At 71.9% G+C, this 54,839-nt stretch carries 55 protein-coding genes and 1 pseudogene (2 of these 56 only partly in view); 22 read left to right on the plus strand and 34 right to left on the minus strand.

Annotated features, from left to right (window positions below; genetic code table 11):
* Positions 1–584, minus strand: partial view of a prolyl oligopeptidase family serine peptidase gene (locus DEJ51_RS01170; protein WP_150255477.1) — the 5' portion only. 1,462 nt of this gene lie to the left of the window's left edge; only the first 584 of its 2,046 coding nucleotides appear in the window; it begins with the start codon at positions 582–584; its stop codon lies off the left edge, out of view.
* 71 nt (positions 585–655) lie between these two features.
* Complete coding sequence (locus tag DEJ51_RS01175; RefSeq protein WP_150255479.1) at positions 656–1,723, minus strand: AI-2E family transporter; 1,068 nt, start codon at positions 1,721–1,723, stop codon at positions 656–658.
* A 135-nt stretch (positions 1,724–1,858) separates the two neighbouring features.
* Between DEJ51_RS01175 and DEJ51_RS01180 the strand changes: the two genes are divergently transcribed.
* The gene (locus DEJ51_RS01180; protein ID WP_150255481.1) at positions 1,859–3,151 is read left to right on the plus strand and encodes an MFS transporter; all 1,293 of its coding nucleotides are present in this window, start codon (positions 1,859–1,861) and stop codon (positions 3,149–3,151) included.
* Between the two features lie 12 nt (positions 3,152–3,163).
* On the opposite strand, the gene DEJ51_RS01185 is transcribed toward DEJ51_RS01180, so the two are convergent.
* The 4 genes and pseudogenes from DEJ51_RS01185 to DEJ51_RS01195 all read right to left on the minus strand — a co-directional run bounded on the left by DEJ51_RS01185 (position 3,164) and on the right by DEJ51_RS01195 (position 6,225).
* Positions 3,164–4,504, minus strand: a complete 1,341-nt coding sequence (locus tag DEJ51_RS01185) for a DUF2252 domain-containing protein (protein ID WP_150255482.1) — start codon at positions 4,502–4,504, stop codon at positions 3,164–3,166.
* An 88-nt stretch (positions 4,505–4,592) separates the two neighbouring features.
* Positions 4,593–4,766, minus strand: coding sequence for a hypothetical protein (locus DEJ51_RS34830; protein ID WP_223836256.1), 174 nt, complete (start codon positions 4,764–4,766; stop codon positions 4,593–4,595).
* Positions 4,767–5,093: 327 nt separating this feature from the next.
* Positions 5,094–5,210, minus strand: a pseudogene (locus DEJ51_RS34835) (alpha/beta hydrolase); the annotation flags it as partial.
* Between the two features lie 55 nt (positions 5,211–5,265).
* On the minus strand, positions 5,266–6,225 hold the full coding sequence (locus DEJ51_RS01195) for an aldo/keto reductase family oxidoreductase (RefSeq protein WP_223835611.1): 960 nt from the start codon (positions 6,223–6,225) through the stop codon (positions 5,266–5,268).
* A gap of 115 nt (positions 6,226–6,340) precedes the next feature.
* On the opposite strand from DEJ51_RS01195, the gene DEJ51_RS01200 reads away from it, so the two are divergent.
* Positions 6,341–7,288 carry an endonuclease/exonuclease/phosphatase family protein gene (locus tag DEJ51_RS01200; RefSeq protein WP_190620114.1) on the plus strand — a complete coding sequence of 316 codons (948 nt, stop codon included), beginning with the start codon at positions 6,341–6,343 and terminating at the stop codon, positions 7,286–7,288.
* Here the strand turns inward: DEJ51_RS01200 and DEJ51_RS01205 are convergent.
* From DEJ51_RS01205 to DEJ51_RS01215, 3 genes are all read right to left on the minus strand, one after another.
* Entirely contained in the window at positions 7,272–8,780 is a 1,509-nt protein-coding gene (locus DEJ51_RS01205) for a hypothetical protein (RefSeq protein ID WP_150255488.1), read from the minus strand. The genes DEJ51_RS01200 and DEJ51_RS01205 overlap by 17 nt on opposite strands.
* Positions 8,773–12,558: a bifunctional glycosyltransferase family 2 protein/CDP-glycerol:glycerophosphate glycerophosphotransferase gene (locus DEJ51_RS01210; protein WP_150261618.1), complete on the minus strand. Its 3,786-nt coding sequence runs from the start codon at positions 12,556–12,558 to the stop codon at positions 8,773–8,775. Before DEJ51_RS01210 ends, DEJ51_RS01205 begins: the two co-directional genes overlap by 8 nt.
* A 357-nt stretch (positions 12,559–12,915) precedes the next feature.
* Positions 12,916–14,061 carry a hypothetical protein gene (locus DEJ51_RS01215; protein WP_190620117.1) on the minus strand — a complete coding sequence of 382 codons (1,146 nt, stop codon included), beginning with the start codon at positions 14,059–14,061 and terminating at the stop codon, positions 12,916–12,918.
* A 252-nt stretch (positions 14,062–14,313) separates the two neighbouring features.
* Between DEJ51_RS01215 and DEJ51_RS01220 the strand changes: the two genes are divergently transcribed.
* The 3 genes from DEJ51_RS01220 to DEJ51_RS01230 are packed head-to-tail and all read left to right on the plus strand — an operon-like array spanning position 14,314 to position 16,710.
* Entirely contained in the window at positions 14,314–15,519 is a 1,206-nt protein-coding gene (locus DEJ51_RS01220; RefSeq protein ID WP_150255492.1) for a sensor histidine kinase, read from the plus strand.
* The gene (locus tag DEJ51_RS01225; RefSeq protein WP_150255493.1) at positions 15,516–16,181 is read left to right on the plus strand and encodes a response regulator; all 666 of its coding nucleotides are present in this window, start codon (positions 15,516–15,518) and stop codon (positions 16,179–16,181) included. The genes DEJ51_RS01220 and DEJ51_RS01225 overlap by 4 nt, the downstream gene beginning before the upstream one ends.
* 55 nt (positions 16,182–16,236) lie before the next feature.
* A complete protein-coding gene (locus DEJ51_RS01230) occupies positions 16,237–16,710 on the plus strand; it encodes an NUDIX domain-containing protein (protein WP_223835612.1) in 474 nt (157 codons plus the stop codon).
* An 84-nt stretch (positions 16,711–16,794) separates the two neighbouring features.
* Here DEJ51_RS01230 and DEJ51_RS01235 read toward each other — a convergent pair whose 3' ends face one another.
* Positions 16,795–17,160 carry an ArsR/SmtB family transcription factor gene (locus tag DEJ51_RS01235; protein ID WP_150261619.1) on the minus strand — a complete coding sequence of 122 codons (366 nt, stop codon included), beginning with the start codon at positions 17,158–17,160 and terminating at the stop codon, positions 16,795–16,797.
* 179 nt (positions 17,161–17,339) lie between these two features.
* Positions 17,340–17,714, minus strand: coding sequence for a hypothetical protein (locus DEJ51_RS01240; RefSeq protein ID WP_150255496.1), 375 nt, complete (start codon positions 17,712–17,714; stop codon positions 17,340–17,342).
* 311 nt (positions 17,715–18,025) lie between these two features.
* Here DEJ51_RS01240 and DEJ51_RS01245 point away from each other — a divergent pair, with 311 nt between their 5' ends.
* Positions 18,026–18,301: an SHOCT domain-containing protein gene (locus DEJ51_RS01245; RefSeq protein ID WP_150255498.1), complete on the plus strand. Its 276-nt coding sequence runs from the start codon at positions 18,026–18,028 to the stop codon at positions 18,299–18,301.
* Here DEJ51_RS01245 and DEJ51_RS01250 read toward each other — a convergent pair.
* Entirely contained in the window at positions 18,282–19,319 is a 1,038-nt protein-coding gene (locus tag DEJ51_RS01250) for an ArsR/SmtB family transcription factor (RefSeq protein ID WP_223835613.1), read from the minus strand. The two genes, DEJ51_RS01245 and DEJ51_RS01250, sit on opposite strands and share 20 nt — an antisense overlap.
* Before the next feature lie 82 nt (positions 19,320–19,401).
* Between DEJ51_RS01250 and DEJ51_RS01255 the strand changes: the two genes are divergently transcribed.
* The gene (locus DEJ51_RS01255) at positions 19,402–20,304 is read left to right on the plus strand and encodes an oxidoreductase (protein WP_150255500.1); all 903 of its coding nucleotides are present in this window, start codon (positions 19,402–19,404) and stop codon (positions 20,302–20,304) included.
* 93 nt (positions 20,305–20,397) lie between these two features.
* On the opposite strand, the gene DEJ51_RS01260 is transcribed toward DEJ51_RS01255, so the two are convergent.
* The 3 genes from DEJ51_RS01260 to DEJ51_RS01270 all read right to left on the minus strand — a co-directional run bounded on the left by DEJ51_RS01260 (position 20,398) and on the right by DEJ51_RS01270 (position 21,923).
* On the minus strand, positions 20,398–21,042 hold the full coding sequence (locus DEJ51_RS01260) for a DUF6461 domain-containing protein (RefSeq protein ID WP_150255501.1): 645 nt from the start codon (positions 21,040–21,042) through the stop codon (positions 20,398–20,400).
* A gap of 89 nt (positions 21,043–21,131) precedes the next feature.
* Entirely contained in the window at positions 21,132–21,380 is a 249-nt protein-coding gene (locus tag DEJ51_RS01265; RefSeq protein WP_150255503.1) for a hypothetical protein, read from the minus strand.
* A gap of 36 nt (positions 21,381–21,416) precedes the next feature.
* Positions 21,417–21,923, minus strand: coding sequence for a hypothetical protein (locus DEJ51_RS01270; protein ID WP_150255504.1), 507 nt, complete (start codon positions 21,921–21,923; stop codon positions 21,417–21,419).
* Between the two features lie 229 nt (positions 21,924–22,152).
* On the opposite strand from DEJ51_RS01270, the gene DEJ51_RS01275 reads away from it, so the two are divergent.
* Positions 22,153–23,037, plus strand: coding sequence for a serine protease (locus DEJ51_RS01275; RefSeq protein ID WP_150255506.1), 885 nt, complete (start codon positions 22,153–22,155; stop codon positions 23,035–23,037).
* Positions 23,038–23,105: 68 nt separating this feature from the next.
* A complete protein-coding gene (locus DEJ51_RS01280) occupies positions 23,106–23,498 on the plus strand; it encodes a toxin Doc (RefSeq protein WP_150255508.1) in 393 nt (130 codons plus the stop codon).
* Between the two features lie 10 nt (positions 23,499–23,508).
* Here DEJ51_RS01280 and DEJ51_RS01285 read toward each other — a convergent pair whose 3' ends face one another.
* From DEJ51_RS01285 to DEJ51_RS01330, 10 genes are all read right to left on the minus strand, one after another.
* Positions 23,509–23,895 (minus strand): hypothetical protein, encoded by a 387-nt coding sequence (locus DEJ51_RS01285; RefSeq protein ID WP_030725700.1) that lies wholly within the window; start codon positions 23,893–23,895, stop codon positions 23,509–23,511.
* Between the two features lie 378 nt (positions 23,896–24,273).
* The gene (locus tag DEJ51_RS01290) at positions 24,274–25,191 is read right to left on the minus strand and encodes a MurR/RpiR family transcriptional regulator (protein ID WP_150255510.1); all 918 of its coding nucleotides are present in this window, start codon (positions 25,189–25,191) and stop codon (positions 24,274–24,276) included.
* Positions 25,192–25,257: 66 nt separating this feature from the next.
* The gene (locus tag DEJ51_RS01295) at positions 25,258–25,890 is read right to left on the minus strand and encodes an NADPH-dependent FMN reductase (RefSeq protein WP_150261621.1); all 633 of its coding nucleotides are present in this window, start codon (positions 25,888–25,890) and stop codon (positions 25,258–25,260) included.
* 195 nt (positions 25,891–26,085) lie between these two features.
* Positions 26,086–26,427 carry a TcmI family type II polyketide cyclase gene (locus DEJ51_RS01300; RefSeq protein WP_150255512.1) on the minus strand — a complete coding sequence of 114 codons (342 nt, stop codon included), beginning with the start codon at positions 26,425–26,427 and terminating at the stop codon, positions 26,086–26,088.
* Positions 26,428–26,447: 20 nt separating this feature from the next.
* Complete coding sequence (locus DEJ51_RS01305) at positions 26,448–26,927, minus strand: SRPBCC family protein (RefSeq protein WP_150255514.1); 480 nt, start codon at positions 26,925–26,927, stop codon at positions 26,448–26,450.
* 1 nt (position 26,928) lies between these two features.
* Complete coding sequence (locus tag DEJ51_RS01310; protein WP_150255515.1) at positions 26,929–27,183, minus strand: acyl carrier protein; 255 nt, start codon at positions 27,181–27,183, stop codon at positions 26,929–26,931.
* A 53-nt stretch (positions 27,184–27,236) separates the two neighbouring features.
* A complete protein-coding gene (locus DEJ51_RS01315; RefSeq protein WP_150255517.1) occupies positions 27,237–28,463 on the minus strand; it encodes a beta-ketoacyl synthase N-terminal-like domain-containing protein in 1,227 nt (408 codons plus the stop codon).
* Positions 28,460–29,731, minus strand: coding sequence for a beta-ketoacyl-[acyl-carrier-protein] synthase family protein (locus DEJ51_RS01320; protein ID WP_150255519.1), 1,272 nt, complete (start codon positions 29,729–29,731; stop codon positions 28,460–28,462). Before DEJ51_RS01320 ends, DEJ51_RS01315 begins: the two co-directional genes overlap by 4 nt.
* Entirely contained in the window at positions 29,728–30,171 is a 444-nt protein-coding gene (locus DEJ51_RS01325; protein ID WP_150255520.1) for a cupin domain-containing protein, read from the minus strand. Before DEJ51_RS01325 ends, DEJ51_RS01320 begins: the two co-directional genes overlap by 4 nt.
* A 126-nt stretch (positions 30,172–30,297) precedes the next feature.
* A complete protein-coding gene (locus DEJ51_RS01330; RefSeq protein ID WP_150255522.1) occupies positions 30,298–31,395 on the minus strand; it encodes a SchA/CurD-like domain-containing protein in 1,098 nt (365 codons plus the stop codon).
* 275 nt (positions 31,396–31,670) lie between these two features.
* Here DEJ51_RS01330 and DEJ51_RS01335 point away from each other — a divergent pair, with 275 nt between their 5' ends.
* Positions 31,671–33,302, plus strand: coding sequence for an FAD-dependent oxidoreductase (locus DEJ51_RS01335; RefSeq protein WP_150255523.1), 1,632 nt, complete (start codon positions 31,671–31,673; stop codon positions 33,300–33,302).
* Between the two features lie 50 nt (positions 33,303–33,352).
* Here DEJ51_RS01335 and DEJ51_RS01340 read toward each other — a convergent pair whose 3' ends face one another.
* Positions 33,353–33,562 (minus strand): acyl-CoA carboxylase epsilon subunit, encoded by a 210-nt coding sequence (locus tag DEJ51_RS01340; RefSeq protein WP_150255525.1) that lies wholly within the window; start codon positions 33,560–33,562, stop codon positions 33,353–33,355.
* A gap of 221 nt (positions 33,563–33,783) precedes the next feature.
* Here DEJ51_RS01340 and DEJ51_RS01345 point away from each other — a divergent pair, with 221 nt between their 5' ends.
* The 4 genes from DEJ51_RS01345 to DEJ51_RS01360 all read left to right on the plus strand — a co-directional run bounded on the left by DEJ51_RS01345 (position 33,784) and on the right by DEJ51_RS01360 (position 37,350).
* On the plus strand, positions 33,784–34,002 hold the full coding sequence (locus DEJ51_RS01345) for a hypothetical protein (RefSeq protein WP_150255527.1): 219 nt from the start codon (positions 33,784–33,786) through the stop codon (positions 34,000–34,002).
* A gap of 279 nt (positions 34,003–34,281) precedes the next feature.
* Positions 34,282–35,700 carry a glycoside hydrolase family 16 protein gene (locus tag DEJ51_RS01350; protein WP_150255529.1) on the plus strand — a complete coding sequence of 473 codons (1,419 nt, stop codon included), beginning with the start codon at positions 34,282–34,284 and terminating at the stop codon, positions 35,698–35,700.
* A 200-nt stretch (positions 35,701–35,900) separates the two neighbouring features.
* Positions 35,901–36,413 carry a pyridoxamine 5'-phosphate oxidase family protein gene (locus DEJ51_RS01355; RefSeq protein ID WP_150255531.1) on the plus strand — a complete coding sequence of 171 codons (513 nt, stop codon included), beginning with the start codon at positions 35,901–35,903 and terminating at the stop codon, positions 36,411–36,413.
* A gap of 100 nt (positions 36,414–36,513) precedes the next feature.
* Entirely contained in the window at positions 36,514–37,350 is an 837-nt protein-coding gene (locus DEJ51_RS01360; RefSeq protein WP_033225849.1) for a class II glutamine amidotransferase, read from the plus strand.
* A 251-nt stretch (positions 37,351–37,601) separates the two neighbouring features.
* On the opposite strand, the gene DEJ51_RS01370 is transcribed toward DEJ51_RS01360, so the two are convergent.
* Complete coding sequence (locus DEJ51_RS01370) at positions 37,602–38,486, minus strand: MBL fold metallo-hydrolase (RefSeq protein ID WP_190620120.1); 885 nt, start codon at positions 38,484–38,486, stop codon at positions 37,602–37,604.
* A 128-nt stretch (positions 38,487–38,614) separates the two neighbouring features.
* Here DEJ51_RS01370 and DEJ51_RS01375 point away from each other — a divergent pair, with 128 nt between their 5' ends.
* Together DEJ51_RS01375 and DEJ51_RS01380 are read left to right on the plus strand one after the other, a co-directional pair.
* Positions 38,615–39,043: a MarR family winged helix-turn-helix transcriptional regulator gene (locus DEJ51_RS01375; protein ID WP_150255533.1), complete on the plus strand. Its 429-nt coding sequence runs from the start codon at positions 38,615–38,617 to the stop codon at positions 39,041–39,043.
* Between the two features lie 89 nt (positions 39,044–39,132).
* Positions 39,133–40,179 carry a LacI family DNA-binding transcriptional regulator gene (locus tag DEJ51_RS01380; RefSeq protein ID WP_150255535.1) on the plus strand — a complete coding sequence of 349 codons (1,047 nt, stop codon included), beginning with the start codon at positions 39,133–39,135 and terminating at the stop codon, positions 40,177–40,179.
* A 71-nt stretch (positions 40,180–40,250) separates the two neighbouring features.
* Here the strand turns inward: DEJ51_RS01380 and DEJ51_RS01385 are convergent, their stop codons facing one another.
* Positions 40,251–40,913, minus strand: a complete 663-nt coding sequence (locus DEJ51_RS01385; RefSeq protein ID WP_411757276.1) for a DUF4360 domain-containing protein — start codon at positions 40,911–40,913, stop codon at positions 40,251–40,253.
* Positions 40,914–41,141: 228 nt separating this feature from the next.
* Between DEJ51_RS01385 and DEJ51_RS01390 the strand changes: the two genes are divergently transcribed.
* Positions 41,142–42,992, plus strand: a complete 1,851-nt coding sequence (locus DEJ51_RS01390) for a glyoxal oxidase (RefSeq protein WP_150255536.1) — start codon at positions 41,142–41,144, stop codon at positions 42,990–42,992.
* Here the strand turns inward: DEJ51_RS01390 and DEJ51_RS01395 are convergent.
* The 3 genes from DEJ51_RS01395 to DEJ51_RS01405 form a co-directional block, all read right to left on the minus strand.
* Positions 42,989–43,588 carry a hypothetical protein gene (locus DEJ51_RS01395; protein WP_150255538.1) on the minus strand — a complete coding sequence of 200 codons (600 nt, stop codon included), beginning with the start codon at positions 43,586–43,588 and terminating at the stop codon, positions 42,989–42,991. The genes DEJ51_RS01390 and DEJ51_RS01395 overlap by 4 nt on opposite strands.
* Before the next feature lie 96 nt (positions 43,589–43,684).
* Positions 43,685–44,317 (minus strand): HutD family protein, encoded by a 633-nt coding sequence (locus DEJ51_RS01400; RefSeq protein ID WP_150255540.1) that lies wholly within the window; start codon positions 44,315–44,317, stop codon positions 43,685–43,687.
* Positions 44,318–44,322: 5 nt separating this feature from the next.
* A complete protein-coding gene (locus tag DEJ51_RS01405) occupies positions 44,323–44,760 on the minus strand; it encodes a MarR family winged helix-turn-helix transcriptional regulator (RefSeq protein ID WP_033225812.1) in 438 nt (145 codons plus the stop codon).
* 154 nt (positions 44,761–44,914) lie between these two features.
* On the opposite strand from DEJ51_RS01405, the gene DEJ51_RS01410 reads away from it, so the two are divergent.
* Positions 44,915–46,420 (plus strand): MFS transporter, encoded by a 1,506-nt coding sequence (locus DEJ51_RS01410; protein ID WP_150255541.1) that lies wholly within the window; start codon positions 44,915–44,917, stop codon positions 46,418–46,420.
* Between the two features lie 97 nt (positions 46,421–46,517).
* Positions 46,518–47,036, plus strand: coding sequence for a mycothiol transferase (locus DEJ51_RS01415; protein ID WP_150255543.1), 519 nt, complete (start codon positions 46,518–46,520; stop codon positions 47,034–47,036).
* A gap of 64 nt (positions 47,037–47,100) precedes the next feature.
* Here the strand turns inward: DEJ51_RS01415 and DEJ51_RS01420 are convergent, their stop codons facing one another.
* Entirely contained in the window at positions 47,101–48,462 is a 1,362-nt protein-coding gene (locus tag DEJ51_RS01420) for an FAD-dependent oxidoreductase (protein WP_150255545.1), read from the minus strand.
* 210 nt (positions 48,463–48,672) lie between these two features.
* Between DEJ51_RS01420 and DEJ51_RS01425 the strand changes: the two genes are divergently transcribed.
* The 3 genes from DEJ51_RS01425 (at position 48,673) to DEJ51_RS01435 (ending at position 50,505) form a co-directional block, all read left to right on the plus strand.
* A complete protein-coding gene (locus tag DEJ51_RS01425; RefSeq protein ID WP_150255547.1) occupies positions 48,673–48,864 on the plus strand; it encodes a DUF5302 domain-containing protein in 192 nt (63 codons plus the stop codon).
* Positions 48,865–49,032: 168 nt separating this feature from the next.
* Positions 49,033–49,446: a rodlin gene (locus DEJ51_RS01430; protein ID WP_150255549.1), complete on the plus strand. Its 414-nt coding sequence runs from the start codon at positions 49,033–49,035 to the stop codon at positions 49,444–49,446.
* 144 nt (positions 49,447–49,590) lie between these two features.
* Positions 49,591–50,505: a glycoside hydrolase family 19 protein gene (locus DEJ51_RS01435; protein WP_150255551.1), complete on the plus strand. Its 915-nt coding sequence runs from the start codon at positions 49,591–49,593 to the stop codon at positions 50,503–50,505.
* Positions 50,506–50,523: 18 nt separating this feature from the next.
* On the opposite strand, the gene DEJ51_RS01440 is transcribed toward DEJ51_RS01435, so the two are convergent.
* Positions 50,524–53,292 carry a helix-turn-helix transcriptional regulator gene (locus DEJ51_RS01440; protein ID WP_223835614.1) on the minus strand — a complete coding sequence of 923 codons (2,769 nt, stop codon included), beginning with the start codon at positions 53,290–53,292 and terminating at the stop codon, positions 50,524–50,526.
* Between the two features lie 213 nt (positions 53,293–53,505).
* On the minus strand, positions 53,506–54,839 hold the 3' portion of the coding sequence (locus DEJ51_RS01445; RefSeq protein WP_150261625.1) for a S8 family peptidase. Its footprint extends 436 nt past the window's final position; only the last 1,334 of its 1,770 coding nucleotides appear in the window; its start codon lies beyond the right edge, outside the window; it ends in the stop codon at positions 53,506–53,508.

A 54,839-nucleotide genomic window follows, 5' to 3' on the forward strand; every position in this document is an offset into this window, starting at 1 on the left:
CGGCGTACCTGGAGCGGGTAGCCGGACCCCGACATCGAGCCTGCTCCGAAGTCCGTACCGATCCAGACCCGGTCCTCGTCGATCCACCCGATCCGGGTCTTGGCCTCGTCTACGGTGAACCCGTCCTCGACGAACTCCCCGGTCTCCAGGTCGAACTCGCGCACCACGCAGGCGTCCGCGCCGTCCCGGGACAGCAGGACGAGGGCGTGCCGGTGCTCGGGGGCCAGCACCCGGCTGCCCGCCCAGGCCCATTCTTCGCCCTCGGCCGCGGCGAGCGCGTCGAGGTCCAGGAGCACCTCCCAGGCAGGCCGGTCCGTCCGGTACTCCTCCAGCGTCGTCCGCCGCCACAGGCCGCGTACGTGGTCGGCGTCCTGCCAGAAGTTGTAGAGGTGGCCGCCCCGGCGGACGGTCCAGGGGATCCGGCCGTCGTCGTCCAGCACCTCGCGCATCTCCTGCTCCAGGACCTTGAACCCGGGCGAACCGGTCAGCGCGTCCACGGTCTCGGCATTGCGCTCCCGCACCCAGGCGAGGGCGGCGTCGCCGGATACGTCTTCCAGCCACAGGTAGGGGTCTTCATCGCTCATCAGGCGATTGTGCAGGAAGCGGGCCGCGGGTGTCCGCCGTCCGGCCACCCGCCCGCCGGGCGCCGGGCCTCTCAGTCGTCGTCGACCGCCGGGCCCACGTCCCCGCGACGGGCGTCGCGCAGCGCCGTGTGCACCGACCAGGTCACCGAGACCAGCGGGACCGCGACCACCGCGCCGACCACCCCGGCGGCGATGGCCCCGGCGACCACCGAGATCGCCACCACCAGGGGGTGCAGCCGCACCGCCCTGCTCATCACCAGCGGATGCAGCAGGTGGCCCTCGATCTGTCCGATGATCACGATCAGCGCGACCACCAGGCCCGCGACGAACGGCCCCTTCGCGGCGAGCGCGACCACCGCGGCGACCGCCAGCGCGACCGGCGATCCGATGAGGGGGATGAAGGCCGCGAAGAACTCCAGCAGCGCCAGCGGCACGGCCAGCGGTACCCCGAGGAAGTACAGCGCCACCCCGACCAGGATCGCGTTCGTCGCCGCGACGAGGACGATCCCGCGGGTGTAGCCGGTGAAGGTGCGCCAGGCCGCGGCGCCCGCGATGCCCAGGCGGGTGCGCACGGACGGGGGCAGCTGCGCGCAGAACCAGGACCACTGCCGGTCGCCGCCGTGCAGGAAGAAGAAGGAGCAGAAGACCGCGAGCGCGAGCACGGTCAGGACGTGCACCAGGCGCCCGGCTCCGCTGACCGCCTGGCTGAGCAGCGTGGAGCGGTGGCTCGACAGGTACGCGCCGATGCGGGACTGGAGGTCGGTGAGCGCGTTCGGGTTCAGCCGGAAGGGCGGCCGTTCCAGGTACTTCTCGATGCTGGAGAGTCCTTCGCGGAACTCCCGGGCCAAGGTGGTGCTCTCCCCGGCCACCGCCGTGCCGACCAGGGTCAGCACGCCCAGCAGGACCAGCGCGCTGCCGAGGAGGACGACGGCGACGGCGACCGAGCGTGGCAGGACGCGCGCGAGGCGCCGGGTGGGCCACCACAGCAGGGCGGTGACGACGAGCCCGAGGAAGAGGGCCACGGTGATCTCGTGGAACCGTCCGAGCACGGCGAAGAGCGCGTAGACGGCGGCGCCGACCACCAGCAGGCGCCAGGCGTACGACGCTGCCGTACGCAGGAACGCTGACACCGGCGGCATGACCCATGGGTGCCACCGCGGGCCCGTCATGCCACGCGCCCGGCCACGGATTCGCCCGTCCGTGCGGGATCCGGTGGGGCCGGTGCGCGGAAAATCCGTTGCCGCGGCCGCCGGGTCAACGGACGATGGCATCTCGTGAGCACTTCCCGATGGTCCGCCGTACTGCCCGATTTCGCCCCGTTCCGATCCGGCCGGGACTTCAGGCTGCTCTTCTACCAGGGCACGGTGACGTACTTCGGTTCGTTCATGGCGATGATCGCGCTGCCACTGCAGATCAAGCACCTGACGGACTCGCCGATGGCGGTCGGTGCGATGGGGGCGGTGGAGCTCGTCCCGCTGGTGGTCTTCGGGCTGTACGGGGGCGCCCTCGCCGACGCCGTCGACCGGCGGCGGATGATCCTGCTGACCGAGGCCGGACTCGGGGTGCTCGCCCTGGTGCTGCTGGTGAACGCGCTGCTGCCGGATCCGCTGCTGTGGCCGCTGTACGTGGTCGCGGCGGGGGTGTCGGCCCTGAGCGGGCTCCAGCGGCCGGCCCTGGACTCGCTGATGGCGCGGATCGTGCCGCACGACCAGCTGACGGCCGCCGCGGCGCTCAACGGGCTGCGCTACCAGTTCGGGGCGATCGCCGGTCCTGCGCTGGCCGGTGTGGTCGTCGCGTTCGCGGGTCACGCCGCGGCCTACTCCGTCACCGTCCTCGGGTTCCTCGCGTCGGTGCTGCTGTGCCTGCGGCTCAGTCCGGCGCCTCCGGTGAAGGGGGCCGAACGGCCGTCGCTGCGCGGGATCGCCGAGGGCGCGCGCTACGCGTGGAGCCGGCCCGTACTGCTGGGGACGTACGCCGTCGACCTGGCGGCGATGTTCTTCGCGTTCCCGAACGCGATCTACCCCTTCCTCGCGGACGAGCTCGACGCGGTCTGGGCGCTGGGGCTGATGTACGCGGCCGGGGCCGTGGGCTCACTGGTGCTCGGCATGACCAGCGGCTGGATGTCCCGGGTCCGCCGGCACGGGCTGCTGGTGGTGTGCGGAGCGGCGGTGTGGGGCCTGGCGATCGCCGGGGCCGGCGCGTCCTCCGGCATCTGGCTCGTGCTGCTGTGCCTCGCGGTGGCGGGCGCGGGCGACATGGTGAGCGGGCTGGGCCGGGCGACGATCTGGAACCAGACGATCCCGGAGGAGCTGCGGGGCCGGCTGGCGGGCATCGAGGTGCTCTCGTACAGCGTGGGACCGCAGCTGGGGCAGGTCCGGGCGGGCACGATGGCCGGCTGGACCGGTACCCGATCGGCGTTCTGGGGCGGCGGGCTGGCCTGTGTGGCGTCGGTGGCGGTGCTGGCGGCCCTGCTGCCGAAGCTGATCTCCTACGACGCGGACACCGACGAGGACGCGCTGCGCCGCCGGGCGGCCCGGGAGACGGAGCCGAGCGGCGCGCCGGCCTGAGGGCGGGAGCGTTCAGACGCCGGTGGTGGCGGTGATCCGTCCGTCGGCGACGGCGGCGGTCAGCAGCGCGTGGTCGGCGCGGGTCCGGTCCGCGTAGCGGAGCGCGAAGCCGGCCACGGCGCGGTCGAAGGTGTCGGCGCCGCCGAGGTAGCCCGCGATGGCTATGCGGTCGCCGGTGCGGGCGTGGGCGCGGGCCAGGGCCCTGCCGCACAGTTCGGCGTAGCGGCCGAGCAGGCCCGGGGTCATGCCGGCGACGTCGGCCGACCCCTTCATGTCGCGCAGCTGCCGGCCGTAGAAGTGGCGGCCGGCGGGTCCGGTCGTCCAGCCGAGGAAGATGTCGCCCGCGGCCTGCATCCGGCGCTGGCCCGCGACCACCCGGTGCCCTTCGTGGTCGTGCCCGTCGTCCGGGAGGTGGCCCTGCAGGACGGACGGAACGGCTTCCTTGATCTGGAGGAAGAGCGGGTCGTCGGCGTCCCGCCCGAGGAGCAGCACGATGAAGCAGCGGGTCCCCACGCTCCCGACGCCGACCACCTTGCGCGCCACGTCGGCGAACCGGAAGCGGTCCAGCAGGAGGCGGCGTTCTTCGGGGAGGGTGCTGCGGTACTTATCGAAGATCTCGTCGACCTCCCGTGAGTCCGCCCGGGCGAGGGGCTCCAGCAGCGGCGGGTCGTGGATGATCCGCCGGCGTCCGCCCTGGACCTCGGTGAGCTTGCCGAGGGCGCGCAGGCTGGTGCGGCGGCGGGCGCGCGCCAGGTTGGCCTCCACCCGGCCGTGCAGTTCGCGCTTGCGGATGAGGGGCAGCAGGTCGGCGGTGTCGGTCCGGTGGTACCAGACGTCCAGCTCTCCGAGTCCGGCGAGCTCCCGGATCGTCTCCCGGTAGGCCCGGGCCGCGCCGAGCGCCGCTCGTGCGGCGCGGTCGTCGCCGTGCCCGTTGTCGCGGGCGGCCACCACGACGCTCGCGGCGAGCCGTTTGACGTCCCATTCGAAGGGGCCGGGGAAGGTCTCGTCGAAGTCGTTCAGGTCGAAGAGCAGGGCGCGTTCCGGTGAGGCGAACACCCCGAAGTTCAGCAGGTGCGCGTCCCCGCAGAGCTGGACGGTCAGGCCGGTCTGCGGGCCGGAGGCGAGGTCTGCGGCCATGACGGCGGCGGCGCCGCGCAGGAAGGCGAGCGGCGATGCGGCCATCCGGCCGTAGCGGATCGGCAGCAGTTCGGGCACCCGGTCGACGCCCTGCCTCCGGAGCACCCCGAGGGGGTCGGGCCGGTCCGGCGGGGTGGTCCACCGCCCGTGCGCGGCGCGTCCGGTGATCTTGCGGACGGCCCGTCCGCGCCGGAGCCGCTCAGCTGGACTGGTCATGGGCCGCTCCTCGTCGCCGGTCCCTCCTCATCCTCTCCGGGCGGGTCCGGTCCCGCATGTCGCCGCCCCCGGTGCGGACGGGGCCGGCTCAGCCCTCCTGCTCGGCGAGGATCCGGTCGGCCGCGTAGTGCGGACAGTTGAGGGTGTGCCACGTGACCGACAGTGACCCCGTTCCGGTCCGTAAGGTGCGCACCACTCCGTCGGCGGCGGTGGCCTTGCAGAAGGGGCACATGAGGGTCTCCGGGCGCAGTAGATCGAACATGCCGTGTCCTTCCCGCAGCTTTCTCACACCGGACCAGTCCAGAACTATCAAATCCGGCGCCATTCGGCCGCAGTACCCACAAGTACGGATGGATATCCGGGGCCATGACCGTACGGAGCGTGCGAGGGGACGGGAGGGGGAGGCGTCCACGGGCGGCGTCCGGGCCGGTGAGAAGCCGTGTGGCACCCGGAGTCCGCCTTCGGACCGGGTACGGGCGGCCGGATCCGGCGTCACCCCGCCGAACGGGTGACGCCGTACGGGTTGCGCGGTAGCGAGGCGGTGACGGAGAGGTGGGCGGGCGCCGTCTCGGTTCGCGCAGTCCGTGTCCCGGGCCGGACGGCGGCCGCTCGTGAGGAACTCGGTGACGGCCCGGTTGCCACAGGCACTGCCGTTGCCGGGGTACAGCCCGTGGCCGCCCTGCTCGACGGTCACTTCGGGCCCCATCCGGCCTGCCGGTCGGCCGCCGGTGCGGCTGGCCCCGCCCCCGTACCCGGCCCGCTCAGGGCAGCGGCACGCCCCGGGCGGTGATCCAGAGCTCGTACCACTCCTCGTGCGTGAGCTCGGGCTCCCGCAGCGCCGCGTCGCGGCAGGCACGGATCCGCTCGGGGCGCGCACTGCCGACGACCGGTGCGACGGCGGCGGGGTGCCGCATCAGCCACCAGAGCAGGACCGACTCGGGCGTGGTGTTCTTCTGCCGGGCCAGCTCGGCCAACAGCTGCGCGGTGGCCCGCTCGGCGGGCGTCTCCTCGCGGCCGGTGAAGCGGCCCTGTGCCAGGGCGCCCCAGGCCTGGAGGCGGATTCCGTGGTCGCGGCAGTGCTCCAGCGTGCCGAACGGGAACCCGTTCTGCGCCGCTTCGGGGGTGTTGACCAGGACTCCGGCCTCGACCCAGGCACGGCTGTGCAGGCTCATCTCCAGCTGGTTGGCCACGAGCGGCACGTCGAGCCGGGCCTGGAGGTGGGCGATCTGCGCGGCGCCCATGTTGGACACGCCGAAGGCCCGTACGAGGCCCTGGCGGTGCAGGGACGTCAGCGCCGAGGCGATCGAGTCCACGTCCGCCAGCGGATCGGGGCGGTGCAGCAGGAGGACGTCGATCACATCGGTCCGCAGCCTGGTCAGGCTCTCCTCGACGCTTCGTGTGATGCTCTCCCCGCGCAGGTCGTACATCCCGGGGCGGTCCTTGTCGCCCAGCCGGATCCCGCACTTGGTCTGGAGGGTGATGCGCTCGCGCAGCCCCGGCGTGCGTGCGAGCACCTCGCCGAAGACGGCCTCGGCCTTCCCGTGCCGGTAGATGTCGGCGTGGTCGAAGGCGGTGATCCCGCTGTCGAGGGCCTCGGCGACGGCCGCCTCGGCGGCGTCGATGTCCGCGGGCCCGTACGGCTCGGGGTCCCAGCTCCCGCCGAGGCCCATGCACCCGTACAGCACCCGCTCGCCCCTGGGGATCGCATCTACGTTCGTCACCACCCCACCCTAGGGGGTGTCCGGGGGTGTCCCTCCCGGCAGGCGGCGAGGACGCCGGGCCGTTCGCACCGGGCCCGATGCACGGTCCGGCCGGGTCATGGCCAATGATGTCCGGATGCAGAGACACATGGAGACCGTGCGGCGGTCGCTCCGCCGCCGGTTCGGCCGCACGGCGGCGACCCTGGGCCTGTTGACCGCCGTGGCGTGCACGTCGGCGCAGACACCGGCTTCGGTCGCCGGTGCCGGGGCGGGCGCCGGGACGGCCGACCAGGTCTCCGTGGCCACCTGGAACATGTGCGGGGTGCGGCAGTGGAGCTGCGAGAAGACCGGGGGTCCGAAGGAGAAGCTCCAGCAACTGCGCGACCTGGTCGGTGATTCGGACGTCCAGGTCCTGCTCCTGCAGGAGGTGTGCTCCGAGGACCTGCTCTCCTTCGCCCGCAGCCTCGGCCCTCAGTGGAACTCGGCCTTCGAACCGTATGCCGAGGTCGACTCGGCGGGCCGCCGTGCGGCCGTCGACTGCACCGGGCAGGGCCGGGGTCAGGCCGGCTACGGCCTGCTGGCGGGCTCCCCGCTCACCGACGTGGAGGCGATACCGACCGAGCAGCCGACGGTGGGACTGCACCGCGGGATCCTGTGCGCGCGGGTCCCCGCCCAGCGGCTGCGGGTGTGCAACGCGCACCTCTCGCTGCGGGAGAGCGACGACGAGCACCCTGACTGGGACTTCCGCGACGACCAGCTGAGCTCGCTGGTCGCCGCCGCGTCGACGGACGCCGCCACGGTCTTCGGCGGGGACTTCAACTCCCCGCCGCCGGTGGGCGACCGGAACACGTCCGCCTGGATCTGGCCGTCGGAGGCCTACGACACGTACCGCGAGTGCGATCAGAAGGGCGACTCCCGGAAGGGCAAGGCCACCCACAAGGACGGTACGAAGATCGACTACCTGTTCACGCAACTCCCCCGCACCGCGTGCAAGGTGGTGGACACCAAGGCGTCGGACCACCGGCCGCTGGTGATGCGGGTGAGCCGCCCCCAGGACCCGGCCACGGTCAGTACCGTGGGTTGAAGAACGCCCCCTGCGCCGGGACCGGGTAGGAGTTCATGATCAGCGTGAAGGGGACGGCCGTCCAGGGCGAGGCGTTGCCGGCGGCGTCCACCGCGATGGCCTCGACGAAGTGGTCGCCCTGGTTCCAGGCCCAGCCGGGCTCCCACACCCAGCTGCCGTCGGCCCGCACCTCGCACGTTCCGAGGGCCGCTCCGCCCTCCTGGAAGTCCACGCGGACGGCGCCCGGGGCGTAGCCCGCGAATCCGACGGCGGGACCCGGCAGCTGCTGGTGGGCGGCCGGGGCGGTCACCGACAGCACGAGGCGCTGCGCCGGCCGGGGCATCGGCGCGGGCGCGGGGTCGTACTCGGGCAGGTCCGCCGACGCGTTCTCCACGGCCGTGAAGACCACTTCGGTGCGCTCGGTCTGGTAGTTGTTCGCGTCGGCGCCGAAGAGCCTGATGACGTGTCTCCCCTTGGCCCACGGGCTGGTGCGCTCCCAGACCCAGGTGCCGTCGGCGGCGACGGGCGCGGCGCCCTGGTACTTGCCGTCCTGCCAGAAGCTGACCCGCACGGCGCCCAGGGCGGTGCCCGTGAAACGGACGGTGTTGGCGGGCACCCGCTCGTCGGGTGCCGGCGACAGCACCACCGGCTTGGGGAAGGAATCGCCCTTCACCTGCGAGGTCTGTGTCAGGTAGGCGTCGATCGCCGAGGTGTCGCGCTCCGGCTGCTCGAAACCGTTGCGGACCATTCCGAACCGCGGGGTGATGCCGTCGACGAGAAGGTTCAGCAGCCCCATGATGGTGGGGAGATTGCGCAGGGTGACCTTCCCGTGGTCGGTGATGAGGGAAGAGTCGTTGTAGACGAAGTTGAAGTTCTCACGGCCCTGGAACAGCCCGATGAACGGTTCGACCTGCCGCTTGTACTGCTCGTCCTGGGGCGACGTGATCATGTAGATGTTGGCGGAGTGGTTGGCGCCGCTGCGCACCAGGTCGGGGAGGACGGAGTCGAGGGTGTGCACGTTCTGCTCCGTCACCTCGCCCATCATCACCTTGGCCGCGCCGGGGATGCCCTCCTTGACGTACGTCCCGATCAGGAACTGGGGGACGCTGGCCACGATGTTCCTGAAGCCGTACTTCAGCCCGAAGAACAGGGCCGCGCTGCCCCCCTTGGAGCTGCCGAACATGGTCACCTCGTCGGGCGACAGGGACAGGGCACCCATGACGCGGGAGATGAGCCCTACGACGGACTGCTCCAGGGAGAAGTCCATCCCCTTGCACAGGTAGTAGGTGTTGGCACCGTCGAACAGGTCGCGGACCCAGAGGATGTTCGACCGGACCTTGTCGAGGACCCCGTTCGACCAGCCGTACTCACCGGGCGCGGTGAAGTTCGCGAAGACGACGACCAGATGGCGGTTGCCGTTCCTCGCGTGGGAGAACCGGTACTCGATCGGCACCGCCCCGGCGGTGTCCACGCCGGTGAAGACGCGACGCGCGTTCTGGGCTGCCTTAGACATGCTCGGAATCCATTCTTCTGACGGGCTGGCGCGGCACCTGGCCGAGGGTGCCTCCGTTCCACTGACCCGACTGCCCCTGGTGGCCCGCCTGGCTCTGCTGGCCCGGCCGGCCCGGTGCCCGGGCGCCCGCCGCCCCGACGGCCGGCGCCTGGGCCCGCGCGGGGTCGAGGTCGCCTCCGGCGATCAGGATGCGGTCGGCCAGCCTGGCCGAGGCGTATCCGTCGTCCAGGTCGCAGAACTCCTGCTGGAACCAGCGGTAGCGGGCGGCGTAGCCGTGCTGGATGCTGTCGATGTTGCGGATCGCCCCGATCAGCTCCGGGGAGCTGAACAGCAGCGGACCGGGCGCGGACTGCTCGAAGTCGAAGTAGAAGCCGCGCAGGGTGTCCCGGTAGTGGTCCAGGTCGTACGTGAAGAAGAGGATCGGCCGCCCGGTGTTGACGAAGTCGAACATCAGGGAGGAGTAGTCCGTGATCATCACGTCGGCGATGAGGGAGAGGTCCGCCATGTCCGGGTAGTCGGACACGTCGTAGACGAAGCCGTCACCGGCGCCGGGCACCGGGTCCACCACGTTGGGGTGGCGCCGCACGAGCAGGACGTGGTCGTGGCCGAGCTGCGCCTTGGCCTCGTCGAGGTCGATGCGGAAGTCGAGCTTGTACTTGCCGGGCGCGTAGAACTGGTCGTCGCGCCAGGTCGGCGCGTACATGATGGCCTTCTTGCCCGGCGGCAGGCCGATGCGGCGGCGTACCTCCGCCGCCCGCTGCCCGGAGTCCGCGCGGCGCAGGATGTCGTTGCGCGGGTAACCGCTCTCGACCATCTCGCCGGGGAACTGGAAGGCCCGCTTGAGGATCGGGGTGCTGAAGCTGTTCGGGGACACCAGCATGTCCCAGTTCTGCACCTCCTTCTCCACGCGCTCCAGGTAGCGCTTGTCCGCGAAGTGCACGGCTTCGATGTCGTGGCCGATGCGCTTGAGCGGGGTGCCGTGCCAGGTCTGCACGACGACCTGCCCCTCGCGCTTCTCGAACCAGTCCGGAAGGTGGTTGTTGGCCACGACGTACTTCGCCCGGGCCATGGCCTCGTACCAGTCGGGGGACCACATGCGCACGGGCCGAGCGGTGGGGGGCACCTCCACCTGGTCGTCCCGCACCACCCACAGGTGTTCGAGGTCCAGGCCCCGGCGGACCATCTCCTCGTGCAGCGCACGCGGGCTGTCCGAGTACTGGGTCCCCTTGAAGGCGTCGAAGAGCACGGCCCGGGTCACTGGATTGCGGCGGGCCGCCGGATACGCCTTGGTGCGCATCAGCTTCTGCCGGTAGGGGCCGCGGGCCTCGTCCGGCATCGCCGAGTGGACCAGGAGGGAGAGCCGGTCGTAGGCCTCGGACTGCAGCTCGTAGCGGCGCTCGTCGCGGGCCATGTCCTGCGGCAGGGTGGGGATCAGATCCTGCGTCATCTTGATCATGAGGTCGCCGGAGCGGTCCTCGGGGGCGACCGCGGAGGGGTCCTGGCGGCGCAGGAAGAAGTCCCAGCGGCCGGAGGCCAGCGGGATGTCGCCGGCCAGCGTGCGCATCGCGGCGGGGGTCACGACGAAGCGGAACTCGTCTCCGTACCAGGTGATCGGGGCGGTGCGCTCCGCGCCGTGCGCACGGGAGCGTACGACGACGTGTGCCATGGCGTACTCGGACGCGTCGAGCATGTCCTGGGCGGCGTAGCCGACGACGACCTCAAGTGAGCCGTCCTCGCGCCAGGTGGCGGACTTGGCCAGCGGCAGGGTGTCCCGTTCGAACAGGACCACGTAGCCGGAGCCGTTGCGGTGCACGAAGACCTCGCGGTCACCGGCATCGGTCTGCAGCCCGGCCGGCATCCGGTAGTGGCCGTCGTTGGCGTCCTCCGCCATGACGGGGTAGATGGCAGCCTTGCGCCCCTCGACGTGGAACGTGGTCTTCCAGCCGTTGGCACCGGTGTTCCAGGTCTCGGGGACCCCGTCCGAGGAGTTCGTGCGGTGTCCGGGGACGAGCGCCTTGACCGGTACGCGGGTGACGAAGCGGTACCACCCCTCGCCGCCGGGCGTGAAGTGGACCCACGAGTCGTGGCGGCCGGCGCCGCTCATGCTGGTCACCCGGAACTTGCCCCACTCGGGAAGTTGGGGACCGAGGTAGACACCGCCGAGCTCGATGTGGTCGCCGACGATCCGGTGCCGGGTGATGCGGCAACGGACCCGCTCCACGCGGAGCTTGAGCTTGCCCTGCAGGAAGAGCGGTACGACGCGGGTGTTCTTCTCCACGTACCGGTAGGGCGGGTTGGCGGCGCTGCCGGCGCCGCCCCGGGCTATGCCCTTGTAGCGGAACAGGCCGCGGCTCAGGACACCGGCCGCGACGTCCCAGGTCCCTTCGACCCACTGTCCCTTGCGCTTGAGGCGGCTGGTGTCGAAGCTGACCTGGAATCCGGACCAGTCGTAGCAGTAGCGGTTCTGGTTCGAGTACTCGGTGGCCTGCGGGTAGTAGGTGGTCTTCGCCTTGGCGACGACCACGCGGCCCTGCTTCTTGTTGCGCAGCGCGATCGCCTTCATCGACATGTGCCGCTTGTGCACGTTGATGAAGCGGACGTACGCGGACCCTTCCAGGGTCAGGTGGTCGTTGTCGTCCCAGGCCGCCCGGATCAGCGAGCCGTGGAGCGAGAGTTCCTTGTCGAGCCGGTAGGCGCTCTTGTCCAGGCCGATCGAACGGTCACCGAGGTAGGGGTAGTTCAGGTAGCGGTGGAAGCGGCGCTGGACGGGCAGGGGCCCGCCCTTGCGCTCGAACTCGACGACGTCGAGCAGTTCCTTCAGGCGGCCCTCGCGCACCAGCAGCCACTTGACCCGGGCGTCTGCGGGAAGTTCCTGGATGATGTCCGCGTCGGCCTCGTCCAGGAACTCGTTCGCCCACTCCATGAAGGCGTCCTGGTACTCCTCGTCGGCGTCCGGCAGCACCTTCAGGTGCAGCATCAGGTCCGACTTCAGACAGGCCAGGTCGTACTTGCGCTTGTGCTCCGAGTAGGACCGCGCGCGGTGGCCCGCGAGGAAGCGGCTGACCGACTGGACCGCGGAGACCCGGTCCTGGAGGTTGCTGAACTCGGTGTGCCGCTGGGTGATGGAGGGGGCCGCACCACCCTCGCGCCGGCGCCAGAAGTAGACGATGTCCGTGAGGATGTCGACCTTGGCGGCCCGGAAGTGGGCGAACATGTTGACCCAGGAGTCCTCGTACATGACGCCCTCGGGGAACGCGATGTAGTGGTAGTCCCAGAAGGACCGCCGGAACACCTTGTTCCACACGGTGCGGTCGTAGATGAGGTCCGGCAGCTTGGTGATGTGCGTGCCGCGCCTGCTCTTCTGCATGGGCGCCTTGTGCAGGGGGGACTGCCACCGCTTGGTGGAGTTCATCATCTGCACGTTGCCCGAGACGAAGTCGGAGCCGGAGCCTTCGAGGGTCTGCACGAGCAGCTCGTAGGCGTACTCGGGTATGACGTCGTCGCCGTCGACGAACGCGAGGAACTCCGCCTGCGGATGAGCGGCCCGGATGCCGACGTTGCGGGCGTGTCCCGGCCCCATCGACTCCTGGCGCAGGAGCTTGAACCTGGGGTCACGGCGGGCGAAGTCGGCGGCTATGGCCGTCGAGGAGTCGGTCGAGCCGTCATCGACCATGATCACTTCGAGCGTCGAGAACGTCTGCCTGGCTATCGATTCCAGACATTCCTGGAGGTATATCTCAACATCCTGGAAAGGCACGACAACACTCAGGCGGGGCATACCTGCCACTCAGAAAGCTCCTCGATAGACACACTTCTCACGGCGCGCCGGAAGTTGCCGGGGCACGCCGCCAGACCCGCCCCTGAATCCGGTCACCCGCCGCTCCCCGAACACTCGACCCGCCCCACCGCAGTCGACCGCACACTTATACGACCTTGACAGCGTCTGCGCAGCGTAGGCCAATCGGTTAACAGCGGGCAACTGTTCACGGGCACTTCACCCGCTCAAAGCTTCACGTTTGCGAATGAGCTGCGGCTTTACACACCCGCGGCGCAGGTCAACTCCCGGCGGACCCGCGGCGAGGCACGCAAAATCATTGCATCAGTCCCCGAAGCACGGGCGTTCGGGTGAGGTGGATCACCCCACCCGGCGCCACGGACCGAAAGCGAGACCGGGGTCCGTCGGATCCTGCCGGGCGACGAGCAGCCCTCCGTCCGTGTCGATCATCGCGATCGTGACCGAGCCGCGGGCGTCGCGCGAGATGGCCGGCAGACCCGCGCACCGGTCCCCCACCGGGGCCCACCACGTGCCGTACTGCTCGCCCTCCGTCGGGTAGGCGGCGATCTCCGGGCAGCCCTCGGCGCCCCGTTGCAGCAGGACGGTGCAGTCGTACCCGTTGATGCGCGTCCGGGCGACGTCCACCGGGCCCACTCCGCCCGCGCCGCCCAGCGGCATGAGCCCGGGCGACCTGCCGGCAGGGCCCTGGGGGCGGTAGGCGATGACGCCGCCGTCCGCCGGGTGGCGCCAGAAGTAGGTGCCGGTGCCGGAACCCGTCTCGTGGGAGCTGCACGTCCCCTCGACGGCATCGGCCTCGACGCGCCCGAGCCACCTGAAGTCGGTTCCCGGCGCGTCCTGGCCCCAGTACGCGGCTCCGCCCCGGAACGGAGCCAGGAATTCGGCCCGCCCCTGGGCCGTCACCAGGGGAACGACCGCCTCGCGGGCCCATTTGCCCTGATAGTCGACCCAACTGCCCCATTTGCCGTCGTGGTGGCGGGTGCGGCCGCGGACTCCCGTGCCGAACCGGGTGGCGAGGATGTGTAGCGATCCGGTGCCGTCGGGGAGCAGGACCGGATCTCCCTGCGGGGGCCGGGGCTCCCCGCCCTCCCGCTCGCCTTCCGGGAACGGGTTGCCCACCGCGCGCCATTCGCCGAGCGGGCGGCCGGTCTGGTACTGGGCCGCGACGATCAGCTCGCTGCCGCCCGGCGCCCCGTCCCGGTGGCGGGTGCCGGCGAACCAGACGAACCCGCCGGAGTCCTGTGCCAGCGTGAACCGGCCCGCCCATCCTTCGACGGGGAACAGCTCGGGGCCCTGCCAGACGTCGGAGCCGGGCGCGGACTCGGTCCAGCGCACCAGGCCCTCGGCGCAGCTCGCGTAGGCGGTGAGCCTCCCGTCCCGCCCCAGCCGGAGCCAGCCCCGGGCCGCGTTCCCGCCGTCGGCGGCCGCGGCTATCTCGGAGCCCGGCACCGCGGGTGCGGCGGAGGCGGCATCTCGGTCCGCTTCCATACGTCCGCGTCGTGCCATGTCCTGCCCACACCTGCCCCAACTCGTACCTTTTGCCCGGCCTTACCCGGCGGGTTGATGGACAATTTACGGCAGTGGGGCAACGGGCCGGTGCCGGGGGCGCAGGTCCGCGACAGGCTCCGCTTCCGCGCCGGCGAGGGTGAAACGCCGGGTACAGGTACTACGCGGGGAGTAGTCCTGAAACGCTACGCCGGGGTGACGCGGGTGACGGCGGACGCCGTCTAGCGTGGCCGTATGGAAGAGCTGCGCGAGCGCCCGGGCCCCCCGTGGCGACGGTGGGTGGAGCGGACCGGGCGGGGCCCGGCCTGGCGCTCGGCCCTGCTCGTGGCGGTCTTCACGCAGATCGGCGCGGGGTGGGCCGCGCACGCCCAGAGCGGGCGGGTGGCCCTGGACGGCTTCGCCCGGCTCCTGCTGCTGACCGGACCCGCCCTGCTCGTGGTGCGGCACCGGTACCCGGTGGCCGTGGCGTATGGGGTCAGCGTCGTCACCCTGGTCTATGTGGGCGCCGGTTATCCCTACGGCCCGGTGTTCCTCGGTCTCGCCCTGGCCTGCTTCGCCGCCGTCGTCGCCGGACACCGCCGGGCCGCCTGGGGCGCCGCCGGCCTGTTCTGGGCCGGGAACCTGCTCATCGGGCACTGGCTCTACCGGTGGCTCCCGCCGGCCGGGGACGGCCCGGCGTCCTGGGCGCAGGAGCTGGGCGTCACCGCCTGGGTGCTCGCGGTGCTCGCCGTCGCGGAGCTGGTGCGTGTACGCAGGGAGCAGTGGGCCCGGGAACGGGCGGAGCGGGCGGCGGCCGAAAGACGCCGGGTGGACGAGGAGCGGCTGCGGATCGCGCGGGAACTGCACGACGTCCTCGCCCACAGCATCTCGGTGATCAACGTCCAGGCGGGCGTCGGACTGGCCCTGCTCGACTCCGATCCCGAGCAGGCCCGTACGGCGCTCGCCACCATCAAGGCGGCGAGCAAGGAGGCACTGGGCGAGGTCCGGCAGGTCCTCGACACGCTGCGCTCCCCCGGCGAGGCACCGCGCTCGCCCGCGCCCGGCCTGGACCGTCTCTCCGAACTCGTGGAACAGGCCGCGGCGGCCGGGCTGACCGTGGAGGTCTCGGCCGAGGGGAAGGCCAGGGCGCTGCCCCCCGGCGTGGACCTCGCCGCCTTCCGCATCCTGCAGGAGGCGCTGACCAATGTGGTGCGCCACTCCGGGTCGCGGACCGCCCGTGTCCGCCTCGTCTGGCAGCCACACGCCCTGGAACTACGGGTGGACGACGACGGCCCGGCCACCGCGGGCACCCCGGGCGGCAGCGGAAACGGGCTCGTCGGCATGCGCGAGCGGGCCGCGGCCCTGGGCGGCACCGTCGAGGCGGGCCCGCGACCGGACGGGGGCTTCCGGGTGATCGCCGTGCTCCCGCCGAAGGCCGGCGTGGTCGAGGAGGACCTGTGATCCGCGTACTGCTCGCCGACGACCAGCTGCTCGTCCGGGCCGGGTTCCGGGCGTTGCTCGACGCCCAGCCCGACATCGAGGTGGCGGGCGAGGCCGCCGACGGGGACGAGGCCGTGCGGCTGGTGCGGGAACTGCGCCCCGACGTGGTGCTCATGGACATCCGGATGCCGGTGCTGGACGGGCTCGCCGCGACCCGCCGGATCGGCGGGGACGGGTCCCTGGCCGCCGTGCGGGTGGTCATGCTCACCACCTTCGAACTCGACGAGTACGTCTTCGAGGCGATCCGGGCGGGCGCGTCCGGGTTCCTGGTCAAGGACACCGAACCGGAGGAACTGCTGCGGGCGGTCCGGGCGGTGGTCGCGGGCGACGCCCTCCTGTCCCCCGGTGTCACCCGCCGCCTGATCGCGGAGTTCGCGGCCCGCTCGAAGCAGCCCGCGGCGGCGGCCGGGCTGGACCGGCTCACCGACCGGGAACGGGAGGTGATGGCCCTGGTGGGCATGGGCCTGTCCAACGAGGAGATCGCACGTCGCCTGGTCGTCAGCCCTCTCACCGCGAAGACGCACGTCAGCCGCTCCATGGTGAAACTGGGCGCGCGCGACCGCGCCCAACTGGTCGTCCTGGCCTATGAATCCGGCCTGGTCCGCCCCGGCTGGCTCGGCTGAAGGCCCGCCGGGCGGACCATGGCACGGTCGAGTGGCGTCGAGTAGGGTCGCGACGGTGAACGCCACGCACCGGCCCGCAGTACGGGTGATCTGCCTCGATGCCGCCCAGCGCCTGCTCCTGCTCCACTGGCGTGACCCGTTCGACGGCGCGATGCTCTGGGAGCCGCCCGGGGGCGGCGTCGAACCGGGAGAGACTCCGCTGATGGCGGCCCGCCGGGAGCTGTCGGAGGAAACCGGACTGGACCCCACCGGGGTCCGGGACCGGTCCGTGCCGGTCGCACGTGACATCCGGTGGAACGGGAAGCGGTATGCCGGGTCGGAGGACTTCTTCGTGGCCCGTTTCGCCGAGGAGCGGCCGACGTTGACTCGCGCCGGACTCCTCCCCGGGGAACGGGCCGCCTTCCAGGGGCACGCCTGGGTCCCGTGGTCCGGGCTGAACGCATTGCCGGACCGGGTCGAGCCGCCGTCCCTGCTGTCCGTTCTCGCCGCCCTGGCACCTGAAGGCCCCTGGCGCGACCCGGCACGTTGAGCCGGACCGCCGTCACCGGCGTGCGCAGGGAGGAACACGTCTGCGGACAGATCGTGTCCGTACTCCCTGCGGTCCGGCCGGGGGTCAGCGGCCGACGACCTTGTCCGTGCGCTCCGGCTGTGGTCCCAGCTGCTTCAGTTCGGCCAGGAGTTCGCTCTGCCCCGTCAGCAGCTCGGTCAGGATGCGGCGCGCCGCGCGCAGGAGGTCGGCGACGTCACCGCCGGCGAGGGCGTAGCTGACGGTCGCTCCGTCGCGGATGGAAACGACGATCCCGGAGCGGCGCAGGACCGCCAGCTGCTGGGAGAGGTTCGATGCCTCGACGTCGATCGCGGCCAGGAGGTCGCGTACGGGTACGGGGCCGTTCTGCAGGAGTTCCAGGACGCGGATGCGGACGGGGTGTCCGAGCATGCGGAAGAACTCGGCCTTCGCCTGGTAGAGGGGTACCTGCATTCCCATGAGTGCTCCTGCTGTTGCTTCAAACCTTGCTGGGGGCGCGGGCTTCCAGTCGGCCGACCACCCATACATTCGTACGGACGGGCCCACGCACGCCCGGGGATTACCTGTTTCAGATGTGCCGGATTGAAGAATTCTTCAACTCATGGGCATGCGTGGGCGCGAGATTGCCCGGTTCAGAGCTCCAGGGCGGCCTCGATCCGCTTGAGCTGGTGACGGGCCATGGCCAGGTTGGACTGGGTCTTGTCGAGCACGACGTACAGGAACAGGCCGCCGTGTCCCCGGCCCTTGAGCAGCCGGATCAGGTGGTACTGACCGCCGAGGGTGATCAGGACGTCCTCGATCTCGTCCTTCAGGCCCAGCATCTCCATCGTGCGGACCTTCGCCCGGATCACGTCCGTGTTGCCCGCGGCGGCGACCGTGAGGTCGAGATCCTTGCCACCGCCGAGGGTCCCCAGCGCCATGCCGCTGGTGTAGTCGACCAACGCAGCTCCCATCGCACCCTCGATCGACGTCATCGTCTCCTTCAAAGAGACCTCAACGTTCGCCATCGGTATTCGCTCCCTTGCCTACTGCGGACCCCGCCCGGCGCTCGGTCCTGCCGGCACCGGACGGCTTGTGATCCAGACGCTACCGAGCGTGCGTGGCGGCGTACGGGGAACGGGGGATTGCGTGAAATGTGCACAACGCCCTCTCCTGACCCACGCGTACCGACTCGCGGAGGGGGCTGAGCCGGGGCCGTATCACGGGTACTCCCGTGGAAGTACCCGGGGTGCAGCCGGCCGTACGACGACCGGAGGGGGCTTTCGGAGGAGTCTCGGGGTGAGAGCGAACGTCCGTACTTCCGAGGAGACGAATCGACATGGAAACTTTCACCACACTCGCCTACGACGGACCCGGCCCGTGGATCCTGTTCCTTCCGCTGCTCTGGGCGGCGGCCGTCGTCGGTGTCGTCACCGTGCTGCGCCGTACCGTCCTGCGCGGGCGTCGCCGAGCCGCCCCGTACGGTGAGCGGTCGCCGATCGCGATCCTCGGGCGGCGTTTCGCCGCCGGGGAGATCGACGAGGACGAGTACTGGAGGCGGCTGTCCGTCCTGGACGAGCAGTTCGGCCGACCCCTCAAGGACGGGACCGCGTGACCCCGCCGGCTCCCCGTTCCGCACCCGCGCCCGCACCTGCCGCGTCGAGGAGGGCCTCGGCGGCGGCGGTGCGGGCGTAGAGCACGGAGCGGCCGGCCCGATGGGCGCTGACCAGGCCCGCCGCGCGCAGGGCGGTCAGGTACTGGGACACTCCGGCGGCCGAGAGCCCCGTGCGTCGGGCCAGTTCGGTGGTGGAGGCCGGGGTCTCCAGTTCGGCCAGCAGCCGGGTGCGGGAGCGGCCGAGTACGGCGGCCAGGGCCCCGGTCCGGCCGGCGGGCCGGGGTTCCCACAGGGAGCCGGTGCCCCGTGCCGGATAGGCGAGTTGCGGCGGCTCCGGGGGTGTCACCCGGGTGAAGGGGACCGGTCCGGTGAAGACCGAGGGGATCAGCAGGAGTCCGGCGCCCGCCGTCCCGCGGGACAGGGGCCGGTGCCTGCGGGACAGCCGAAGCGCATCGTCGCCCCAGCTCACCGAGGGATGGAGGTCGTTGAAGAGGCGCACGGCGCCCTGTTCGGCGGCCTGCCGGGCCCGGTGGAAGACGTCGGCGTCGAGCACCGCACGGATCCGTGCCCAGTAGGGCGCCAGGGCCAGCTCCCAGTAGGTCCCGATCTCCTCCGCGACCCGGGCCAGGCGGGGCACCGGGTCCGCGTACAGGGTCCGGGTGCGCGGGCCGAGGCGCCCCTGTTCCGACCGCAGCCGGTCGAGGTCCTGGCGGACCCGGGCGGCGGATGTGGCCTGGATCATGGCCAGTTCCTCCGCCAGGGAAGGAGCCGGCCCGGTGGGCGCCGGATTGAGGAAGTCGGGTACGTACCCCGAAGGCGGGACCAGTTCGGCCAGCCAGCCCCGGTCGAGGCCGGTGGCCGCCAGCCGTGGCCTCACCTGCTCGACCCAGGGCCGGTGCACGGGGGACGCGGCCCCCGAGGCCAGCAGCCGGTAGCTGGGTCCGACCTCCCACATCGGCGAGACCGCGAACCGCATCTGCGCGAGATCGCTCACGGAGAACGCCAGTTCCGCCCGCACGGCTACTCCCCTCCCGCCTCCGCGGATTCAGTCATGTCCTAATCAATGGCCTGGCAGCCTACCGGGTGGGGATCATCCGGCCATGACCTCACAGACGACGACCGCGGACGCCGCGGGCACCTGGAAACTCGGCGACCTGTTGATCAACCGCCTCGGATTCGGCGCGATGCGCCTGCCCCAGACCGGCGAGGCGTTCGCGCCCGGCGCCGCACCCCGGGACCGCGGCCAGGCGATCGCAGTGCTGCGCCGGGCGGTCGAGCTCGGGGTGAACCACATCGACACCGCCGCGTTCTACTTCTCGCCCCTGCGCTCCGCCAACGAACTGATCAGTGCGGCGCTGGCCCCCTACCCCGAGGACCTCGTGATCACCACCAAGGTCGGACCGGGCCGGGACCCGTCCGGAGCCTGGCTCGAACACGCCACCCCGCAGCTGCTGCGCGGCCAGGTCGAGGAGAACCTGCGCCAGCTCGGCCGCGACCACCTCGACGTGGTGAACCTGCGCATCGTCGGGAACGGTTCCATCGCCGAGCGCTTCGGCGCCCTGGCCGAGCTGCGCGACGCGGGCCTCATCCGCCACCTCGGCGTCTCCAACGTCACCCCCGAGCACCTCGCCGAGGCCCGGGCCATCGCACCGGTGGTCTGCGTGCAGAACATGTACGGGATCGGGGTGCGGCCCGAGCACGACGGGTTCGTGCGCGCCTGCGGTGAACAGGGCATCGCCTTCGTCCCCTTCTACTCCATCGCCGGGACCGGCCGGCAGGCGGGCGCGGGCGGAGCCGAGCACGAAGAGGTGCGCGCCGTCGCCCGGGCGCACGGCGCGAGCCCGGCGCAGGTGCGGCTGGCGTGGACGCTCCGGCGGGGACCGCACGTACTGGCCATTCCCGGCACGGGCGACCCCGGTCACCTGGAGGCGAACGTGGCCGCGGGGTCCCTGCACCTGTCGGAGGAGGATCTGGCCGTTCTGGAGGCCGCGCACCACGGCTGACCACTGCTCCCGTGTGCGGCCGCGATGCGCCGTACGGCGGGAGGGGCGCCGCGGCCGTCACCCCGTCCGTCCGCGTTGTCGGTGCGCGGCTCCTCAGCCGGAGACGGGTTCCTCCGGCACCTCGCCCGTCCGGTACTCGGCACCCGCGAGCAGTTCCCCGGTGACCCGCACGCCCGTGAGGCGCTCGGTGAGGGCGAGGACCGCCGCCTTCCCGTCGACATCGGGGTCCTCGTCACCCGTCGGGTTCAGCCCGACCTCCCTCATCAGCGGGTTCAGGTCGTCGGGGGTGCTGCCGGTCCGGTCCGCCGGCCACTCGAAGGTGACCCGCAACTCCCCGTCCTCGTACCAGTGGAAGAAGTCCATGGGCTTCCCCCCGTTGCTCGTGTGGGAGACGGCCCGGGTCCCGGCGGACAGGGCCTCCATGAGGGACGGCCGTGTGCCCAGATCACCGCCGAACTCCACGACGAGGGTCCAGTCACCGCCCTCACCGGGCACCGTGAACGCACCCGCGAGGAAGGACTCGGGCCAGTTCTCGTACCCGTCGAGGACCTCCATGTGCGCGTCGATCAGCTCGCCGAGCCCCGCACACGTCCGTCGTGGCGCGGCTCCCGCGACCGCGAACAGTTCGGCCGGGGGGAGTCCCCGCACCAGGGTCAGCGTGTATCCGGCCTCCAACCCGTACGCGAAGAAGGACGAGGAACGTATCCAGCCGTAGTCGGCCGCGGTGGCAAGGGTCATACGGCGCATCCTGCCAGGGCCCACCGACACGAGTGCGCCGACGGCACCGGCCCGGCGGCCCGGCCTCGCGGGGCGACGGGGCAGCGCCCTCAGGGGAGGTCGCCGGTCGGCGGGTCGGCCTCGTACGCGTGGGGGGTGTCTCCCTGCCAGTCCAGCAGCCCGCTGCCGCCGAGGACCACGTCGTCGGGGTCCGGCATGCCGGCCCGGCGCAGGAACTCGATGACGTCCTCGTCGGAGCGGGCCAGCCCCAGGGACTCCTCTCCGTTCGGGGTCCGCAGGGTCACCAGCCGGCCCCCCGACGGAAGGATCCGGTGCACGACGACGGGTGCATGATGCATACCCCCAGCCTCGCCCCGCAGGCCCGGACCGGCACCTCAGGGGGTGCGGCCGGCCGGGGCGGCGCGGTCGGCGCGCGTCGGGATGCGGAACGTGGAGGGGTCGGGGTAGGTGGCCTTATCGGCCCGTACGACCTCCTCGATCTCGGCCTTGAAGGCGGGCTCGAAGAAGTCGACGGCCAGCAGCAGCCGCAGTCCCTCCAGCGTCGGATCGAGCAGCGGGCGGCCCATGCGGGCACCGCCGCCCGAGATACCGGGGAAGCCGGCCCGGGCGGTCTGCGGTCTCTCGCCCGCGCGCTCGTCGAGGCCGGCAGCCGCGTAGCCGGCGATCAGCGCGAGTTCGGCGAGGTACTTACGGGCCCCGAGGGCCATCTCCTCGGCTCCCTGCAGGGTCTGGACCGAGCCGCCCGCCACCTTGAAGTCGTCGCTGATCCTCTTGAGGCCGCGCGCCTCGTACACGGCGCGCGCCTCCTCGAAGAGCCGCCCCGCCTCGTCGACCGCCTTCATCGCCGTCACCAGCTGGTCGATGTCGATCTCGCGCTTCACGTTGCCTCCAGGTCCGGAACTGTGCTGCACCGACCGTAGGAGGCGAGGCCACCGGTGCGGAACACCTGTGCGCGGTCCGTTATCCGGGCGATCGGCGCGGCCCTGAACCCCTCCCCCGGCACCCTCTTCAACTCGCCATGCGGTCTTGCGACTTGAAGACGAGGTCCCAACAATGCACATGACAACCGGAGGATCTTCGGTCGCATTGTCATCAGAGGGGAACCCCCACATGAACAAGCCTCTCACCGGCGCCTTACTCTCCCTGCTGCTGCTGGGAGCGGCGGTCACCCCGGCCGTGGCCGCGCCCACCGCACCCACCGCTGCCGCACCACCGACCACAGCCGCCGCCCCCGCGCCCACCACACCCGAAGCGGCCGCCCTCGCGGTCGACTTCGCGGGCACCGTGGCCCTCAGCAACTGCTCCGGGTCCGTCGTCCGCGCGCCCGGCTCCGCGCCGGACGACCTCGCGCTGGTCCTGTCCAACGGGCACTGCCTGGAGTCGGGCTTCCCGGCGGCCGGCGAGGTCGTCAAGGACCGCCCGTCCAGCCGCTCGTTCTCCCTGCTCAACTCGGCCGGGTCGAAGGTCGGCACGCTCCGCGCGAGCAAGATCGCGTACGCGACGATGACCGACACCGACATCTCGATCTACCAGCTGACCCGGACCTACGCCCAGATCCAGAGCCAGTACGGCATCACCGCGCTGACCCTCGACGGCGCCCGACCGGCCCAGGGCTCGGCGATCAAGGTGGTCTCCGGGTACTGGAAGCGGATCTACGGCTGCAACGTGGACGGCTTCGCGTACCGCCTCAAGGAGGGCGACTGGACCTGGAAGGACTCGGTCCGCTACACCTCCGCCTGCAACACGATCGGCGGCACCTCCGGGTCACCCGTGGTCGACACGGCGACCGGCAAGGTCGTCGCCGTCAACAACACCGGCAACGAGGACGGCGCCCGCTGCACGGTGAACAACCCCTGCGAGGTGGACCAGAACGGCAACGTGACGGTCCGCCGGGGCATCAACTACGCGCAGCAGACGTACATCGTCGTCCCCTGCATCGCTCCCGGGAACAAGATCGACCTGAACCGCCCCGGCTGCGTGCTGCCCAAGCCGTAGTCCCGCGCACATCCCCGCCCGGCCGGAAAAGCCCCACGGCCGGGCTCCGGGCGGGGATACTCGAAGGCGTGGAACTGCACATCGATCACCGCTGGCTGCTGGAGCGGCAGGAGGCCCTGTTCAAGGACGTGGCGGTGGCCGACCACTCCGCCCTGGTCGCCGCCGTGGCCCGGCACCGGGTGAACACGCCCAGCCTGGAAGTGGACACCCCCGACGCCTACTGGCGGGCGGCGGCCCTGCTCGACGCGATCGTGCTGCTGCGGCCGCTCCCCGACTCCAACGAGTATTTCGCCTACGGGGTCGCCGTCGCGTACATCGAGGCCTCCGGCAAGGCGGTGGACGCCACCTACGCGCAGTGGCGCGACCTGATCACCGACATCCGCATGCTGCGGGCCAGCGTCTTCGACGTGGCCGCCCGGCTCCGCTCCTGGGAGCCGGCGCAGCCGACGCACCCGGCGTAGGACCGCGCGGTCAGCGCCGGCGCTGGGCGGGGGTGCCGACGAGCAGCGCGTCGGACACGAGGCGTGCGCCGCGGGCGAGCCGGCCCAGCTGCTCCAGCTCGACGGCGTACATCCTGATCGAGTTCTCGATGACCGACTCGGCGATGCCCATGGTGGGGAGCTCGGCGCGGCTGGTCTGCAGGGCCGCCCGCACCGCGCGCATCTCGTGCTGCAGCTGGAGCTGGACGTGCCGGGCCAGGAGCGCGTGGTGGCGGGTGAGCGTCAGGTAGCCGCCGTAGCGGGCCGGGAGCAGATCCCGCAGCCAGCGGGTGGCCGTACGCTCCCAGTCGTGCGTCCCGGGTGCCTTGACCTGCATGGGCCAGTCAGGGCTGAGGGTAAACGTGGCCGTCTGAGGCATTCTCGTCACTTCCGAGTGGTGTCGAACTCTGATCGAGACGTATCTGGGGGGCGGCCTCGGCCCAGGGGTTGACCGAGGCCGCCATGGGCGCTCTGCGGGGATCCGAAAGCCTGGACCCGCCACGCGGTCGCGACCTGAGGAGGTTCGTCGTTCCGCGCGTACGTTCAGGAGGACATGGGGGTCCTCCCTGGCATCTGGTGGATCCGGAGCGCCGTCGTCAGTAAACATATATACCGTCGAGTAAGCAAGAGTATGAAAAATTTCATGCACGTCGGAGGCTGAATATCGCCTGGTGGAGCCCGTCCCCAGAGGCTACGGCGGCGTGCCGATCCGGCCCGACCGCCGCGACGCCCCTGATGCCCTGGTGCCCTGACGCCCCTAGAGGAAGAAGCCGTGCTGGTCGGCCACGTGCTCGTAGCTCTCCAGACGTGCCTGGGTCCGTTCCGGGTCGGCGTCGGCCATCGCCTGCAGCAGGGCCGCGGAGAGCATTCCGGGCGCCGCGTAGGAGTCGAAGACCAGCCGGGATCCCGTTCCCGCCGTCAGGGCCACGTCCGCCTCGTCCACCAGCGGCCCCAGCGTGGGGTCCGTGATCAGGACCACCCGCAGCCCCGTACTGCGGGCGGCGCGGATGGCGGCCAGGGTCTCCTTGGCGTGCCGCGGCATGGCGAAGGCCAGCACCCAGGTCCCGCCGGCCGCCCGGGACTGCAGCAGCGCGTCGAAGGCGACGCTGCCGCCGCGGGTCACCAGGCGTACGTCGGGGTGGATGCGCCGGGCCGCGTACGCGAAGTACTCCGCGAGCGAGACCGAGATGCGCAGGCCGAGGATGGTCAGCGGCACCGAGGCGGCGAGCTCACGGCCGATGTCCAGGACCTGGTCGGTGTCGGCGAGCAGCCGGCGCACGTTCTCCAGGTTCTCGATCTCGGCGTCGACCGCTTCCTGCAGCTCGTTGCGGCGGATCTGCGCCCGTGTGTCAGGGGCACCGGCGATGGCGCTGAGCGCGATGGGCTGCAGCACGTCCCGCAGGGCGGGGTAACCGCTGAAGCCGAGTGAGGCGGCGAAGCGGGTCACGGAGGGCTGGCTCACGCCCACCCGCTCGGCGAGTTCGGTGATCGAGAGGAACGCGGCCTCGGTGAGGTGGTCGATCAGGTACTGGGCGATGCGGCGCTGGCCCGGTGACAGGCGGCGTCCGTCGAAGAGCGCGAGGAGCCGGTCGGCCGGAGGACGGACCTCTTCGGACGACTGTCCCCCTGGTGTGATCGCAGCCGCTTGTGCGCGTGCCTGCTGCCCCGATGACACTCGAGGGCCTCCCTAACTCATGTCACTCGCGCTCCAACATAGCTCACCCCCTGTGGCCGATGATGATCAGTCCTGGGCGCGCGAGGTCACAGGGGCGTCGGTGCGGTCGCCGAGGAACTCGTACCAGCGCCGCTGCAGGCACAGGTAGCGGGTGTCCGCCTCGACGAGGTCGAGGAAGGAGCCGATCGTACGGGTGAGGCGCTCGCCGAGGCCCGCGTCGGTGAGGGCTCCGTCCTCGGTGAACGCCTGGTGCGCGCCCGCCAGGCTGAACATGTCCGGGTAGACGCGGGCGCCGAGGTGTTCCAGCGGCACGCGCAGGGCCCAGAGCCCGCGGTTGCCGCCGACCATCGAGGGCGAGGCCGAGACCAGCAGGGTCTGCTTGTCCTTGAAGGGCTGCGGGCGGTAGCGGGAGACCCAGTCGATGGCGTTCTTGAGCACGCCGGGGACCGAGGCGTTGTACTCGGGCGAGGCGATGATCAGCGCCTGTGCCGCCTCGATCCGCGCGCACAGCGCGCGAGCCCCTTCGGGCAGTCCCTCGCCTGCCTCGACGTCCCCGTCGTAGGGCGGCATCGGGAAGTCGCCGAGGGTGACGGCATCCGCGGTGGCGCCGGCCCGGGTCACCAGCCCCGCGACCAGCGAGCCGAGGCGGACGTTGACCGACCCGCTCCGGGAGGACCCGGACAGGACGAGCACGTGCAGGGATCCGCGAACCGCGGCGCCGTCGTGCGGACGGGCCGGATCGGTCGGGAAGTGGTCGCTGTCGGTCGGGTTCATGCCGTCTTCTCCTGCTCTCTGCTGCGATCGGCGAGGCGAGGCGGGGGTTCGGCGTCGTGGCCGGCCACGACGCGGCGGGACCCGCACACTTCGGTGTGCGGGTCCCGTCCGGGCCGCGGGTCACTTCGCGCCGGGGTTCTCCCAGCGGTAGAACTCGTGGGCCATGGCGTCCTTCGGACTGCGCCAGGTGTCCGGGTCGTGCGGACTGATGTAGGCGGTCAGCCGGTCGCTGAGATCCTTGAACTCCGGGTGCTCGGTGACCTTCGCGATGGCCGGGCCGGGCGGCCGGTCCGACTCGATCAGGTGCAGGTAGACGTCGCCGAACTGGAAGAGGCTCCGGCGCGAGACCCCTACCAGGTGCGGGAGTTCACCCGCGTCCGAGCCCGCGAAGAGGTCGGCGATGTCGGGCGCCGAACCCGGTGCCATCCGGGCGACGATGAGAGCGCGGTGCGTCTGCTTCATCCGGGTGCCTGCCTTTCGTCTCAGACCCGGCTGACGGCCGGTTCGCGGCCCTCGCGCTGGCGCTTCTCGATCTTGTCCCGGATCAGTGCCATCTGGATCGGGGAGTTGCGGTTGATGTTGTCGGTCATCCACGCGTCGTCGACGGGGGCGTCCGGCTTCATCGCGAAGTCCTGGGTCCACTTCATCCGGGTGCCGCCGGGCACCTTGAAGTACTGCCAGTGGATGTCCATGTGTGCGAACGGGCCGGTCTCCACCCGCCGGGCGCGGACCGTGAGGCCCTTGCGGTCGACGGTCCGCTCCGAGACCCAGCTCCACACCTTGCCGTTCTCGTCGGGGTGCATGGTCAGGCGGAAGCGGGTGGTGTCGCCCTTCTCCTCGATGATCTCGAGGGAGGCGTACTCGCTGAACAGCTGGGGCCAGCTGGGGAGATCGTTGGTCATCTCCCATACGACGTCCACGGGTGCGTTGACGGTGATCTCGTTCTCGGTGTGTCCTGCCATGTCAGGCTCCGGTCATCAGACTGTGGTTGACGAGGTCGAGGAATTCCCCGGGGGTCTTGCAGCGGTCGGCGTGGGTGGGCAGGGCCCGCCTCCGCCGGTTCTCCAGTTCGCCGACGATCCCGAGCAGGCCCAGTGAATCGAGGCCGTACTCGTCGAAGGCGCAGTGCGGTCGGCTCGCCAGCTCGGTGGGATCGACGCTGATACCGGCCTTCTTCATGAGGGCCGCCAGTTCCTCCAGGGTCAGCCGGTCGGACATCTCTGTTCTCCCTTCCTCCTGTGAGCAGTGAGCGGTGAGCAGTGAGCGGTGCGCTACGAGCCCTTGCGGACCACGAGCGCGGAGTTCGACCCCATCCGGCCGCGGCTGAGCACCAGTGCGGTGCGCAGCTCCGCGGCCCGCGCGCTGCCGGTCACCACGTCGAGGTCGTGGCACACGTCGTAGACGTTCGGGGTCGGCGGGACGATGCCGTGCTCCAGGGCCAGGGCCGCGGCCGCGGTGTCCAGGGCGGGAGCGGCGCAGTACGCCCTTCCGGTACCGGACTTGGGGGCCGTGACCGGCACCTTCCGCCCGTACGCACCGAGGGCGTCGGCGATGGCGGCCGCCTCGGCCGCGTCGGCCTCCGGGGTCCCGATGGCGTCGGCGAAGACCACGTCGATCTCCTCGGGCGCGCAGCCGGCTTCCCGGAGGGCGCCGCGGATGGCGTGGGCCAGCCCCTCGCCGGCCGTGTCCCGTTGGCGGGTGCCGGTGAAGGTCGCGGCGTGGCCGGCCAGGACGGCCCGTACCGTGGCGCCACGACGGCGGGCCGCGGCCTCGTCCTCGACGACGAACATCGCGCCGCCCTCGGCGGGGACGAAGCCGCAGGCCTTGTCGGTGAACGGCCGGTAGGCGCGCTCGGGGTCCTCCCCCGTGCTCAGCCCCTCGTACTCCAGCTGGCAGACGATGGAGTACGGCGCCAGCGGCGCCTCCGTCGCCCCGACCAGCATGGCCCGGCTGCCCTGGCGGATGCCGCGGACGGCGTGCGCGAAGGCGTCCAGTCCGCCCGCCTCGTCGCTGGCCACGACCCCGCAAGGGCCCTTGAGCCCGCGCCGGATGGAGATCTGGCCGGTGCTCGCTGCATAGAACCAGGCGATCGACTGGTACGGGCCCACGAAGCGCGGCCCCTGCTCCCAGAGGTGCTGGAGCTCTCGCTGGCCGAACTCGCCGCCGCCGGATCCGGCGGCGGTGACGACGCCCACGGAGAAGGGGTCGTCCTCGTAGTCGGCCCGGCCGAGCCGGGCGTCCTCCAGGGCGAGGTCGGCCGCGGCGAGGGCGTGGTGGGTGAAGCGGTCGGTCTGGACGAGGAAGCGGTCCTCGACGATGGCGCCGGGGTCGAAGCCCCGGACCTCGCCCGCGACCCGCAGCGGCAGGTGCTCGCAGCCCGCCCGGGTGACCCGGTCCAGCACGCTGGTACCGGACTGGGTCGCCTTCCAGAAGGCGTCGGCACCCACGCCGTTGGGCGCGACGACTCCGATGCCCGTGATGACCGTACGGCTGGTCACGAGACCTCCTCCTTCGGCCGGGTCATGACCACGGCGGACTGGAACCCGCCGAAGCCGCTGCCCACCGAGAGCACACTGCGCAGTTTCCGGCCGCGGGCGACACGGGGTACGTAGTCCAGGTCGCACTCGGGGTCGGGCGTCTCGTAGTTCGCCGTCGGCGGTACCACCTGATGGGTCATGGCGAGTACGCAGGCCGCGAGTTCGATGGCGCCGATCGCGCCGAGGGAGTGCCCCACCATGGATTTGATGGAGGTCATCGGCGTCTTGTAGGCGTGGTCGCCCAGGACCCGCTTGACGGCCGCCGTCTCGTGGCGGTCGTTCTGCTTGGTGCCGGAGCCGTGCGCGTTGACGTAGTCGATCTCGTCGGCGGCGACGCCGGCCTCGGCGAGGGCGGATTCGATGGCCCGGGCCATCTCCAGGCCCTCGGCGGTCAGCCCGGTCATGTGGTGGGCGTTGCCGAAGGTGGCGTAGCCGCCGATCTCGCAGTAGACGGTCGCACCGCGGGCGCGGGCGTGTTCCAGCTCTTCGAGTACGAGGACGGCCCCGCCCTCGCCGAGGACGAACCCGTCCCGGTCGGCGTCGAACGGCCGGGAGGCGTGGGCCGGGTCGTCGTTGTTCGGCGAGGTCGCCTTGATGGCGTCGAAGCAGGCCACGGTGATCGGCGATATGGGTGAGTCGGAGGCGCCCGCGATGCAGACGTCCATCCGGCCCTCCGCGATGGAGTGCACGGCGTACCCGATGGCGTCGAGTCCCGAGGTGCAGCCGGTGGAGACCGTCTGGACCGGGCCGCGCGCACCGGTCTGCTCCGCGACGGCGGAGGCGAGGGTGGCGGGGGTGAACGCCCGGTGCAGGAACGGGCCGGCCCGCTTGTGGTCCACGTCCCACCAGGAGCCGGACTGGCTCACGGCGACGTAGTCGTGCTCCAGACGGGTGGTGCCGCCGACGGCCGTGCCGAGGGAGACTCCGGTCCGCCAGGCCTCGTCCGTGCTGAGATCGAGGCCCGCGTCCTTCACCGCCTCCCGGGCGGCCACCAGGGCGAACTGGATGTAGCGGTCCGCCCGGTCGGCCTCACCGGGTTCGAGGCCGTGCGCGGCGGGGTCGAAGTCGACCTCGGCGGCTATCCGGGAGCGGAACCCGGCCGGGTCGAACAGGCTGATCCCGCGTGTCGCCGTACGGCCGTTGGAGAGCAGGTCCCAGAAGTCGCGGACGCCGATCCCGCCGGGTGCGACGACCCCGACTCCGGTGACCGCCACCCGCCGGCGGGTCACGAGACCGCTCCCGTGCGGTCCGGCGGCTGCTCCCACGCGGTGCTCTCCGGGTGGGGGGCCTGCTCGGTGTCCACGTGGCCGAGCTCGGGGCGCGGGGCAAGCGGGCCGAGGTGGAAGACCATGCGGGCCTCGGTGTCGCCGACGTTCCGGAAGCGGTGGCGTACGTTCAGCGGCACGAGGAGTCCCTGGTCGGTGCGCAGCGGGTGGGCCTCGCCGTCGAGGTCGACCTCCAGCCGGCCGCTGACCACGTACACGAACTCCTCGGAGTACGGGTGGTAGTGCTCTGCGATCGACTCTCCGGGGGCCATGATCGCCAGGCCCATGAAACCGCTGGTGGAACCCACCGAGGTCGGGGTGAGCACGGCCCTCAGGTCTCCGCCGCGGCGGCGGTTGGGGGGCGTCTCGCTGAGGTCCACGATGCGTGGGCGCTGTTGGGTCATGGTGGGTTCCTCCTGCGTGTGGGAGAGCCTGGGTTCGGATGGGTCGGGTTCGGGGTGGAACGGGGGCCGGTGTGGTCCGGGGCCTGGGTCGGGGACCGGGGCCGGGGGCCGGGGGCCGGGGCGGGATCAGGAATCCGCGGGTGCCCGGCGGTCCGTGATCAGGTTCATGGTGTGGCCGGCGGTGCGGACCCGCCTGCCGGCCCGGGCCGTCAGCCGGTCGAGCACCGCCGCCTTGCGCGGTCCCGAGACACCGAAGGTGGTGTCGGGCTCGGCGTCGAAGGAGCCGCGGACGTCGACGAGCCGGACGACGATGTCGTCACGCTGGAAGATGCTGCTGCTCCGAACGGGGCTGCCGGGGTTGCGTGCGGCCTCCTCGTCCTGCCGGGCGAGGAACTTGGCGAGCGCGGCGCCGCAGCCGGGCTTGGCCGGGTAGAAGAGCGCGTGCCGCTGGACGTCGGCGGACTCGGGCTCGGGTGCGGCGATGTGGTGGACCGCCGGGAGCGCGGCGCGCATGAAGAACATGCGGGCGGACTCCGGATCGTTCAGGTTCCGGTCCTTCTCCAGGTGCGGGTTGAGTGCCTCTTCCGCCGCCCGGACTCCGGGCTGCTCGGAGACGTGGCGCAAGGCGGCCATCAGGTCGCCCTGGACCTCCACCGTGCGCACGACGCGGTTGCCGTGCATGAACAGCGAGGTCCGGCAGAGCCGGGTGTGGTCGTCGACCCGGGCCTCCGGCGAGGTGTAGCTGGAGAGGATGGACGCGACCTCCTTCTCACTGCCCGGCTTGACCGTGAAGGTGAGGGCGTGGCGCACGATGCCGGCGCCCAGCCGGGGGGTCTGCTGCAGGCGCGCCGTGGCCGGGCGGTCCCCCTGGCCGTAGCCGCGGCCGGTCTCGCGCAGGACGGTGAACTTGAGCGGGCGCATGGCGCGGGCGCACGCGCCGAGCGGCTTCACCTGTTCGGCGTGGTGCTCGCTGTTGACCCATGCGAGGTACTGCGGGGCGCTTTCCCACTCGCTGGTGATGAGCCATTGGGAGGGATTCTCGAAGGACTGGCACAGCTGGTCGCTGATGTGGCCCGGAACCGACGCGATGTCGTGGCGGAGCTGTTCGTACGCCTCGAAGAACTGCTGCTGGGTCCCCTCGTGGAGGTCCATCAGCAGGACGACCCGGAGCATGGAGCCGTCGAAGGCTGACTGCGACACCCGTTCGGACAGGGTGGTTGTCATCTACTCACTCCTTCATGAGGGGGTGGAGATCCATCGCGTACGGACCCCTCGTCCGTCACCGGTGGCGTCCGCCCGGGCCGGCGGCCGCCTCCAAGGGGAACGGCAGGCCGGCGCGTCTCAGGGGGAGCCGCTGTCGCTCATCGTCGTCCGGGTGGGGACGTACCGCTACATGTCCGGATCAAGCGGGTGACAACCGGCGAATCAACTGGGCCTCATCCCGGATCGGGGGCATAAAGAGTCCACTCCCCCACACAGAAAACAGGAGCCCGCAGCTGATGGAAGACAACGCCGATGTTCGCGTACCGGTTCTCGTCGTGGGCGGCTCCCTCGTGGGCCTGTCCACCTCGCTTTTCCTGAGCCGCCACGGAGTGAGGCACCTGCTGGTCGAGAAGCACTCCGGCACCTCCGCACACCCGCGGGGCCGTGGCATCAACGCCCGGACGATGGAGCTGTTCCGCACGGCAGGGGCGGAGCGCGCGATCCGCCGGGCGGCGTCCGTACTGGAGGGAAACCAGGGCATTCTGCAGGCCCGGTCGCTGACCGACGGCGACCACAACTGGCTGGTCAAGTCGATCGACCCGGCCGGGGCACTGGCCCGGTTCAGCCCGACGGGCTGGTGTCTGTGCAGCCAGAACAACATCGAGCCGGTGCTGGCCGAGCAGAGCCGCGGCATGGGCGCCGACGTGCGGTTCGCCACCGAGCTGATGAGCTTCGACCAGGACGCCACGGGGGTGAACGCCGTGGTGAAGGACCGGGAGACGGGCGAGCACATCACCGTGCGCGCCGACTTCCTGATCGCCGCGGACGGGCCGCGCAGCCCCGTCAGGGAACAGCTGCGGATCGCCCAGACGGGTAACGGCGAGCTCTTCCACAACGTGAGCGTCACGTTCCGCTCGGAGAAGCTCGTCGAGGTGCTGGGCGACCTGCGCTTCATCGTCTGCTACCTGGTGCGCCCCGGAGCGGACGGGGCGCTGCTGCCGGTGGACAACAAGACGCAGTGGGTCTTCCACGCCCCGTGGCACCCGGAGCAGGGCGAGACCCTGGAGGACTTCACCGACGAGCGGTGCGTGGATCAGATCCGCGACGCGATCGGCGTCCCCGACCTGGACGTGCACATCGGCGGCAAGGCCCCGTGGCACGCGGCCGAACGGGTGGCGCAGCGGTATTCGTCCGGACGGGTGTTCCTGGCCGGTGACGCGGCCCACGAGATGTCCCCCACGGGGGCGTTCGGCTCGAACACGGGTATCCAGGACGCCCACAACCTGGCGTGGAAGATCGCCGCGGTACTGGACGGTTCGGCCGGCATCGGTCTGCTCGACACCTACGAGGCCGAGCGGCTGCCGGTGGCCCGCGCCACCAGCGAACGGGCGTCGGCCCGTTCGGCGGAACACAGCCACCCGGGGTACGCGCCGCCGCCCACCATGGGCGGCGGGCCGGGCAGTGGTGTCCTCACCACCGCCATGGGCTACTGCTACCCGCAGGGCGCACTCGTCGGCGGCGAGCCCGGACGGCCCGTCATCCCGGAGAACCTGCGCCTGGTCGGCGACACCGGGACCCGGGCCCCGCACATGTGGGTGACCCGGTCGGGTGAGCGGATCTCCACCCTGGACCTGTACGAGCGCTCGTTCGTGCTGCTCAGCGGTACGGGGACGCCGTGGCGGGCGGCGGCCGAGCAGGTGGCCGGGCAGCTCTCGATGCGGCTGGACGCCTACACCATCGGCTCCGGGCCGGATGCGGACCTGGTCCAGGAGGGGCGCTCCGACTGGACCGAGGTGCACGCGATGAGCGCCGGGGGCACCGTCCTCGTACGGCCGGACGGGTTCGTGGCATGGCGCTCGGAAGGCTCGGTGGCCGACGCCCCGGCGACGCTGCGCGAGGTCCTCTCGACGGTGCTGCGCCGGGCGTGACGACCTCGTCCCCGCTTCCGCCGGCCGTGCGTGCGGCCGGCGGAAGCGGCTCAGCGGCAGGCCCAGCAACCTGCCCAGCAGCCGGTGGCCGGTACGGCGGTGCGCCGGCGGCCGGGCCCGGCGCCTCCGGCCGCGTCGCCGCCGCCGGAGGTCCGCTGGGCGTAACACGCGACGACGACCGCGATCGCGGCCAGTTCCTCAGGGGCGGCGACGCCCCTCTCCACACGCAGCAGGCTCGCTATCGGGACATCCTTCGACATCGGCACGGCCTCTCTCACGGGGGCTGCGCGTGCGCCCGGTCGCTTCGCGAGGGGCGGACCGGCTCGGCTCCGGCGCGGGCGGCACACGGGTGGCTCGGCGCGCTGACGGGACGTGTTCCGCGTGAGCGAACCGGCCTGCGGATTCCGGTGGGATCACCTGGAATCCTGTCGCGACCGAGGCTACAAGAGCGTGCCGCGGGCGGCACTCCGGACCGGCCGTGGTGACCGGGCACCCGCCGCTGCTGTGCCGGGGCTGCGCCGGCAACCTGTACGCGGTCTGCACCATGGACCATGCGGGCGGGAACAAGACCGGGCAGTGGGAGGTCGACCACGAGATGCCCGTTCCGTGCCCGTTGGCCGGTCTGCTGCCGCTGACCGGTACGGCGGCCTCCGTCCATGACCTGCCCGGTGCCGAGGAGGTGCTGGGTCCGCAGGGATGACGTACGGCGCGTTGGTCCGTACGGGGGAACGCCCGTTCCGCCGCCGGCCGTCGGCGGAACGGGCCCCCGGTCGGCGGCCGTGCCGTCGACGGAAACAGGTGAGCGTTCACCAGTTGAACTCGCCGTGCCCGTAAATGCTTTGCCGGTTACATCTCTTGACGGCCCGTGAGAACGCGGAGGACAGTGTCCAGCGGCGCGGCTTGAGAGCGCTCTCAAGCTGCCCGACCCGCTGTCCCTTCCCCCCGCACCGCGCCTCGGCGCGCTTCAGAGAGGGCACTCATGCACGAGATATCCGGCAGGAAACGGCCGACGGTCCGACGGGCCGTCCTCGCCGCGTTCAGCACGATCGCCGTGGTCGCGGCAGCCGCCGCGGGCGTGGTCCTGCCCGCGAACGCCGCGGCCCCGCCCGCACCTGCCGGCTGGTCCCGGGTGTTCCTCGACGACTTCGACGGACCCGCGGGGTCCGGGGTGAACACCGCCGACTGGCAGTACACCACCGGCACGTCCTATCCCGGCGGGCCGGCCAACTTCGGCACCGGCGAGATCGAGACGATGACCGCCGACCCCTCCAACGTCTCCCTCGACGGGACGGGCAATCTGCGCATCACCCCGCGCCGGGACGCCGCCGGCAACTGGACGTCCGGACGCGTCGAGACCCGGCGGGCCGACTTCGAGCCCCCTGCGGGGGGCAAGCTCCGGTCTGAGGCCCGGATCCAGATGCCGAACGTGACCGGCCCCTCCGCCAAGGGCTACTGGCCGGCCTTCTGGATGCTCGGCGCCCCCTACCGGGGCAACTGGTGGAACTGGCCGGGCATCGGCGAGATCGACATCCTGGAGAACGTCCAGGGACTCAACAACGTGTGGGCCACCGTGCATTGCGGCACGAGTCCGGGCGGCCCCTGCAACGAGACCTCCGGCATCGGCGGTCAGCGCGCCTGCCCCGGCGCCACGTGCCAGGCCGGCTTCCACACGTACGCCGTCGAATGGGACCGGTCCAAGGCCGTCGAGGAGATGCGCTTCTACGTCGACGAGTTCAACTTCCACACGGTGCGCGCCGACCAGGTCGACGCGACCACCTGGGCCAACGCCACGAACCACGGCTACTACATCATCCTGAACGTCGCCATGGGCGGCGGCTTCCCGGACGCCTTCGGCGGCGGCCCCGACGCGGGCACCCAGCCCGGACACCCGATGGTCGTCGACTACGTGACGGTCCTGCGTTCGACCGGGGGCACCACCCCGCCCACCACTCCCCCGACGACACCGCCCACCACCCCGCCCGGGCACCGCGACGCGTACACGGCGATCCAGGCCGAGTCCTACGACGGCCAGTCGGGCACGGCGAAGGAGACCACCACCGACAGCGGCGGCGGTCAGAACCTCGCGGCGATCGGCAACGGCGACTGGGCGCTCTTCCGGGGCGTCGACTTCGGCTCCACGGCCGCCCGGCAGTTCCACGGGCGTGTGGCGAGCGGTGCGGCCGGCGGGGTCAGCGGGCTGGTCGAGGTTCGGCTCGACCGTCCGGACTCGGCTCCGGTCGGCAGCTTCGCGGTCGCGTCCACCGGCGGCTGGCAGAGCTGGCGCACGGTACCGGCGAACATCACGGCGGTCACCGGCACCCACGACGTCTACCTGACCTTCACCAGCGGCCAGCCCGCCGACTTCGTGAACGTCAACTGGTTCGACTTCGGCCACTGACGGCCGGGGGCGTCGTCCCCGCGGGACCCCGTGGGACTCCGTGGGACTCCGCGCAACCCCGTGGGGACGACGCGTACGCGTGGCGCGGCGCGGCCGGCCCGGTGTGCTCCCGGATGGCGGACCGCGCGCGGCCCCGCGCAGGGGCTCTCCCGGCAGGCCCCGGTGCACACTGGAGGCCCGCAGCCCCAGGAGGACAGCCCATGGCCGACGAGGAACCCCGCGCCGAGTTGGACGCACGGTACAGCGACGAGCGGGCGAGAGCCGTGCCCTGGCGGGAGGCCGTCACCCGGCTGGCCGCGGCGGAGCTGTACTGGCTGACGACCGTACGTCCCGACGCGCGCCCCCACGTCACCCCGCTGATCGGGGTCTGGGCGGACGGCGCGCTGCACTTCTGCACCGGGCCCGGGGAACGCAAGGCCAGGAACCTCCGGGGCAACGCGCACGTCGTCCTGACCACCGGCACCAACACCCTCCACGAGGGATTCGACCTGGTCGTCGAGGGTGTGGCGGCCCGGGTCACGGATCCCGAGCGGCTGCGCCGGCTCGCCGCCGCGTGGGAGGCGAAGTACGGCGCCGAGTGGCACTTCGAGATCGGCGACGGTGTCTTCGTGAGTCCCGACGCGGGCGAGGCGGTGGTCTTCGCGGTGCGGCCGAGCACGGCCTTCGGGTTCGGCAAGGGCGGATACAGCCAGACGCGCTGGCTCTTCTCCTGACCCGCCCCGCCGCCCCCTGCCCCCCCTGCCCGCCTGTCCCGCGGGAACCGTGACGTCGGTGGGGTTAGGCTCGGAGCAGGTCGCGAAGGGGATGGTGCGCATGTGTCGGTGGCTCGCCTACTCGGGTTCGCCCATGCTCCTCGACACCGTGCTGTACCGCCCGGAGCACTCTCTCATCAACCAGAGCCTCCGCTCCCGGATGGGCGCGGAACCGACCAACGGCGACGGCTTCGGCATCGGCTGGTACAGCGCCGACGGCGACGGCACACCGGCGGTCTTCCGCGACGTCGGCCCCGCCTGGAACAGCCGTAACCTGCAGGAACTCGCGGCGCACGTCCGTTCGCCGCTGTTCTTCGCGCACGTCCGCGCCTCGACGGGTTCGGCGATCCAGCAGTCCAACTGCCACCCGTTCCGCCACGGCCGCTGGCTGTGGATGCACAACGGCGCGATCGCGGACTTCCACCGCCTGCAGCGTGACCTCTGCATGGCCGTCGATCCGGCGCTCTTCCCGTGCATCGAGGGGTCCACGGACTCCGAGGTGATGTTCTACCTGGCGGTCACGTTCGGCCTCGACCAGGACCCTCCGGGTGCGGTGGCCAGGATGGCCGGGCTGGTGGAGCGCCTCGGCAAGGAGCACGGTGTGCCCGAGCCGCTCCAGATGACGGTGGCGGTGAGCGACGGCGAGCGCGTCTGGGCCTTCCGCTACTCCAGCCAGGGGAAGTCCAGGACCCTGTACTACAGCAGCAGGGCCGAGACGGTCCGCCACCTGCATCCGGAGCTGCCCTACCTCAAGGAGGTCTCGGACGAGACCCGCCTCGTGGTCTCCGAGCCGCTCGGCGACCTGCCCGGTGTGTGGAACGAGCTCCCCGAGAGCAGCTACGCGGTGATCCCCTCCGGCCCCCACGCGGACTACCTGCCGTTCCTCCCCGAACTCTGACACCGCCGAGCCGGGCGCGCAGCGGGCGCGGCGGCGGGTGGGCGGGCCCCGACGGACATGTCCGCGGTCACCGTCCGTGTCCGCATCGGCACGGCCGGGCGGCACTCGGCGGCCGTCCGTTCGGGGACGGCACCGCGCCCGGACCGGTCGCCCCCGAGGAGGCCGTCCCGGCGGGATCGAACCCGCTCTCGACCTGAACCGGCGCCCGGGAGGGCGCCGCCCCGGGGTCCGGCCGCCGCCCGGCCCGCGGGTCACGCGTCCAGGGGGCGCCAGGCCGGACCGTCGCCGTCCTGCCGGACCTGCCCGAACACCACGTCGGCGAAGTGGACGCCGAAGCCGATGGTGCCGGGCTGCGCCAGCTCGGCGACCAGGCGGTGGCGGTGACCGGCGGTGAGGGCGCCGTCGTGGTCGAATCCCGAGGACCACTCCGGGTGGTCGATCTGGAGGGGCGAGTGCACGGCGTCCCCGAAGGCGATCAGACGGCGCCCGCCGCCGGTGATGACGTACTCGGCGTGTCCGACGGTGTGGCCCGGGGTGATCCGCACGCGCACCCCGGGGAAGACCTCCTGACCGTCCGTGATCGTGCGTACCTGCGGTGCCAGGGCCGCGACCTGCCCGGCCATGCCCTGGGCCTCCAGGAGGTCCCGCCGCTCCCATTCGGGCTCGGAGATCAGGTACTCGGCGTGCGCGAACACCGGCCGCGCGCCGCCGGGTGCGGGGTGGCAGGCCCAGCCGAGATGGTCGGCGTGGAGGTGGGTGAAGGCCACCGCCTCGACGTCCTCGGGCCGACGGCCGAGTTCGGCCAGACTGCGGACCAGCGCGCCGCCCCGGATCGTGGCGAGCGGGCCGTCCGGGGCCGCGTGCTCCTGCGGGCCGAAGCCCGCGTCGATCAGCAGGGCGCGGCCCCCGTGCTCGACGAGCAGCCCGCCGACGCTTCCCACCAGGTGGCCGGCGGCGTCCAGGTACTCGGGGTGCGCGGCCCACACCTCGTCGGTGCTGTCCCGGAGCAGCTCCAGCGGCCGGAGCCGCACGTCGCCGTCGGGCACGTACGACACCGTGGTGTCACCCAGCCGTATCGAGCGGATTCCCGCCGGTCGGCGCAGTCGTTCGTCCTGGATCGCCGTCAAGTCGGCCATGGGTTCTCTCCTGTGATGTGCCATCAGGTCGCCGCGGTTCGCTGCGGCGACGACGCCACCATAAACATCAAGTTCGAATCATTCAAGCTGTAATTATTTCGGCTTCACGGACTTGCTAGGGTGGGGGCATGACGACGCCACCGGAGCTGCAGGCCATCGCCGAGCGGCAGCTGTGCGGTCTGGTGAACGGGCTGGCCCAGCGCATCGCCGAGCACGTACGGGAGCGCGCCGCCACCCTGGGCCTGACCGCGTCCCAGGCGACCGCGCTGCGGGAGATGAGCGGGCCGATGACCATGCGCGAGCTCGCCGAACGCATGAGCTGCGAGCCCTCCAACACCACGTTCGTCGTCGACAAGCTGGAGAAGCAGAGCCTGATCGGGCGTCACCCGCACCCCACCGACCGCCGCGCGAAGCAGCTCGTCCTCACCGGCGAGGGCACCGCACTGCGCGAACGCCTCCTCGCGCTCCTCGCGGTCGACTCCCCACTGGGCGGCCTCGCCCCGGAGGAGCAGCGCGTACTCCGGGACCTGCTGGAGCGGGCCACGACCCGGCCGTAACCCGCCTACGGGGCAGCGACCGGGGGCGATCACCGGTTACCCTGCTGCCCGTCGAGGCCACCGCCCGTGGACACCGTGGAGGAGCATCCGTGACCGAGCCGCGTCCCGACAGCCGCCCCACCCTGGAGGCCGTCGCGGCGCATGCCGGGGTGTCCAGGGCCACCGCGTCCCGCGTGGTCAACGGCGGCGACGGGGTCCGCGCGCATCTGGTGGACCGGGTGCGTACGGCGATCCGCGTGCTGGGGTACGTTCCCAACCCCGCCGCCCGCACCCTGGTGACCCGGCGCACCGGGGCCGTCGCGGTGATCATCGCCGAGCCGGAGATCCGGATCTTCTCGGACCCGTTCTTCTCGCGCCAGGTCCGCGGCATCGCCAAGGAACTGACCGCGCACGACACCCAGCTCGTCCTGCTCCTGGTCGAGGACCGCGGCGACTACGAGCGGATCGAGCGCTACCTGGCGGGCGGCCATGTCGACGGGGCCCTCGCCTTCTCCCTGCACACCGACGACCCGCTGCCCGCCATCACCCGCCGCATCGGCATGCCCACGGTCTACGGCGGCCGACCCGGCTGGACCACGGGACCCGGGGAGGAGGAGGGCGTGGCCTATGTCGACGCCGACAACCGCGGGGGTGCACGGGAGGCCGTCCGCTACCTGCTGGCGCAGGGCCGCAGGCGGATCGCGCACATCGCCGGGCCGCTCGACCAGACCTCGGCGGCCGACCGGCTGAGCGGCTACCGGGAAGCCCTGGCGGCCGCCGGCCCGGAGCTGTTCGCCGAAGGGGACTTCACCCCGGCGGGCGGGGCCCGCGCGATGGCGGAACTGCTGGACCGGGACGCCGGGATCGACGCCGTCTTCGCCGGAAACGACCTGATGGCGACCGGTGCCCTGCGCGTGCTGCGGGAGAGCGGCCGGACGGTGCCCGGGGACGTGGCGCTGGTCGGCTTCGACGACGCCGAACCGGTGGCGGAGAGCGCCGACCCGCCGCTGACGACCGTACGCCAGGACATCGAGGGCATGGGCCGCCTGATGGCCCGGCTGCTGATGCGCCGGCTGAACGGCGGTGCGGACGTCCGGCGGACCGCGCCCGAACCGGTGATCACCGCCACGGCACTGGTGCGGCGCGCGTCGGCCTGAGCCGGCCCCCGGCACACCGCGGGGGCCCGCCGGACGGCGGACCCCCGCGAACGGGAACGAACGCTCCCGGGTCAGTGCCGGACCGGACACTGCTTCCAGGAGAAGTGGTACACGCTGTTGATGCTGCCATCCGTCGAGTCGAGCGCCATGAAGCTGGTCTGCGACGCGTCCGAGGTGCCGACCTCCGCGCGCAGTTCGGTGTTGATGTTGAAGTTGCGCTGCTCGCCGCAGGGGGCCCAGACCAGGGCCTCGATGCCCGTGGTGTCGGTCGCCTGCCAGTTGTCGACGAGCTCTCCGTTGAACTTGTGGGTCCGGTACGCGGTCTGGCTCATGCCCTGGAAGTAGTAGCTGGCCTTCTGCGTGCCGACCGCGCCCGGCGCGAGGCTGCCGAAACCGCGGTAGTCGACCTTGGCCACGGCGTACGTGTACCCCTGGGGGACGTGGACGTCGAGGGAGAGGAGGCAGTTCTTGCGGCCTTCGACGACGGGAACACCGCCGCCGGCCTGGGCCAGGTATTCGCTGTAGGTGACGGTGAAGGCCGAGTTGTCGGGCGACACGGCGACGGCGGCACTGCCGGGACGGCAGCCCGATCCGTTCACGGAGGCGACGTCCACGGTCACCTGGTCGGTGGGGGCCGAGGGCGCCGAGGGCGAGGCCCCGGCGGCGGGGGTGAGCGCGACCAGCGTCGCGGTCACGGCGGCTGCGGTGAATCCGGTGCGGAAGGACTTGATCACACCGCCATGGATAGCGGTCCGCGGCGGCGCCGGCCGGCCGACGGGCACGCGGTCTCACCTCGATGGCCGCAGCCCATCACCGCAGAAACGATAAATCTACCGAAATCACTCCACTGAATGGCCCCAGCCGGCACCGGGCCCCGCGTCGCACCGGCCGCACCTGCCGAATCTTCCTAATATCGGCGAGGCCCCGCAGGCCGATCGCCCCCTCCCGTGCCGAGGAGTTCCATGTCCCGCGCACCACGCCCGTCCCGCGCACCACGACCACGCTTCGCGGCCCTGTCGGCGCCGGCTGTCGCCGGCGCCGTACTCGTCGCCCTGGCCGTCGCCCTGCCCGGACCCGCCACTGCCCTCGCCTCGGTCCGCCACACGGGCGACGAGGCCGGGGTGCTCGGCGAGGAGCACGCCCGCGCGCACGCGCGCCTGCGGGAGGCGGCCAAGGGCGAACAGGGGTATCCGCAGGCGAAGCGCACGTCGAGCCTGGCCGCGCTGGAGGCGTCGCAGCGCAACGGCAACGCGAAGTTCGACGCGGCCCGGTTCGGCCGCTTCACCGAGTTCTTCCCCTCCCCCGACTTCGGCGTGCATGTGGCCCAGCTGCCGACCGGCAAGGTGCTGCTCTTCTCCTTCGAACGCGTGGAGGCCGATCCCACCAAGGAGACCGGCCCCACCAACACGGTGGGCCGGACCAACGCGGGCCGCGCCTACCTGTGGGACCCGGCCAGGGGGACCGGAGCCCGGGCCTTCACGAACGTGCCGCCGCCGGTGGTGCTGATGCCGGACGGCGCCTACGCACCCCGCCCGGCGCCGTTCTTCTGCGCCGGCCACTCGTACCTCCCCAACGGAATGGTGGGGGTGTTCGGCGGCAACGTCGGCGGCAAGGGCGGCAGCGGCGCGAAGCTGTCCTTCGTCTTCGACCCGTGGACCGAGAAGTGGTTCCGCAACCGCGACATGGCCGTGGGCCGCTGGTATCCGTCGGTGGTGACCGGGCCGGACGGCCGGCAGATCATCATGTCCGGCCAGTCCGAGCGCGGTACGGGAACCCCCACCCCGGTGGTGGAACGCTTCCCCGCGCTCGGGCGGCCGGTGCCCTGGCGTTCGTACGACATCCCGGCGAACGTGCCCGCGGAGCGGCTGCGGTCCCCGGCCCCCTTCCGCAACGACTACCCACACCTCTTCTCGCTGCGCGACGGGAAGATCTACGGCCTCGGCCGCGACGCCGACCAGCAGTGGCTGTTCGACCCCGTCAAGGACACCCGCACCGACCTGCCCCGGCGGCCCGCCGACTTCCGGGGCTACGGTTCGGCCGTGCCGCTGCCGGACGGTTTCCGGGGCCCGGACTCCGTCCTGGTGCTGGGCGGCGACCCGCGCGACCCGCTCACGTACAGGCTGTCCGGCGGCCGATGGAGCATCGAGGAGCCGCGGGCCTTCGGCCGCACGCAGGACGGGACCCTGATCCTGCCCGACGGGACCCTGATCACCGTCAACGGCGCCCTGGACACCCGCGACTACGGCAACGGACCCTTCAACCCGAAGGCCGATCCGAAGTACCGGCAGATCGAACTGCGCGACCTCCACGGCCACTGGACGTTGGGCCCGGCCCAGCGGCTGCCCCGCGGCTACCACTCCAACGCCCTGGTCCTGCCGGACGGCCGGGTGATGGTCACCGGCGACGAGCTCCAGCAGATCGCCAACGATCCCGACATCAGGGACGGGATGGACGGCAGCATCGAGCTCTACGAGCCCGCCTACCTGCACCGGGGCGCCCGGCCGGCGCTCGACCGGGCCCCGGCGGGCGACCTCGGCCACGACACGGCCTTCCAGGTCACGAGCTCGACCGCGAAGGACGTCAGGCGGGCCGTGCTGCTGGCGCCGACCACCGTCACCCACTCGGTGAACACCAGTCAGCGCCACCTGGACCTGCGGATCACCGGCGTCCACGGCTCCGCGATCGGACTCCGTACGCCGCCGAGCGCGGCCGACGCCCCGCCCGGCTACTACATGCTCTTCCTGCTCGACGCGAAGGGCGTGCCCAGCACCGCGAAGTGGATCAAGCTGGGCACCCGCACCGGGACCCGCTAGTCGTGGGGGCCGCCCCGGACGTACAGACGGCGGTGCGCGCGTGAGCGGTCACCACGTCCGTACGCGGCGTCGGAGCGGTCGGCGGGTGCCGTCCTTTTCGCCAGCTCCCGCAACGTGTCGAGGCCGGCCAGCACCTCCGTGCGACGGTCCGACCTCTTCATCCACACCGGCAGCCGGGCGAACATCGCCATCGTCGGCCGCACTCCGCCTCGCTCGCGCAGTCGCGCTCCGACGTACGCGGAGAGCTCGTCGACGTGATCCTCGTTGTAGGCCCACAGGATGTGACCGGCGCACCGGGTCTGCAGCCACAGCGGCCGTCGGAAGTACGGATCCTCGCTGCCCCCCAGCACCGTGCCGACCAGCCGGGCCCGCCCGCCGGGGTTCCAGTCGGCGACGGCGCCGCAGCCTCCACACGCCAGACGCCGCGCGTGGAACGGGGACGCGAGGTGTTCGGGTGCGCAGAGGTCGGGCCGGGGGATCACCAGGGCGCGGCCCTCGCATCGCGGACAGACCACCAGCATCCGACCGGCGAACCGAGCTAACCATCCGCCCGCGTCGTGGTGGCGGGCGGGATCGGTGCGGGGCTCGGAATCCATGAAGGACACCCTCGCAGGTCCACGACCCCGATCGGCTACGAGGTCGTCGAACCGGCCCGCGGGCCGCCACCGGCTACGTTCCGCACGCGTCCGTCCTCAGGCCGTCCCTTCCGGGAGCGGATCCGGGGCCGAGGACTCGGCCGAGACCCGCGCGAAGCGGACGACCGCCGTGCGGCCCGTCGTACGGACATGGCAGTCGCGAGGGCCCGTCAGCAGGGCCGCGTCGTACGGGAGTAGCTCCGTGCGGCCACCGGGGTGTTCGAGGACCGCCGGCCCGTCCAGGGCGGTCACCAGCAGGGTGTCGCCCGGGGGGACCGTGAGGCCGAGCGCGCCCCGCACGACGGCGGTCTGCGCCTCCACCGCGTCCCTGCGGTACATCACGTTGAAGTTCACGACGGGGCCGTCGAGCAGCCGGCAGTCGGTCGGCGCGTCCCCGGGGAAGTCCTGCGGCGCGTACCGCTCGTCCACGAGCCGGCGCACACCCGCCACCGTGAGGTCCATGCCCGCGCCCTCGGCGAGGGTGAGGGTGCGGCCGATGCCGGGGAAGGCGGAGAACGGCCCGTCGGCGGCGACCTCGGCCAGGCTCGCGCGCCAGCCGAAGTCGTCCATTCCGGCGCCCTCGGGCCAGGCCGCGATCTCACGGGTGACTCCCCCGCCGTTCTTCCAGACGGTGGCGGTCCGGTCGGCCGCCCGCAGGATCCTCGTCCCGCTGCCGCTCGGGGCGTCCATGGCGATCAGGCCTTCTCCATCGAGGGGCGCAGGCGGCCCAGCAGGGCGTAGAGCGTCGCGCTCTCGGCCTCGTCGAGGGTGTCCAGCGCACCGTGCATGGCCTGCATCTCCTCGCGCACACGGCGGATGACCTCGCGGCCGGCGTCCGTCGCGACGACGTTCTTGACGCGCCGGTCGGCGGGGTCCGGCTCCCGGCGCACCAGCTCGCGGGCCTCCAGCCGGTCGACGATGCCGGTCACGTTGGAGGCGTCGCAGACCAGCAGGGTGGCGAGGCCGCGCATGGGCACGGGGCCGTCGAGCTGGGCGAGGACCCGGGCCTGGGTGGAGGTCAGGCCGTGCTGGGCCGCGGCGGCCGCGAACTCGCGCCATTGGGCGGTGCCGATGGCGGCGAGCAGCTCCAGCAGCTGGAGCTTGGTGGGGGTCTGCGTGGCGGTGTCGCTCATACCTGGAGCGTACTCAGGATGCTTCACATTATCAATTGTTTACTTGACCACCTTAACTATCGACGTCTACCGTCGGTCGAGTTACTTGAGAAGGTCAAACATCTGCGTTCCGAAGCTCTTCAGCTCCGAAACACGAAGAAGGTTCACCCCAGCCATGAGCACCCCCTCCCCCGCCGCCCCGGCCTCCGGGCACCGGAACGAGACGGTCATCGTCTTCGCCCTGAGCCTGGCCGCCATGGTCGTCTCGATGATGCAGACCCTGCCGGTCCCGATCCTCGGCCTCATCCGCGAGGACCTCGGCACCACCACGGCCAACGTGAGCTGGGTGACCACCGCCACCCTGCTGTCGGCCGCCGTCTTCACCCCGCTGCTGGGCCGCTTCGGCGACCAGCACGGCAAGAAGCCCACCCTCGTCGCCGTGCTCGGCGTCATGGTCGCCGGCTCCGTCATCGCCGCACTGGCCTCCTCGCTGCCGCTGCTGATCCTGGGCCGGGTGCTCCAGGGAGCCGCCACCGCGATCTTCCCGCTGGCCCTCTCGGTCCTGCGCGAAGAGGTCCGGCCGCAGAAGCTGCCGGGTGCGATGGCCCTGGTCAGCGGCACGCTCGCGTTCGGCAGCGGGCTCGCGCTCGTCGCGACCGGCCTGCTCACCTCCGGCTCCGGCGCCGACTACCGCAACGCCTTCTGGATGGCGACCGGCTTCGCGCTGCTCGCCCTGCTCGCCGTGGTGTTCCTGGTCCCCGCGACCCGCCACAAGACCGGCGGCCGTACCGACTTCCTCGGCGCGCTGACCCTCGGCATCGCGCTGCTGCTGCTCCTGCTGCCGATCTCCCAGGGCCACGAGTGGGGCTGGGGCTCCGCCCGGACGCTGGGCAGCTTCGCCGGCGCCGCCGTCATGGCCGCCGTCTGGGTGCTCGTCGAGCGCAAGGTGAGCGAGCCGCTCGTCGACATGAAGATGTTCGTCCACCGCCCCGTGCTCATGGCCAACCTGGCCGGCGTCCTCGTCGGCTTCGGCATGTTCGCGAACTTCCTGGGCGTCTCGTACCTCGTCCAGATGCCCGAGGCCCTCACCGGCTACGGCTTCGACGCGTCCATCCTGCGCGCCTCCGTGCAGTTCCTGCTGCCCGGCGCCATCGTCTCGCTGCTCGCCTCGCCCGTGGGCGGCCAGATCGTGCGCCACCGGGGTCCGCGTACGGCACTGGCCCTGGCCGCGGCCCTCGGCGCGGCCGGCTTCGCCTGGCTGGTCCTGGACCACCAGCACAGCTTCTCGGTGATCGGCGCCGGCCTCGTCGTCGGTGCGGCCGTCAGCTTCGGCTACGCCGCCATGCCCGCCGTGATCATGTCCAGCGTCCCGCACCACCAGAGCGGCATCGCCAACGGCATCAACTCGATCTCCCGCTCCACGGGCAGTGCGATCGGCAGTGCCGTCGTCACCACGATCCTGGCGTCCAAGACCATCGAGCACCTGCCGGCGGGGGTCCCCCCGCTTCCCGCCGAGTCCGGGTTCACCCTCACCTTCGGCATCGGAGCCGTGGCCTTCGCCCTGGTCGCGGTCATCAGCTGGATCGGCCTGCGGCACGGGCAGGGCACCGTGGCGGCGGCCGGGACGGCAGACGGGGCGAAGAAGGCGGACGAGGCCGAGAAGGCCGGCGTCACCGGCTGACCGGCGGTCCGCCCCGTCACCCGACCCCCGGCCCGGGGGCCCGGCCACCGCGTGTCGCTCGCGGCGGTCGGGCCCCCGGGCCTTGCATGGTGGGTGCATGAAGGCTACGGAGGTCATCGCCGACGGTTTCGGACGCATCCGGGAGATCGTGCACGAGGTCGTGGAAGGGGTCCCGCCGGAGCTCCTCAACGCGCGCGTGGACCCGGCGGCGAACTCGGTCACCTGGCTCATCTGGCACCTGACCCGCGTCCAGGACGACCACATCGCGGACGCGGCCGGCACCGAGCAGGTCTGGGACTCCGAGGGCTGGTCGGACCGGTTCGCACTGCCCCTGCCCGCCGGGTCGACCGGATACGGGCACACACCACGGGACGTCTACACCGTGCGGGTCGACTCGGGCGAGCTGCTGCTGGCGTACTTCGACGCGGTGCACGAGCGGACCACGCGGTTCGTCCACGGGCTCGCCGCCGCCGACCTGGACCGGGTGGTCGACGAACGCTGGGATCCGCCGGTCACCCTCGGGGTCCGCCTGGTCAGCGTGCTGGAGGACGATCTGCAGCACGCCGGGCAGGCGGCCTTCGTACGGGGCGTACTGGAGCGCGACCGGGGCGCGTAGGCCGCGCCGCGCCGCCCGCGCGTACGCAGGGCCGGGACCCCGTCCGGGTCCCGGCCCTGTCGCGTTACGCTCCGCTCGCGTCGAGCATGCCCTCACGCTCGACGATCTTCACCCGCTCGCGGCCCTGGGGCTCGCCGAGGGCCTTCTCCGCCGCGTCGAGCTTGTACCAGCCCTCCCACGTCGTGTAGCGGACGCCGCGCTCGCCGAGGAAGGTCTCGACGGCCTCGGGCGCCGGGGCGGCCGGCTCGCCCAGGCGGCCCTCCGCGTGGTCGGCGAGCAGGTTCGCGACGGTCTCGTTCGCGTCGCCCTTGGTGTGGCCGATCAGGCCGACCGGACCGCGCCGGATCCATCCGGTGACGTACGTCGACTGCAGGTGCTCACCGGCCTCGATCACCCGTCCACCCTCGTCCGGGACCGTACCGGAGTCGACGTCCCAGGGGAGCTTGGGCAGCTCGTCGGAGAGGTAGCCGACGGCACGGTAGACGGACTGGATGTCCCAGTCGGTGAAGTTGCCCGTGCCCTTGACGTTGCCCGTGCCGTCGAGCTCCGTGCGCTCGGTGCGCAGGCCGACCACCTTGCCGTCCTCGCCGAGGATCTCGGAGGGCGACTCGAAGAAGTGCAGGAACAGCTTGTGCGGGCGCTCGCCGATGTCGCGGATCGCCCAGTTCTCCAGGGTCTTGGCGACCATGTCGGCCTGCTTGTTGGCCCGGCGGGTGGCTATGGAGCCCTCGTCGTAGTCGATGTCCTCGGGGTTGACGATGACCTCGATGTTGGGCGAGTGGTCCAGCTCCCGGAGCTCCATGGGGCTGAACTTGGCCTGCGCCGGACCGCGGCGGCCGAAGACGTGCACCTCCAGGGCCTTGTTCGCCTTGAGCCCGTCGTAGACGTTCGCCGGGATCTCGGTCGGCAGCAGTTCGTCGGCCGTCTTCGCGAGGATGCGTGCGACGTCGAGGGCGACGTTGCCGACACCGAGCACGGCGACCTTCTCCGCGTCCAGCGGCCAGGTGCGCGGGACGTCGGGGTGGCCGTCGTACCAGGAGACGAAGTCTGCGGCGCCGTAGGAGCCGTCGAGCTCGACGCCCGGGATGTTCAGCGCGCGGTCGGCCGTGGCGCCGGTCGAGAAGATCACGGCGTCGTAGAAGGACCGCAGCTCGTCGAGGCTGATGTCGTTCGGGTAGTCGACGTTCCCGAAGAGGCGCACCTGCGGCTTGTCGAGCACCTGGTGAAGGGCGGTGATGATGCCCTTGATCCGGGGGTGGTCGGGGGCCACGCCGTACCGGATCAGGCCGAAGGGAGCGGGCATCCGCTCGAAGAGGTCGATGGACACACCGGGCTCGACGGCTGCCTCGGACTTCAGCAGCGCGTCGGCGGCGTAGATACCGGCGGGGCCGGCACCGACGATTGCTACCCGCAGAGGGCGAGGCATGGCAGGGGTTCCCTTCGAGCGACGGCAAGGTGGATCAAGGGGAACCCTAAACGAAGGCAAACCTAACCCGGCACCCGGTGTCCCTTTATGGCCTCATAACCAAATCTTATGACCTCCCCAAGCAGCCCTTGGGGAGGCGAGGAACTCGCTGGTCAGCGCCGACGCCACCTGACAGACTGAAACCGCTTGATCACCCCAGGAGGACAACAGATGGCTGACGAAACCGACACCCCGCAGGACGAGTCCCCGGCCGAGGCGGCCAAGCGCAAGTTCCGGGAGGCCCTGGAGCGCAACGCCGCGAACGCCCACTCCCAGCAGGCCCACCAGAACCGGGCCAAGGTCCAGGGCTCCAGCAGCGCCGCGAGCGGCAAGAACAAGAAGGTCCGCCGCAAGAGCGGCTGACCCTCGGATCCGAGGAGCTCGCCCCCGCCGCCGTGGCCGGGGGTGGCTCGATCGGCATTGGGCCTTTCGGGTGAGTCGGGATAACCCCGCACGCCGTCGACAGTTGATCAGCACGCCCCGCCGAGGGCAGCCGTCACACGCGACAGTGCGAACCAGAAGGATCCCCACATGCTCAAGAAGTTCATGGCCACCGCAGCCGCCACCGCCGCCGTGCTCGGCGCGGGTGCCGCAGTCGCCTCCCCGGCGATGGCGATCGGCAACGACAACGGCGTCAACACCGTCAACGGCAACGGCTCGGCCCAGATCTACGGCAACCAGGAGACCCACGGCAAGATGAGCCCGCAGCTCGGTGCCATCCAGGGCTCGCTCAACAAGCTCTGCGTCGGCCTGCCGGCGAAGGTCAACGCCCAGTCCGTGCTCGCGCTCATCGCCAACGTGGGAGTCCAGGACGTCAACGTCCTGTCGAACCCGCAGAACCAGCAGTGCGCCGAGAACTCCACCCAGGCCAAGGGGGACGAGGCGCTCTCGCACATCGCCAGCAACATCCCGGTCCTCTCCGGGAACCTCTCCGCGGGCAGCTGATCGGCTCGATTCCGCGCCGGTGTCACGCGTCACGTGTGACACCGGCGCGTTTCATTTGGTCTAGACCTTGACAGGTTCAGACCATTTTCGCTTCAGTGGGCACCGTTCCCCCACGGCAAGTCCCCCCACTGAAGGAGCAGTTACGTGATACGTGCGCTTCGCCTCCGCGCCCTCGCGCTCACCGCCGCCGCGGCCGTCACGGCCGGCCTCGCCCTCACCCTCCCCTCCTCGACCGCCGTCGCCGCCACCCCCTGCGCCGGCGCCTGGGCCTCCTCCGCCGTCTACACGGGCGGCATGAGCGCCTCGTACGGCGGCCACAACTGGCAGGCGAAGTGGTGGACCCAGGGCGAGACGCCCGGCACCACCGGCCAGTGGGGCGTCTGGTCGGACCAGGGCGCCTGCGGCGGCGGGGGCACGGACCCCGACCCGGGCAACCCCGGCGGATTCGTCGTCTCCGAGGCCCAGTTCAACCAGATGTTCCCGAACCGGAACCCCTTCTACACCTACAACGGGCTGGTCTCGGCGCTGTCCGCCTACCCCGGGTTCGCCAGGACCGGCGACGACACCACGAAGCGGCGCGAGGCCGCGGCCTTCCTCGCGAACGTCTCCCACGAGACGGGCGGACTCGTGTACATCGTGGAGCAGAACACCGCCAACTACCCCCACTACTGCGACGCGAGCCAGCCGTACGGCTGTCCCGCGGGACAGGCCGCCTACTACGGCCGCGGGCCCATCCAGCTCAGCTGGAACTTCAACTACAAGGCGGCCGGTGACGCCCTCGGCATCAACCTGCTCGCCAACCCGTACCTCGTGGAGCAGGATCCGGCCGTCGCCATGAAGACGGCGCTCTGGTACTGGAACACCCAGAACGGCCCGGGCACGATGACCGCCCATGCCGCCATGGTGAACGGCGCGGGCTTCGGCGAGACCATCCGCTCGATCAACGGCTCCCTGGAGTGCAACGGCGGCAACCCCGCCCAGGTCCAGAGCCGCATCTCGAAGTACCAGAGCTTCACCCAGCTGCTCGGGGTGACCCCGGGCAACAACCTCGGCTGCTGAGCGGCGGCGCCCCGGCGGTCACCGCGTGCGCAGCGCGGTGGCCAGCTGGGCCCGTGAGCGGACGTCGAGCTTCTGGTAGATACGGGTCAGCCGGGCCTCGACGGTCTTGACGCTGAGGAACAGCTTCGCCGCGGCCTCCTGGTTGCTGGCGCCCTGGCTGACCAGCAGCGCGAGCCGGGTCTCGGCCTCGGTCAAGGACGCGGCCGCCGGTACCCGCACCCCGGCGCCGTCGCCGGGGGCCGGTTCCCTGGCGAGCTCCGTCCAGGGGGCGGCGCCGGCGCGGTCGAAGACCTCGGCAGCGGCCCGCAGTGCCGCACGAGCCGGTGCCCGCCGGCGCCTGCGGCGCTCCACCCGGGCCAGGGCGAGCAGCGTACGGCCGCGTTCGAGCGGCAGCCGGAGGGCGTCGAAGCGCTGGGCCGTGGCCTCCAGCAGGTGCACGGCCGCGTCGGCGTCGCCCTGCGCGGACAGGCACAGGCCGCGGGCCCGGTCGAGGGCCGCGACGACCCCGGTACGGCCGAGCCCGACGGCGACCGTGCGGACGGAGGACAGCAGCCGGGCCGCCTCCTCGGGCGCGTCGGCGGCGATCAGGGCCTCGGCGAGCTCTCCGTGCCAGCGCAGGATCGAGGGGTCCACCACCTGCTGGGCTGCCTCCAGCTCGGCGACCCGGCGCAGGGTGGCGACGGCCTTCGCCGCCTCTCCCGTGGCGAGTTCGACCAGGCCGAGCGCGTGCAGGCTGCGGGAGAGGAAGACCTGGTCCTGTTCCTCCTGCGAGGCCTGGATGCCGCGCCGGGCGTAACCCGCGGCCCGGGCGAAGCTGCCGCCCATGGCCTCCGCCATCGCGGCGACGTACCAGGCGGGGCCGGGCGAGAGGCCCGCGTCGATCGTGAGCTCCAGGGCCCGGCGGGCGTGCGCGGAGGCGGCCTCGCACCGGCCGCTGCGCAGTTCGACCTCGGTGAGGCTGCGCAGGACCTCGAAGACGTCCTCGGCGGAGCCGGTGCGCTGGACGGCGGGCAGCAGGACCATCAGCTGACGGCGGGCGTCGTCGAGGCCGTCGTCGAAGAGGGCGTGCCGGACGGCGAGGTACTGGGGCGCGTTGCGCATGCCGAGCGGCACCTCGGGCGCGGGCAGGGCGAGGGCCTCGGCCAGGATCGCCTCGGCTCCCGGGTCGCCGAGGATGCGGCCCATCCGGGCCCGTACGGTCAGGGCCATGGCCTCGGCGACCTGGTCGCCGCCGAGTGCGGCGAGCGCCCCGGCGCGGGCGGCGGCGTCGCGGGAGCGGACCGGGTCACCGTCGCTGAGGTTGTGCTTCCAGGCGATCCGCAGCTGGACGGCCGCCTGGAGCGAGGGGTCGCCGGCGGCCTCGTCCATGGCGTACGCGATGGTCTCGTCGAGGGCGCCCAGGGCCTGCCCGGCCGCGTCGATCACGGCGAGCCGGGCCCGTACCCGGTCGGCGGGCGAGGCGTCGCGGGCCAGCACCGCCCCGGTGGCGCGGCGGGCGAGATCGGCGCGGCCGGACCAGCCCGCGTCCTCGGCGGCGGCGACCAGGCGGGCCAGTTCCTCGCCGGCCAGCCAGGACGGCGTGCGTTCGGCGGCGAGCAGGCCCAGTTCGGCGGCGAGGGCGCGCTGTCCCCGGCGGCGGCAGGCGGCGGCGGCCTCGGTGATCTCCTCGGCGAGCCACTGGTCGGGGGTGTCCACGGCCAGCGCGCGGTGGCGTACGGCCTGGACGGGATCGTCGACGGCGGCGGCCAGGGCCGCGTGTCCGGCGGCGCGTTCGGGCCAGCCCGCGTCGGCGGCGAGGGCGGTGGGCAGGGCGCCGGCCGTGAACTCCACGGAACCGTCCTCGCCCACCCTGACCAGCGCGGCCCGTTCCGCCTCCGCCAGCTCGGCCTCGGCGTCGGGGCGGCCGGCGCGGCGCAGCAGGGAGATGGTGGGGCGGGTGGCGAGGGCGGCGAGCAGCAGGGTGCGGCGGGCCTGGGCGGGGGCGGCGGCGAGGAGCCGGCGGGCCACCTCCCGGGCCTGTCCGGAGACGGGCAGGGCGTCGGCGTGGTGGGCGCTGCTGTCGCGGGCCTCGGCGGCTTCGGCGAGGGAGTGGCCGAGGGCGAGGGCGAGGCGCGGGTTGCCGCCGCTGGCCTGGTGGATCCGGCCGGCCAGGCGGGCCGGGAGGCCGTGGCGGACCAGGAGTTCGGCGACCTCGTCGGCGCCCAGCGGGGGTACCCGGATGGCGGGGACGCCGGGGCCGCAGAGGGGTTCGCCCACCGGGACCCCGCCCTGGACGCATTCGGCGACCAGGACCCGCACGCGGGGCGGGGTGAGGCGCAGGGCGAAGCGGAGCAGGTCGGTGCTCTCGGCGTCGAGCCACTGGGCGTTGTCCAGGACGAGGAGGACGGGGTCGCGTTCGGCGAGCGTCCGCAGCACCTCGACCACGGCGAGGCGCAGGGCGATGTGGTCGCGGCCGGCCCGGGGGGCGTCGGCCTCGCGGCGCAGGAGGGCGATGGCGGTGCGCTGGGGGCCGGAGAGCCGTTCCAGGGCGCCGCCGGGTACGGAGGCGAGGAGGGCGGCGGCGGAGGCCTCGGGTATCCATTGGTCGGCGGCCTCGGGGGCGAGGCACAGCACGGTCTCGCGGCGCGACTCGGCCGCGGCCGTGACGGCGCGCACCACCTCGGTCTTGCCGGCGCCGGCGGGTCCGGTCAGGAGCGCCCGGCCGTGCGCGGTCAGCGCGCGGTCGACCGCCTTGATCAGTTCTCCGTGTCCGACACTTGTGTCAGCGTGCCCCGTCGCCGCCACCACGCACAGCCACCAGCCTCTCGATCCCCAGCTCCTGTGCCCTTCCTGTGAGAGGCGACAATACGAGGTCGAGTGGCGGGCGACCACGGATTGTGACGCAGAAATCAGTCACGTCCCGGGAAAACCCGTCGGACCTGCCGATACGAGGTGTATCGGCAGGTCCGCGGGTTTGGCTTGGTCCGTACTATCTGACCGTCAGGCCGAGTTGGCCCCTGGTCAGAAGGTCAGGTTCCAGGAGTCGATCTTGCCGGTGTCGCCGCCGGCGTTGTCGTTGACCCGCAGCTTCCAGGTGCCGTTCGCGACCTCGGAGGAGGCGTTCACGGTGTAGACCTGGTTGATGTTCGCGGTGCTGCCGCCGGAGCGGTTGTGCAGGGTGTAGACGCTGCCGTCCGGGGCGACCAGGTCGACCTTGAGGTCACCGATGTAGCTGTGGACGATGTTCACGCCGACCTTGAGGGTGGCCGGGGCGTTGCCGGTGACACCGGTGACGGTGATCGGGCTCTCCACGGTGCTGTTGTCCGCGATGGCGTAGTCCGTGGTGTTCTCGCGACCCGAGGTGGGCGGGGTCGAGGTCACGGCGGCGACGGTCGCGGCGGCGTCGGCGAGGCCGGCGCCGCAGCCACCGGTGCAGGTGCCGGGCAGCGGGCGGGCGTTGGTCTTGATCGCCGACTCGATCTGGGCCGGGGTCAGCGAGGTGTTCGCCGACTTCAGCAGGGCGGCCAGGCCCGCGATGTGCGGGGCGGCCATGCTGGTGCCCTGGTAGGGCTTGTAGGACTCGGCACCGGGGGTGGTGGTGCCGGCGTTCAGGGTGGAGAGGATCGCGTTCTCGGGGGTGGTGACGGTGCCGGGCGTGTCGGTGGCGCGGCGGGTCTCACCGCCCGGGGCGGCGATGTCGATGATCGAGCCGTAGTTCGAGTAGTACGAGCGCTCGCCGGCGCGGTTCGTCGACGCCACGTTGATCACGTTGTTGCAGCTGGCGGGCGAGTAGCCGGACGCGTTGGCGTTGCTGTTGCCGGCGGCGACCACGACGGTCGTGCCGCGGGCGACGGCGGCGTTGATGGCGTTCTGGTAGCTGGTGCCGCAGGCACCGGGGCCGCCGAGGCTCATGTTGATGACCTTGGCGGGGGTGGCGTTGGCCGGGACGCCCGCGACGGAGCCGCCGGACGCCCAGGTGATCGCGTCGACGATGTCCGAGGTGGCGCCGCCGCACTTGCCGAGCACGCGGACGGGCTGGATCTTCGCGCCGTAGGCGATGCCGGCGACACCCTTGGAGTTGTTGGTGGCCGCGGCGATGGTGCCCGCGACGTGGGTGCCGTGCCAGGAGGAGGTGCTGGCCTTGGAGCCGACACCGCACTCGCCGTCGGTGGCGTTCCAGTCGCCCTCGTCGGCCGGGTTGCTGTCGCGGCCGTTGCCGTCGCGCGCCTCGGAGGAGGTCGAGATGAAGTCGTAGCCGGAGACGATGTTCGGCGCGACGTCCGAGTGGGCGACGTAGCCGGTGTCGATCACGGCGACGGTGACGCCGGAGCCGGTGGTCTTGTCCCAGGCACCGG

The sequence above is a fragment of the Streptomyces venezuelae genome, assembly GCF_008642275.1.
In the GTDB taxonomy this organism is placed as follows: domain Bacteria; phylum Actinomycetota; class Actinomycetes; order Streptomycetales; family Streptomycetaceae; genus Streptomyces; species Streptomyces venezuelae_E.

Excerpts from the sequence above, each read along its gene's own strand:
- DEJ51_RS01300 (WP_150255512.1), bottom strand. The coding sequence starts at position 26,427 with ATGAAGCAGACGCACCGCGCTCTCATCGTCGCCCGGATGGCACCGGGT.
- DEJ51_RS01400 (WP_150255540.1), bottom strand. The coding sequence starts at position 44,317 with ATGGACGCCCCGAGCGGCAGCGGGACGAGGATCCTGCGGGCGGCCGAC.
- DEJ51_RS01255 (WP_150255500.1), top strand. The coding sequence starts at position 19,402 with ATGACCTCACAGACGACGACCGCGGACGCCGCGGGCACCTGGAAACTC.
- DEJ51_RS01220 (WP_150255492.1), top strand. The coding sequence starts at position 14,314 with ATGGAAGAGCTGCGCGAGCGCCCGGGCCCCCCGTGGCGACGGTGGGTG.
- DEJ51_RS01425 (WP_150255547.1), top strand. The coding sequence starts at position 48,673 with ATGGCTGACGAAACCGACACCCCGCAGGACGAGTCCCCGGCCGAGGCG.
- DEJ51_RS01200 (WP_190620114.1), top strand. The coding sequence starts at position 6,341 with ATGCAGAGACACATGGAGACCGTGCGGCGGTCGCTCCGCCGCCGGTTC.
- DEJ51_RS01305 (WP_150255514.1), bottom strand. The coding sequence starts at position 26,927 with ATGGCAGGACACACCGAGAACGAGATCACCGTCAACGCACCCGTGGAC.
- DEJ51_RS01360 (WP_033225849.1), top strand. The coding sequence starts at position 36,514 with ATGTGTCGGTGGCTCGCCTACTCGGGTTCGCCCATGCTCCTCGACACC.
- DEJ51_RS01390 (WP_150255536.1), top strand. The coding sequence starts at position 41,142 with ATGTCCCGCGCACCACGCCCGTCCCGCGCACCACGACCACGCTTCGCG.
- DEJ51_RS01185 (WP_150255482.1), bottom strand. The coding sequence starts at position 4,504 with ATGACCAGTCCAGCTGAGCGGCTCCGGCGCGGACGGGCCGTCCGCAAG.
- DEJ51_RS01415 (WP_150255543.1), top strand. The coding sequence starts at position 46,518 with ATGAAGGCTACGGAGGTCATCGCCGACGGTTTCGGACGCATCCGGGAG.
- DEJ51_RS01210 (WP_150261618.1), bottom strand. The coding sequence starts at position 12,558 with ATGCCCCGCCTGAGTGTTGTCGTGCCTTTCCAGGATGTTGAGATATAC.
- DEJ51_RS34830 (WP_223836256.1), bottom strand. The coding sequence starts at position 4,766 with ATGTTCGATCTACTGCGCCCGGAGACCCTCATGTGCCCCTTCTGCAAG.
- DEJ51_RS01325 (WP_150255520.1), bottom strand. The coding sequence starts at position 30,171 with ATGACCCAACAGCGCCCACGCATCGTGGACCTCAGCGAGACGCCCCCC.
- DEJ51_RS01310 (WP_150255515.1), bottom strand. The coding sequence starts at position 27,183 with ATGTCCGACCGGCTGACCCTGGAGGAACTGGCGGCCCTCATGAAGAAG.
- DEJ51_RS01215 (WP_190620117.1), bottom strand. The coding sequence starts at position 14,061 with ATGGAAGCGGACCGAGATGCCGCCTCCGCCGCACCCGCGGTGCCGGGC.
- DEJ51_RS01370 (WP_190620120.1), bottom strand. The coding sequence starts at position 38,486 with ATGGCCGACTTGACGGCGATCCAGGACGAACGACTGCGCCGACCGGCG.
- DEJ51_RS01205 (WP_150255488.1), bottom strand. The coding sequence starts at position 8,780 with ATGTCTAAGGCAGCCCAGAACGCGCGTCGCGTCTTCACCGGCGTGGAC.
- DEJ51_RS01405 (WP_033225812.1), bottom strand. The coding sequence starts at position 44,760 with ATGAGCGACACCGCCACGCAGACCCCCACCAAGCTCCAGCTGCTGGAG.
- DEJ51_RS01430 (WP_150255549.1), top strand. The coding sequence starts at position 49,033 with ATGCTCAAGAAGTTCATGGCCACCGCAGCCGCCACCGCCGCCGTGCTC.
- DEJ51_RS01340 (WP_150255525.1), bottom strand. The coding sequence starts at position 33,562 with ATGTCGAAGGATGTCCCGATAGCGAGCCTGCTGCGTGTGGAGAGGGGC.
- DEJ51_RS01285 (WP_030725700.1), bottom strand. The coding sequence starts at position 23,895 with ATGCCTCAGACGGCCACGTTTACCCTCAGCCCTGACTGGCCCATGCAG.
- DEJ51_RS01355 (WP_150255531.1), top strand. The coding sequence starts at position 35,901 with ATGGCCGACGAGGAACCCCGCGCCGAGTTGGACGCACGGTACAGCGAC.
- DEJ51_RS01335 (WP_150255523.1), top strand. The coding sequence starts at position 31,671 with ATGGAAGACAACGCCGATGTTCGCGTACCGGTTCTCGTCGTGGGCGGC.
- DEJ51_RS01395 (WP_150255538.1), bottom strand. The coding sequence starts at position 43,588 with ATGGATTCCGAGCCCCGCACCGATCCCGCCCGCCACCACGACGCGGGC.
- DEJ51_RS01275 (WP_150255506.1), top strand. The coding sequence starts at position 22,153 with ATGAACAAGCCTCTCACCGGCGCCTTACTCTCCCTGCTGCTGCTGGGA.
- DEJ51_RS01240 (WP_150255496.1), bottom strand. The coding sequence starts at position 17,714 with ATGGCGAACGTTGAGGTCTCTTTGAAGGAGACGATGACGTCGATCGAG.
- DEJ51_RS01245 (WP_150255498.1), top strand. The coding sequence starts at position 18,026 with ATGGAAACTTTCACCACACTCGCCTACGACGGACCCGGCCCGTGGATC.
- DEJ51_RS01235 (WP_150261619.1), bottom strand. The coding sequence starts at position 17,160 with ATGCAGGTACCCCTCTACCAGGCGAAGGCCGAGTTCTTCCGCATGCTC.
- DEJ51_RS01175 (WP_150255479.1), bottom strand. The coding sequence starts at position 1,723 with ATGCCGCCGGTGTCAGCGTTCCTGCGTACGGCAGCGTCGTACGCCTGG.
- DEJ51_RS01420 (WP_150255545.1), bottom strand. The coding sequence starts at position 48,462 with ATGCCTCGCCCTCTGCGGGTAGCAATCGTCGGTGCCGGCCCCGCCGGT.
- DEJ51_RS01375 (WP_150255533.1), top strand. The coding sequence starts at position 38,615 with ATGACGACGCCACCGGAGCTGCAGGCCATCGCCGAGCGGCAGCTGTGC.
- DEJ51_RS01410 (WP_150255541.1), top strand. The coding sequence starts at position 44,915 with ATGAGCACCCCCTCCCCCGCCGCCCCGGCCTCCGGGCACCGGAACGAG.
- DEJ51_RS01260 (WP_150255501.1), bottom strand. The coding sequence starts at position 21,042 with ATGACCCTTGCCACCGCGGCCGACTACGGCTGGATACGTTCCTCGTCC.
- DEJ51_RS01330 (WP_150255522.1), bottom strand. The coding sequence starts at position 31,395 with ATGACAACCACCCTGTCCGAACGGGTGTCGCAGTCAGCCTTCGACGGC.
- DEJ51_RS01265 (WP_150255503.1), bottom strand. The coding sequence starts at position 21,380 with ATGCATCATGCACCCGTCGTCGTGCACCGGATCCTTCCGTCGGGGGGC.
- DEJ51_RS01350 (WP_150255529.1), top strand. The coding sequence starts at position 34,282 with ATGCACGAGATATCCGGCAGGAAACGGCCGACGGTCCGACGGGCCGTC.